General features: G+C 64.8%; 45 protein-coding genes (1 of these 45 running past the window's edge). 28 read left to right on the top strand and 17 right to left on the bottom strand.

Annotated features, from left to right (window positions below):
- Positions 1-276, bottom strand: partial view of an EamA family transporter gene (locus I2487_RS02870; RefSeq protein WP_207172478.1) — the start only. 675 nt of this gene lie to the left of the window's left edge; only the first 276 of its 951 coding nucleotides appear in the window; it begins with the start codon at positions 274-276; its stop codon lies beyond the left edge, outside the window.
- 72 nt (positions 277-348) lie between these two features.
- Here I2487_RS02870 and I2487_RS02865 point away from each other — a divergent pair, with 72 nt between their 5' ends.
- Positions 349-1,299, top strand: coding sequence for a LysR family transcriptional regulator (locus I2487_RS02865; RefSeq protein ID WP_255545894.1), 951 nt, complete (start codon positions 349-351; stop codon positions 1,297-1,299).
- Positions 1,300-1,321: 22 nt separating this feature from the next.
- Here the strand turns inward: I2487_RS02865 and I2487_RS02860 are convergent, their stop codons facing one another.
- Positions 1,322-2,038 carry a WYL domain-containing protein gene (locus I2487_RS02860; RefSeq protein ID WP_207172476.1) on the bottom strand — a complete coding sequence of 239 codons (717 nt, stop codon included), beginning with the start codon at positions 2,036-2,038 and terminating at the stop codon, positions 1,322-1,324.
- Between the two features lie 90 nt (positions 2,039-2,128).
- Here I2487_RS02860 and I2487_RS02855 point away from each other — a divergent pair, with 90 nt between their 5' ends.
- From I2487_RS02855 to I2487_RS02800, 12 genes are all read left to right on the top strand, one after another.
- Positions 2,129-2,905, top strand: a complete 777-nt coding sequence (locus I2487_RS02855; protein ID WP_207172474.1) for an alpha/beta fold hydrolase — start codon at positions 2,129-2,131, stop codon at positions 2,903-2,905.
- A gap of 14 nt (positions 2,906-2,919) precedes the next feature.
- Positions 2,920-3,534: a dephospho-CoA kinase gene (coaE, locus tag I2487_RS02850; RefSeq protein WP_218624344.1), complete on the top strand. Its 615-nt coding sequence runs from the start codon at positions 2,920-2,922 to the stop codon at positions 3,532-3,534.
- Between the two features lie 9 nt (positions 3,535-3,543).
- Positions 3,544-5,688 carry an excinuclease ABC subunit UvrB gene (uvrB, locus tag I2487_RS02845; RefSeq protein ID WP_207172472.1) on the top strand — a complete coding sequence of 715 codons (2,145 nt, stop codon included), beginning with the start codon at positions 3,544-3,546 and terminating at the stop codon, positions 5,686-5,688.
- 114 nt (positions 5,689-5,802) lie between these two features.
- Positions 5,803-7,179: a polysaccharide biosynthesis tyrosine autokinase gene (locus I2487_RS02840; RefSeq protein ID WP_207172470.1), complete on the top strand. Its 1,377-nt coding sequence runs from the start codon at positions 5,803-5,805 to the stop codon at positions 7,177-7,179.
- Positions 7,180-7,182: 3 nt separating this feature from the next.
- Positions 7,183-7,803 carry an arsenate reductase/protein-tyrosine-phosphatase family protein gene (locus I2487_RS02835; RefSeq protein WP_207172468.1) on the top strand — a complete coding sequence of 207 codons (621 nt, stop codon included), beginning with the start codon at positions 7,183-7,185 and terminating at the stop codon, positions 7,801-7,803.
- Between the two features lie 940 nt (positions 7,804-8,743).
- Positions 8,744-10,270 (top strand): sugar transferase, encoded by a 1,527-nt coding sequence (locus tag I2487_RS02830; RefSeq protein ID WP_207172467.1) that lies wholly within the window; start codon positions 8,744-8,746, stop codon positions 10,268-10,270.
- Positions 10,271-10,409: 139 nt separating this feature from the next.
- Positions 10,410-11,363, top strand: a complete 954-nt coding sequence (locus I2487_RS15825) for a glycosyltransferase (RefSeq protein WP_518523692.1) — start codon at positions 10,410-10,412, stop codon at positions 11,361-11,363.
- A 12-nt stretch (positions 11,364-11,375) separates the two neighbouring features.
- On the top strand, positions 11,376-12,440 hold the full coding sequence (locus I2487_RS15820) for a polysaccharide pyruvyl transferase family protein (RefSeq protein WP_207172465.1): 1,065 nt from the start codon (positions 11,376-11,378) through the stop codon (positions 12,438-12,440).
- Between the two features lie 62 nt (positions 12,441-12,502).
- Entirely contained in the window at positions 12,503-13,471 is a 969-nt protein-coding gene (locus tag I2487_RS02815; protein ID WP_207172464.1) for a glycosyltransferase family 4 protein, read from the top strand.
- A 90-nt stretch (positions 13,472-13,561) separates the two neighbouring features.
- Positions 13,562-15,028 (top strand): hypothetical protein, encoded by a 1,467-nt coding sequence (locus tag I2487_RS02810; protein WP_207172463.1) that lies wholly within the window; start codon positions 13,562-13,564, stop codon positions 15,026-15,028.
- 45 nt (positions 15,029-15,073) lie between these two features.
- Complete coding sequence (locus I2487_RS02805; RefSeq protein WP_255545892.1) at positions 15,074-16,258, top strand: polysaccharide pyruvyl transferase family protein; 1,185 nt, start codon at positions 15,074-15,076, stop codon at positions 16,256-16,258.
- A 216-nt stretch (positions 16,259-16,474) separates the two neighbouring features.
- Complete coding sequence (locus tag I2487_RS02800; protein ID WP_207172461.1) at positions 16,475-17,461, top strand: glycosyltransferase; 987 nt, start codon at positions 16,475-16,477, stop codon at positions 17,459-17,461.
- Positions 17,462-17,987: 526 nt separating this feature from the next.
- Here I2487_RS02800 and I2487_RS02795 read toward each other — a convergent pair.
- From I2487_RS02795 to menD, 3 genes are all read right to left on the bottom strand, one after another.
- Positions 17,988-19,442, bottom strand: a complete 1,455-nt coding sequence (locus tag I2487_RS02795) for a lipopolysaccharide biosynthesis protein (protein WP_255545890.1) — start codon at positions 19,440-19,442, stop codon at positions 17,988-17,990.
- Between the two features lie 15 nt (positions 19,443-19,457).
- The gene (locus I2487_RS02790) at positions 19,458-20,246 is read right to left on the bottom strand and encodes an SDR family NAD(P)-dependent oxidoreductase (RefSeq protein WP_207172459.1); all 789 of its coding nucleotides are present in this window, start codon (positions 20,244-20,246) and stop codon (positions 19,458-19,460) included.
- 76 nt (positions 20,247-20,322) lie between these two features.
- The gene (menD, locus tag I2487_RS02785; RefSeq protein WP_207172457.1) at positions 20,323-22,059 is read right to left on the bottom strand and encodes a 2-succinyl-5-enolpyruvyl-6-hydroxy-3-cyclohexene-1-carboxylic-acid synthase; all 1,737 of its coding nucleotides are present in this window, start codon (positions 22,057-22,059) and stop codon (positions 20,323-20,325) included.
- A gap of 533 nt (positions 22,060-22,592) precedes the next feature.
- On the opposite strand from menD, the gene I2487_RS02780 reads away from it, so the two are divergent.
- Positions 22,593-23,795, top strand: coding sequence for a TerC family protein (locus I2487_RS02780; RefSeq protein ID WP_207172455.1), 1,203 nt, complete (start codon positions 22,593-22,595; stop codon positions 23,793-23,795).
- Positions 23,796-23,798: 3 nt separating this feature from the next.
- Here the strand turns inward: I2487_RS02780 and I2487_RS02775 are convergent, their stop codons facing one another.
- The 5 genes from I2487_RS02775 to I2487_RS02755 form a co-directional block, all read right to left on the bottom strand.
- Positions 23,799-25,130: an alpha/beta fold hydrolase gene (locus I2487_RS02775; RefSeq protein ID WP_207172453.1), complete on the bottom strand. Its 1,332-nt coding sequence runs from the start codon at positions 25,128-25,130 to the stop codon at positions 23,799-23,801.
- Positions 25,127-27,787, bottom strand: a complete 2,661-nt coding sequence (locus I2487_RS02770) for a DEAD/DEAH box helicase (protein ID WP_255545888.1) — start codon at positions 27,785-27,787, stop codon at positions 25,127-25,129. Before I2487_RS02770 ends, I2487_RS02775 begins: the two co-directional genes overlap by 4 nt.
- Positions 27,788-27,792: 5 nt before the next feature.
- The gene (locus tag I2487_RS02765) at positions 27,793-28,485 is read right to left on the bottom strand and encodes an MBL fold metallo-hydrolase (RefSeq protein WP_207172449.1); all 693 of its coding nucleotides are present in this window, start codon (positions 28,483-28,485) and stop codon (positions 27,793-27,795) included.
- A 5-nt stretch (positions 28,486-28,490) separates the two neighbouring features.
- Positions 28,491-29,327, bottom strand: coding sequence for an HAD hydrolase-like protein (locus I2487_RS02760; RefSeq protein ID WP_207172448.1), 837 nt, complete (start codon positions 29,325-29,327; stop codon positions 28,491-28,493).
- Positions 29,328-29,502: 175 nt separating this feature from the next.
- Positions 29,503-31,014: a cytosine permease gene (locus I2487_RS02755; RefSeq protein WP_207172446.1), complete on the bottom strand. Its 1,512-nt coding sequence runs from the start codon at positions 31,012-31,014 to the stop codon at positions 29,503-29,505.
- Positions 31,015-31,305: 291 nt separating this feature from the next.
- Between I2487_RS02755 and uvrA the strand changes: the two genes are divergently transcribed.
- From uvrA to secG, 11 genes are all read left to right on the top strand, one after another.
- Complete coding sequence (gene uvrA, locus I2487_RS02750; protein WP_345941313.1) at positions 31,306-34,209, top strand: excinuclease ABC subunit UvrA; 2,904 nt, start codon at positions 31,306-31,308, stop codon at positions 34,207-34,209.
- Positions 34,210-34,289: 80 nt separating this feature from the next.
- Positions 34,290-35,000 (top strand): lysophospholipid acyltransferase family protein, encoded by a 711-nt coding sequence (locus I2487_RS02745; RefSeq protein WP_518523691.1) that lies wholly within the window; start codon positions 34,290-34,292, stop codon positions 34,998-35,000.
- Complete coding sequence (gene uvrC, locus I2487_RS02740; RefSeq protein ID WP_207172444.1) at positions 34,993-37,059, top strand: excinuclease ABC subunit UvrC; 2,067 nt, start codon at positions 34,993-34,995, stop codon at positions 37,057-37,059. The genes I2487_RS02745 and uvrC overlap by 8 nt, the downstream gene beginning before the upstream one ends.
- Before the next feature lie 91 nt (positions 37,060-37,150).
- Entirely contained in the window at positions 37,151-38,044 is an 894-nt protein-coding gene (gene rapZ, locus I2487_RS02735) for an RNase adapter RapZ (RefSeq protein WP_207172442.1), read from the top strand.
- Between the two features lie 2 nt (positions 38,045-38,046).
- Positions 38,047-39,069, top strand: a complete 1,023-nt coding sequence (locus I2487_RS02730) for a uridine diphosphate-N-acetylglucosamine-binding protein YvcK (RefSeq protein ID WP_207172440.1) — start codon at positions 38,047-38,049, stop codon at positions 39,067-39,069.
- A gap of 68 nt (positions 39,070-39,137) precedes the next feature.
- Positions 39,138-40,118, top strand: a complete 981-nt coding sequence (gene whiA, locus I2487_RS02725; RefSeq protein ID WP_207172438.1) for a DNA-binding protein WhiA — start codon at positions 39,138-39,140, stop codon at positions 40,116-40,118.
- A gap of 162 nt (positions 40,119-40,280) precedes the next feature.
- Complete coding sequence (locus I2487_RS02720; protein WP_207172437.1) at positions 40,281-40,904, top strand: superoxide dismutase; 624 nt, start codon at positions 40,281-40,283, stop codon at positions 40,902-40,904.
- Between the two features lie 319 nt (positions 40,905-41,223).
- Entirely contained in the window at positions 41,224-42,228 is a 1,005-nt protein-coding gene (gap, locus tag I2487_RS02715) for a type I glyceraldehyde-3-phosphate dehydrogenase (protein WP_207172436.1), read from the top strand.
- A 199-nt stretch (positions 42,229-42,427) separates the two neighbouring features.
- Positions 42,428-43,654 (top strand): phosphoglycerate kinase, encoded by a 1,227-nt coding sequence (locus I2487_RS02710; protein WP_207172435.1) that lies wholly within the window; start codon positions 42,428-42,430, stop codon positions 43,652-43,654.
- 108 nt (positions 43,655-43,762) lie between these two features.
- Positions 43,763-44,587: a triose-phosphate isomerase gene (tpiA, locus tag I2487_RS02705; RefSeq protein ID WP_207172434.1), complete on the top strand. Its 825-nt coding sequence runs from the start codon at positions 43,763-43,765 to the stop codon at positions 44,585-44,587.
- 70 nt (positions 44,588-44,657) lie between these two features.
- The gene (secG, locus tag I2487_RS02700; protein ID WP_207172433.1) at positions 44,658-44,909 is read left to right on the top strand and encodes a preprotein translocase subunit SecG; all 252 of its coding nucleotides are present in this window, start codon (positions 44,658-44,660) and stop codon (positions 44,907-44,909) included.
- Positions 44,910-45,049: 140 nt separating this feature from the next.
- Here the strand turns inward: secG and pgl are convergent, their stop codons facing one another.
- The 7 genes from pgl to serB form a co-directional block, all read right to left on the bottom strand.
- The gene (gene pgl, locus I2487_RS02695; RefSeq protein WP_207172432.1) at positions 45,050-45,856 is read right to left on the bottom strand and encodes a 6-phosphogluconolactonase; all 807 of its coding nucleotides are present in this window, start codon (positions 45,854-45,856) and stop codon (positions 45,050-45,052) included.
- Positions 45,857-45,928: 72 nt separating this feature from the next.
- Positions 45,929-46,891 (bottom strand): glucose-6-phosphate dehydrogenase assembly protein OpcA, encoded by a 963-nt coding sequence (locus I2487_RS02690; RefSeq protein ID WP_207172431.1) that lies wholly within the window; start codon positions 46,889-46,891, stop codon positions 45,929-45,931.
- A 12-nt stretch (positions 46,892-46,903) separates the two neighbouring features.
- Positions 46,904-48,373, bottom strand: coding sequence for a glucose-6-phosphate dehydrogenase (gene zwf, locus I2487_RS02685; protein ID WP_218624348.1), 1,470 nt, complete (start codon positions 48,371-48,373; stop codon positions 46,904-46,906).
- 167 nt (positions 48,374-48,540) lie between these two features.
- The gene (locus I2487_RS02680; RefSeq protein WP_207172429.1) at positions 48,541-50,190 is read right to left on the bottom strand and encodes a phosphoglucose isomerase-related protein; all 1,650 of its coding nucleotides are present in this window, start codon (positions 50,188-50,190) and stop codon (positions 48,541-48,543) included.
- 219 nt (positions 50,191-50,409) lie between these two features.
- Complete coding sequence (tal, locus tag I2487_RS02675; protein WP_207172427.1) at positions 50,410-51,531, bottom strand: transaldolase; 1,122 nt, start codon at positions 51,529-51,531, stop codon at positions 50,410-50,412.
- Positions 51,532-51,606: 75 nt separating this feature from the next.
- On the bottom strand, positions 51,607-53,766 hold the full coding sequence (tkt, locus tag I2487_RS02670) for a transketolase (RefSeq protein ID WP_207172517.1): 2,160 nt from the start codon (positions 53,764-53,766) through the stop codon (positions 51,607-51,609).
- A 140-nt stretch (positions 53,767-53,906) separates the two neighbouring features.
- Positions 53,907-54,899 (bottom strand): phosphoserine phosphatase SerB, encoded by a 993-nt coding sequence (serB, locus tag I2487_RS02665; RefSeq protein WP_255545885.1) that lies wholly within the window; start codon positions 54,897-54,899, stop codon positions 53,907-53,909.
- 48 nt (positions 54,900-54,947) lie between these two features.
- Here serB and I2487_RS02660 point away from each other — a divergent pair, with 48 nt between their 5' ends.
- The 3 genes from I2487_RS02660 to I2487_RS02650 all read left to right on the top strand — a co-directional run bounded on the left by I2487_RS02660 (position 54,948) and on the right by I2487_RS02650 (position 57,152).
- The gene (locus I2487_RS02660; protein WP_207172425.1) at positions 54,948-55,784 is read left to right on the top strand and encodes an ABC transporter ATP-binding protein; all 837 of its coding nucleotides are present in this window, start codon (positions 54,948-54,950) and stop codon (positions 55,782-55,784) included.
- Positions 55,781-56,686 carry a sulfite exporter TauE/SafE family protein gene (locus I2487_RS02655; protein WP_207172424.1) on the top strand — a complete coding sequence of 302 codons (906 nt, stop codon included), beginning with the start codon at positions 55,781-55,783 and terminating at the stop codon, positions 56,684-56,686. The genes I2487_RS02660 and I2487_RS02655 overlap by 4 nt, the downstream gene beginning before the upstream one ends.
- A gap of 208 nt (positions 56,687-56,894) precedes the next feature.
- Positions 56,895-57,152 carry a type B 50S ribosomal protein L31 gene (locus tag I2487_RS02650; RefSeq protein WP_207172421.1) on the top strand — a complete coding sequence of 86 codons (258 nt, stop codon included), beginning with the start codon at positions 56,895-56,897 and terminating at the stop codon, positions 57,150-57,152.
- Positions 57,153-57,671 lie beyond the last annotated feature (519 nt).

Here is a 57,671-nt window from a genome sequence, read left to right as displayed (position 1 = left end):
CACCAGCGAGGCGAGCCCGGTGGGGAACCCGGCGGCCATGCCCAGGTAGAGACCGAAGAACTGCAGCGTGCCGAAGCCCAGCCCGTAGCCGAGCAGGTAGCGGACCTTCACCCCGGGCCAGGGCACGAAGAGCAGCGCCGGCAGCGCCAGGATCGCGAAGCGCAGCCCTGCCAGGAACAGCGGCGGGAACTGATCCAGCGAGAACCGGATGGCCAAGAAGTTCAGCCCCCAGAAGACGGCGACGAGCAGGGCGAGCAAGGTGTGGCGCAGGGGCATGGCTCCATCCTCCGCCCCACAGCCACATCAGGTCTACTGAACGTTTCTGCATGAAGCGTGTAGGTTGCCTACATGGATGCGCCTTCGCTGAGCTCTCACTCCCTGGAACCCCGGCATCTTCAGCTGCTGCGCGAGATCGCCGCGCGCGGCACCCTGGCCGCGGTGGCCAAGGCCACCCACCGCACCCCCTCGGCGCTGTCCCAGCAGCTGCGCACCGCCGAGCGCGAGCTCGCGGTGAAGCTGGTGGAACCGGACTCCCGCGGGATCCGGCTGACCCCGGCCGGTCAGCTGCTCGCCGAGGGCGCCGATGAGGTGATCGCGAGCCTCGCGCGAGTCCAGGCTCGGCTCGACGCCGCCACCGGGGAGCCGAGGGGACGCGTGAGCATCGGCACCCTGCCCAGCGCCGGGCAGGTGCTGCTGCCGCAGCTGCTGCACCGGCTGCATGACACCGCGATCACGCTGACCCTGGATGACTTCGACATCGCCGAGGCCGACTTCGCGGCCCGCGCCCTGGACGCGGACCTCGTGATCAGTCACAGCATCAGCGGAGGCGTGCCCCGCGGCGCCCAGGGGCTGATCAGCACGGTGCTGGCCCGGGAACCCATCGATGTGGTCCTTCCCGCGGATCACCCGCTGGCCGCGAAGACCGAGCTGCGCCCCGGCGATGTGGCGGAACTGGACTGGGTCGGAGTGCCGGAAGGGTATCCGTTCGACGCGATCCCGGTGGCCATCGAGCAGCTCACCGGCGCCCCGGTGCACCGGAGGCTCCGGCTGCGCGATAATCACCTGCTGGAATCCCTGGTCGGTGCCGGCGCCGGGATCGGACTGCTGCCGCGGTTCAGCACCCGGGCCTCACCCGGCGTGGTGCTGCGGCCACTGGTGGGCGTGAGTGCCGCCCGCAGCATCGTGGCGCTGAGCAGACCCGACCGACATGAACGGCTCGCGGTGCGCACCGTGACCGAGCATCTGGTCAGCATCGGGGCTGAGCTGATGGAGGACTACGCGGTCACCGCCACGTCCTGACCCGAATGCCTCATGAAGGGGCCTACTCGGGTGGAAGGGCCTGCTCGATCCGACCGTGGACGGGCCTGGCGTTCACCGGGGGCTTGCCCACTTCGTGGATGCTGTGGCCTTCACACGCCGTGGTGGTCACGGTGGCCGCCGCGATGCGCGAGACCGTGAACCAGCGCATCGCGTCCCGCATCCGACACCACCCGACGAGGTGCCACTGGCCGTTCGTGGACGCGAACATCACGGGCTCGACCTCGCGGACGGTCGTGGTCCCGGAACCGGAGGTGTAGCGGAGTCGAACCACCCGCTGCTCAGACATCGCTTCCTCCAGCGCCGACCTGACCGCACGCGAGGCAGCAGGCGGCGTGTTCACCCAGACCCGGCTGGCCAGCTCATCGGCCGCTGCACGGGTTCTGGGATCGAGGACGTCCAGAATCTTCTGGATGCCAGCCGTTGCCAGATCGGAGTAGGGGGCATCGGGCGCTGCGGAGACGGCGGCCAGCAGCGCCACCGCCTGCGCGGGGGACAGGCTGACCGGCGGCAGGGATGCGCTGGACGCCAACCCGTAGCCGCCACCGGGGCCCGGGCGGGACCAGATCGGTGCGCCGCTGCGTTCGAGCGCACTGAGGTCGCGCTTGACGGTGCGCACCGAGACACCGAACTCGCTCGCCAGCCGCTCTGCGGAACACCCCCGCGACCCGTGACGCCGCAGCATCTCGGACAGGGCATGAAGCCGTTCTGCGCGCTTCACCCTTCTGCCAGCTTCACCGTTCAGCGCGTTTCATATTCATGACAGAAATAGTGACATACACCTGCCCGCCGCGTCCCTGATGCTGGAGACATGACAACTACAAGGAGCACTTCGACCATCATTCTCATTGCGGGCCACTGGCTGGGGGCCTGGGCCTGGGATCACGTCCTGGAAAGCCTCGAGGGCGGTGACTCCCGTGTCCTGGCGATGACGCTGCCCGGCCTGGACATCGACGATCCTAAGCGTGCAACCAGGACCCTCGAGGATCAGGTCGACGCCATCGAAGACACCCTGGTGCGACTTGAGGTGTCCCAGGACCAGCCCACGACGCTCGTGGCGCACAGCGGAGCGAACGCGCCCGTCAGCCTCATCCTGGACCGGCATCCCGAGCTGGTGCATCGCGTGGTCTGGGTCGACTCCGGTCCGATGGCGAACGGGAGCGTCTTCGCCCCGGACCTCCCCGAGGAGCTGGTGGAGCTTCCGCTGCCACCGTTCGACGTCCTGGCCCAACAGGCGAGTCTCGAAGGCCTGAGCAAGGAGGACCTGGAACGGTTCCGCACCAAGGCAGTGCCCGAGCCTGGCCCCGTGCTGCGCCAGACCGTGGAGCTGACCAACGACGCCCGCCACACCGTCCCGACCACCCTGGTGTGCTGTTCGATCTCGAGCACGCAGGTGATGGACATGACCCGCGGGGGACACCCCATGTTCGCCGAGGTCGCGAAGCTCGAAAGTCTTGAGGTCATCGACCTCCCGACGGGTCACTGGCCGATGTGGAGTCGCGCCGGCGACCTGGCGAAGATCATCACTTCAGCGGCGTCGGCTGCGTCAGTCCCGGGACCTCAGACAGGTCCCTCGGGTGACCTCTGATCTAGACTCGAAGGATGTATAAGATCCTCTCAGTGGGCCTGACCGGCGGGATCGCCTCGGGCAAGTCAGCGGTCGCCACCCGACTGGCCGAACACGGCGCCATCATCATCGACGCCGACCTCCTGGCCCGGGAGGTGCTGGAACCCGGCACCGAGGGGCTGGACGCAGTGGTCCAGGCCTTCGGGTCCGGGGTGCTCACCGACTCCGGTGCCCTGAACCGCGAGGCCCTGGGCCAGATCGTCTTCGCCGACGAGGACGCCCGCGCCCGGCTCAACGCGATCGTCCACCCCCGGGTGGCCGAGGCCCGCAACGCGCTGCGCGCGCTGGCGCCGGAGGGATCCGTGGTGGTCGAGGACATCCCGCTGCTGGTGGAGACCGGACAGGCGGACCGGTTCGACGTCGTCGTGGTGATCGCCGCCGGCCCGCAGGAGCGGCTGAATCGGATCGTCCGGGACCGAGATTCCAGCCCCGAAGACGCCCAGGCGCGCATCGACGCGCAGGCCTCCGAGGCCGAGCGTGCCGCGGTGGCAGACGTGGTGCTGGAGAACTCCGGGACCCTGGAAGAACTCCATGCCCAGGTCGATGAGCTGTACGAGAAACTCCGCGGGCGTGTCATAGCCGAGCAGTAGCATTGATCCATGAGTCTCGCTCAGAAGATCAGCCGCACCGTTGCCCCCTTTGAGGTCATCAGCCCGTTCCAGCCCTCGGGGGATCAGCCGAAGGCGATCGCCGAGCTGGTAGGCCGGATCGAGGGTGGCGAGAAGGACGTGGTGCTGATGGGCGCCACCGGCACCGGCAAGTCGGCGACGGCGGCCTGGCTGATCGAGCAGGTGCAGCGGCCCACGCTGATCATGGTGCAGAACAAGACCTTGGCCGCCCAGCTGGCCAATGAGTTCCGGGAGCTGCTGCCGAACAACGCGGTGGAGTACTTCGTCTCCTACTACGACTACTACCAGCCCGAGGCCTATGTGCCTCAGACGGACACCTTCATCGAGAAGGACTCCTCGGTCAACGAGGAGGTCGAGCGGCTGCGCCACTCGGCCACCAACGCGCTGCTGACCCGCCGTGACGTGGTCGTGGTCGCCACCGTCTCCTGCATCTACGGCCTGGGTACGCCCGAGGAATACATCAAGCAGATGGTCGCGGTCGAGGTGGGGGAGAAGATCGAACGCGATGAGCTGCTGCGCCGCTTCGTGGGGATGCAGTATGCCCGCAATGACACCGACTTCCACCGCGGCACCTTCCGGGTCCGCGGGGACACCGTGGAGATCATCCCGATGTATGAGGAGCTCGCGGTGCGCATCGAGTTCTTCGGCGATGAGATCGAATCCATCTCCACGCTGCACCCGCTCACCGGCACCGTGGTGCGCGAGGAAGAAGAGATGTACATCTTCCCCGCCAGCCACTACGTGGCCGGCGACGAGCGGATGGCCAGCGCCATCACCCGGATCGAGGATGAGTTGCGCGTCCGGCTGGAGGAGCTGGAGTCCCAGGACAAGCTGCTGGAGGCCCAGCGGCTGCGGATGCGCACCACCTACGACCTCGAGATGATGCAGCAGATGGGCTTCTGCAACGGCATCGAGAACTACTCCCGGCACATCGACGGCCGCGGGCCCGGCTCGGCCTCGCACTGCCTGCTGGACTACTTCCCGGATGACTACCTGCTGATCGTCGATGAGTCCCATGCGACCATCCCGCAGATCGGTGGCATGTATGAGGGGGATATGTCTCGCAAGCGCACCCTGGTGGACCACGGGTTCCGGCTGCCTTCCGCGATGGATAACCGGCCGCTGAAGTGGGACGAGTTCCTGGAGCGGATCGGGCAAACCGTGTACCTCTCCGCCACCCCCGGTCCCTATGAGCTGGATCAGGCCGATGGCTATGTGGAGCAGATCATCCGTCCCACCGGTCTGGTGGACCCGCAGATCGTGATCAAGAAGACCAAGGGTCAGATCGATGACCTGCTGGGGGAGATCCGCACCCGCACCGCGAAGAACGAACGCGTGCTGGTTACCACACTGACCAAGCGGATGGCCGAGGACCTCACCGAGTACATGCTGGAGAACGGCATCAAGGTGGAGTACCTGCACTCGGATGTGGACACGCTCAAGCGGATCGAGATCCTGCGGGACCTGCGCCGCGGCGTCCACGACGTGGTGGTCGGGATCAACCTGCTCCGCGAGGGCCTGGACCTGCCCGAGGTCTCGATGGTCGCCATCCTGGACGCGGACAAGGAAGGGTTCCTGCGCTCCACCACCTCGCTGATCCAGACCATCGGCCGTGCGGCTCGTAACGTCTCCGGTGAGGTGCATATGTACGCGGACCGGATCACCGATTCGATGCGCCGCGCGATCGACGAGACCGACCGCCGCCGGGAACGCCAGATCGCGTACAACACCGAGAACGGGATCGACCCGACCCCGCTGCAGAAAAAGATCGCCGACATCACCGACCAGCTGGCCCGCGAAGATGCCGACACGGCCGAGCTGCTGCAGGGAATGGGTGGCCTGGCCACCGGATTCCAGTACGGCAAGGGCCACCGCGGCTACACCAGTTTCGACAACGAAGACGGCGAGGACTCCACGGGCAAGAAGTCCGGCAAGTCCCTGGCGGAGCAGACCCCTGCCAAGGACCTCACCGACCTGATCGCCCAGCTCACCGGCCAGATGCATCACGCGGCGGAGGAGCTGAACTTCGAGGTCGCGGCCCGGCTCCGTGATGAGATCGGCGAGCTCAAGAAGGAGCTCCGGCAGATGCAGAACGCCGGTCACGACCAGATGTGAGCCACGTGCGCTACGTCTCAGCTCAAGCTTTCGTTCAACGTCGATCTGAGTTTTTCCTGTGAATCCCTTATGCTGGCCTAGGTCATATCCGTGGGAGTCTAGGGGCATCAGTACGTGGAATTGCGTGAATATTTAAGGATCGTCCATCGCGGATGGCTCATCATCGTGTTGGCGACCCTCGCCGGTATCGGCGCCGCAGCCACCTACTCGCTGTTGCAGAGCCCACAGTATGAGGCGGGTACCCGGGTCTATGTCTCTACGGACTCTGCCTCCACGGTGGCCGAGCTTGGTCAGGGCACCACGTATACCCAGCAGATTGTCGAAAGCTTCGTTCTCGTTACAACGACTCCTCGAGTGCTCCAGCCTGTGATTGGGGACCTTGGACTCGAGCAGACGTCGGCTGAACTCTCTGGTGACATCGAGGTGTCTACTGATGCCAATACGGTACTTATGCAGATCAACGCCACCAACCAGGATCCCGCGGTGGCGGCCGAAATCGCTAACTCCGTTACCGAAAGTCTGATCAACGTCGTGGGCGAGATCACGCCCGGATCTTCAGGTGAAGAAAGCGCAGTTTCCGTCGAGATTCTCCAGGAAGCAGTAGCCCCCGAATCTCCCGTCGCGCCGCAGGTGCCGTTCAATCTCGCCCTCGGGTCCTTGCTGGGATTGAGTATCGGCGTCGGGATTGTTGTGCTGCGCGAGGTGCTGGATACCAGAATCCGTGGGGAGCACGATATCTCCACTGTCACCGAAGCTCCAGTCTTGGGGGGCATCGCCTATGACCCCGAGGCACAGAAGCGGCCGTTGGTGGTGCAGGTCGACCCCAAGAGCCCGCGAGCCGAGTCTTTCCGTACACTCCGAACAAACCTCCAATTCGTGGAGGTCGGGGAGTCCAGGCGTAGCTTTGTGTTCACTTCCTCGATCCAGGGTGAAGGCAAGTCCACCACAGTGGCCAACACCGCGATCACGATGCAAGAGGCCGGTCAGCGAGTTCTTGTGATCGACGCTGATCTCCGTCGTCCCAGAATCGCGAGCTACTTCGGACTGGAAGGCGCTGTGGGGCTGACAAACGTGTTGATCGGCAAAGTCGATCTCGCAGACGTCGTTCAGTACTGGGGTCCGCATGATCTTGCGGTACTCCCCGCCGGAGACATCCCTCCGAACCCCAGCGAGCTACTCGGTTCGCCCAGCATGGACGCTTTGCTCCGCTTCGTGGAGGACCAGTTCGACATCGTGTTGATTGATGCTCCTCCGCTTCTACCCGTCACCGACGCTGCAGTGCTCGCAACCAGTGCTACCGGCGCGATCGTCGTTGTTGCTGCGGGCAAGACCCATCGACAACAGCTCAGAGGAGCTGTTACTTCGCTGGAGAACGTCGGGGCGAGACTCTTCGGCGTCATTCCGACGATGCTTCCGACCAAGGGCCCAGACGCATACGGTTACGGTCGCTACGGGTATGCCTACACCTACGAAGAAGACAAGAAGGCGTAAGCGATGTCGGATCACTTCCGTATTCTCGTGGTCTGCACTGGCAACATCTGCCGTTCCGCCCAGGCAGAGCAATTCATCCGCGCAAGGATTTTGGAGAATTTTCCCGGATTGACATCTGTGGTCCTGGTGGAAAGCGCTGGTACCGGAGCCATGGTCGGTTCCGGTATGCCCGATGAAGCCGCGGTGCTGTCCGTCCAGCATGGTGGTATCCCCACCAACCACATTGCACGGCAGCTGACAGCTGATCAGGTGCGAGCAGCAGATTTAGTCCTGGCGATGGCGACCGAGCACCGCAGCGGCGTGGTGCGGCTTCTGCCTCGTGCCTCACGAATCACTTTCACTTTGACTGAGTTCTCGGCGCTGTTAGAGAGCGCGGAGCAGAATCGCCCGGCGCTCCCTGCAGATTTCCCCGCGTTGAACCCGGCGGACAAGCTGCGAGTTGCAGTCAAATGGGCGTCGGCACGCCGCGGGTTTCTGCCACCCGAGGATGCTAGTCCATCCGATGTGGTGGATCCCTATCGGCGCTCGGAGGAGGTCTACGCTGAGTCCACTCGCCAGATCCTCCAAGCTCTGGATCGGGCCCAGCGAGCCGCCGTGCGCTTGGCCCGGGGGGTCAGCGCATGAACAGCCGGGGGAGAACAACCGGGCTGGCAGGGCGAGGACCATCGCGAAAGGTGATGATCATCGCCGGGCTAGTCGTGTTCGCCGCCATTGATGTCGCCCTGGTAATGCTCGCTTTTGGTTGGGGTCGTGTAGAGCCTCAAGCCGCCACATCAATGTCCCCTGCTGAGACTGTTGAAGACGACTCTGATCCGCGGGAGACCGAGGCGGCTTCCTCGCCTCCCGCGGGTGTGGATGCGCCGCGGACAGCTCCTCGCCTCCTTTCGGCGACGAGTGACACCGTAGCCTGGCGCTCCGAAGGGGGCACTTGTGACGAGCGAGGTGCCCTGGAATTGACAGTGGACGGCGGAGAGACCTGGGGGGCCGCTTATCCTGCCACAGATGGCCTGGGGCGCCCCCTCTGGATTTCGGCGGCTGACTACACAGCTGTGCAGTCAACGGTTGGCTTCGAAGAGACTTGTGAGCCCCGAGACGTCCGGACGTTTGATTCCGGCGCCTCCTGGACTCAGGACGATCAGGTGGTGGCCAATTCCGTGCTTTTGGATCCTCTTGACCCCTCTCAAGTGGTTTGGGGCGGTGACGTCGTTGAGGGGCCATGTGAAGACATGCACCAAGTCGCAGTCAGCGGAGGAGTTGCTGGGGTCATCTGCGGTGGTGGCTCTTTATGGAGTTACACCTCGGAAAGTGCCGAGTGGATTCGGACCGGTGTCCAAAATGCAGTCGCGCTGGGCGGGTCCGACGGCCGCTGGATAGCAGCGGTGGAATCAAATGATTGCGAGGGAGTCAGTCTCGTGGAGTTCGACCTGGCATCCGTCGAATCCCTCGCCTGTGCACCGACAGAACCTGAAGTCGAGACAGTCCTCGATGTATCCGGAAACGCACTCTGGCTCTGGGCAGGAGACCAGGTGATGATCTCTACAGACCTTGGAAGAAGTTTCAATTAATGACCGCTTCAACAGCTCCAGACATGCACGCCACTTACACCGGCATCCAGGCGGTGACCCAGGAGGTACTGCCGCGGAAGGAATGGCAGAGGCGCTACGCAACGCGATTGCTCATCACTGATTTCGCCGTGTTGGCACTTGTCATAGGCGCTATCCAGATGTTCTGGCTCGGTATCGACAATGCCGCCAACTTCGGCTTCCCCAGCAGCACAGGCGAGCAGTACGGGGGAGAGGTCAGCTACGGCATCGTTTCTGGTGTGATCCTTCTGGTCTGGATGGTTGTCCTCGTAGCCGTCGGAAGCGTTGATTCCCGCGTAATGGGCGTCGGTCACACCGAGTATAGAAAGATCACGGACAGCGGAATCGGTCTCTTCGCCGCAGTTGCCACGGCGATGTTTCTGCTGAAGCTGGATGTGGCTCGCGGATATCTACTGCTCACCTTCGTCCTCGGAATCGTTGGGTTGCTATTTGCTCGGATGGTCTGGCGCAAGTGGCTCAAGAAACACCGCACACGAGGAGACTATTCGAATCAGGTTGTTCTGGTCGGGTCCAGTTCATCGATCCGGCACATCTCTGAAGAGCTCGCGAAACAGCCCTGGGCCGGCTACAACGTCGTAGGGGCCGCCCTGGCTCAGGACCCTAGAGACAGCGGCGTGCTCACCGTTGGGAAGGTCCCCGTTATAAGTGATTTTGATGGCGTGCGTGAGGCCATGGGTTTCGTCGGAGCCGATACCGCGATTATTACGGGAGCAGATCATCTGGACCCGCGAAGAGTTCGGGAGCTTAGCTGGGAGCTTGAAAAGGGCGAGTACTCAATGGTGATGGCGCCAAGTCTTACTGACGTCAGTGGACCACGGATTCACAGTCGCCCCGTCGCTGGACTCCCCCTGATGCACGTGGAGACTCCGCGTTACACCGGTCTTCGGGCAGCAATGAAGCGAAGCTTCGACATCGTCGCGTCCCTTGTGATCATATTCCTGCTGTCGTTGCCGATGGCAGTCGTTGCGATCATGGTCAAGACGACATCTCCCGGTCCTGTGATCTTCAAGCAACAACGAATCGGCCTCGATGGAGAAGAATTTCGGATGTGGAAGTTCAGATCGATGCGTGAGGACGCAGAACAGGTACTCGCTCAGCTTGATAATGCTGATCGCATGGATCCGGCGAATGTTCTGTTCAAGATTAAAAATGACCCACGGATCACCAACGTCGGTCGATTCATTCGCCGTTATAGCATCGATGAGCTGCCACAGCTTTTTAACGTTTTGGGCGGAAGCATGTCGTTAGTTGGGCCGAGGCCATCACTTGAGCGAGAGGTGTTGCAGTACGAAACCCATGTGCACCGTCGTTTCTTGGTGAAGCCGGGGATTACTGGACTCTGGCAAGTTAGTGGGCGTTCTGATCTGCCCTGGGAAGAAGCAGTCCGACTCGATTTGTACTACGTGGAGAACTGGTCACTTACTGCGGATCTAGCCATACTGTGGCGGACTGTGCGGGCAGTGTTTGCTGGATCTGGAGCCTACTAGAAATCGCTAACACTCAAAAATATTCAGCCCCCAGCGACCAATATTTGATCGAACAAATGCAGTTCATAGGATTGGATGCTCGGATAAGCAATGGATTCATAAATAGTTTTATCTTTTCACCGAAAGAGGAAGAAGTATAATGGCAGTGCTTGACGATCTTCTATGCGACAAAAAGGTTCTATTTATAGCCTCGACTGGTGGACATCTTGCACAACTTCATCGCATGGCAGAACACGCGAACCCATCGCATGATTCTCGATGGGTGACTTTCGATTCTCCTCAATCGAGGTCCTTGCTTTCAGGTAAACGCGTTAAATACGTTGAGTACATACCTCCGCGCGGATGGAGACAAATTTGGAATGCGTCTCGGGAGATTCGTCGAACCCTTCGAGAGGAGGCCTTTGACCTCATCGTGAGCACCGGGGCGGGTATTGCGCTTGCTAGCCATCCGTGGTTGGCGCTGGCCGGGAGACGTCCCGTGTACATCGAATCGGTCTCACGCGTAGAGGGTCCGTCCATGTCGGGTCGCCTTCTCGAAAGAGTGCCCGGAGTACAACGCTTTGCACAACATAACTGGGGGTCGAGCCGTAAGGGATGGAGTCATGACTTCTCAGTGCTGGACACGTTCACCCCGAGGAAAAGCAGCCACAGCCCGTCATGCGCGAGGCGGTTCTTTGTCACCCTTGGTACCATCAAGCCCTACCAGCTCGGGGCGCTCGTTGAAGCACTCGACCGTAGCTTGCCTACTGACGTTGAAATTGTTTGGCAGCTCGGTGCCACAAAGACAAGGCCTTCACGAGGAACCATCCACGATCAGCTCGATGGGAGAGCATTCCAGCGAGAAGTTGATTTCGCTGATGTCGTAATCTCGCACGCAGGCGTTGGAACGCTGATGACCCTGATCGAATCGGGAGCTGACGTCATAGCCGTTCCCCGGAGAGCGGCACGTGACGAACATGTAGATGACCATCAACGGCAAATCGCCCATGAGTTCGCACGTAGGGGGCTCCTGACAGTCCTCGAGGTTCCAGACATCACACGAGCCGAGTTGATCGCCCGACGCGACGAAGTACACACCTCCCGGCCATCTTGAAAGGACAGTTGTATGCCGCTTGACATCTTTATTCCTGGCGTTGGCCAGCACGAGAACATCGGCGATGTGATTCTCCGGCGACAACTCCTTGATCGAATGCGGCACCACGGTCCCATGCACGTATACGTCGGGGACAGTTCTCCGGCGTACGAACGAGCGCTTGGGCTCAGGTCGACCGACTCGATCTATCGATCGTTCTTGTCGTGGTACAAGCGTGCACTGAAGGGAGCTTTCGACGGCTCAGGTACGTACGTCTTTAAGCCGGGAGAGATTCAACTCACGATTAAGGGGATGAAGGAGCACGTGTCTGTTCTCCCTCTAGTCCTTGCTGCTCGCTCCCGAGGGAATCCCGTGATCAGGATTGGGTCGGGCAGCCGGAATTTCGCGCGGTTTCCCCGAGCGCTCATAGGTCCCTCAATCCGAGCATCGAGCATCGTGCGGTGGCGGGACGGTCGTACAGCGGCGTATCTAGGGGGCGAGGTCATGCCAGACCTTGCATTCTCTGAAGGGTCCGACCTTGCGGAGCTGGCCTCTTGTGATGGAGCGCGTGACATTCTGGTCGTCTCAATGCGATCTGATCGAGGCCCTACACCCTCACTTTGGCTAGAAACCGTCCGCAATCTCGCTGAGACCGAGGGGCTTCGCATAGTGGCTGTGTCGCAAGTCTTGCGGGACAACGCAAAGACAGCTGAACTAGCGGAGCGGCTCGGCGGTGAAGCAATCACATGGGACGGCGAAGACCATGCCGATCAGGAAGAGCTACTCAGGCACCTGTATAGGCAAGCGCGTGTGGCGGTGAGCGATCGACTGCATGTGCTGATAGCCGCATTCACTGAGGGTGCCGTACCGGCTGCCCTGCTAACCGAAGACTCTGACAAGGTCCGACGACACTTCGAAGCTGTGGGAATCCGGAATGTCTCATTCGTATTAGGCAACGGTGCTACACCTGATGACGTCGAATCCTGGTTTCGAAGTCTGTGGAGCCAGCGTGACACTATGTTCCACCAACTGAGCGTGGCGAGATCGGCGACAGAGCAAATATTCGCGCTTGTTGCTGCGGAGTTTGAGAACCGATGAGCATGCCGGGCCGAAAATTCACTGCTTACCATGTTGGGCGACGGGGCGAGATTGCTGGAGGCATGACGCAGGTCGTAAACGCGTACTTCACCTGGGACTTCCCAAGTTTCGATATCAGTTTGATTGAGTCCAGGGGAAGGACGACAACGCTTGCAAAGGCTGCGACTTACATGCGTGCCGTCGGACAAGTCGTGTGCCAGGGCCGAGCCAAAGAGTCCGTGCTAGTAGTGCATTTGTCTCAAGGTGGGTCTTTCTTGAGAGAGGGTTTCCTGCTCGTCCTGGGCAAGCTCAGAAGACGTGCCACAGTTGCGCAGTTGCACGGCAGCGGTTTCGTTGCGTACGCGAATCGAAGACCGTGGCTGGTTAGAACTGTGCTCCGGGCGGCGACGGGGATACACGCACTCTCTGAGGCTAGTGCGGAGGCGGCGAGATCCCTCGCTCCAACGGCCCGCGTAGTGGTGATACCCAATGCCGTCTCTACTGGAGAGTTCACCGAGAAGGAAAATCTGATGGTATTCGCCGGTGCGGTAGGCGAACGGAAAGGGATTGACGTCCTCCTCACTGCGTGGAAAGGGGGAGCGAATGCGCCGGGTTGGAAGCTCCTCGTAGCGGGTCCCCTTGATGGGAGTATCGACTCAACACAACTCGATTCTGAAAACATAGAGTACCTGGGCCCATTGGATCATGGCGAGCTTATGAGGATTCTTGCGCGTTCCCGCATCGCGGTCCTTCCTTCGCGTGATGAAGCGATGCCTATGTTCCTTCTTGAGGCCATGGCACACGGTAACGCTTTGCTTAGTACAAACGTTGGCGGCATTCCCTCTGTAGTTGATGCAGATGTCGGACTGCTCGTGGATCCGGGGAATGCTGAGCAATTGGCGAACGGCATCAAGAGCATGACACAAAATGCAATAGATTTAACCCTAAAACAAGAAAAGTCTTTCATGAGACACACACAGCAATACTCTGCAGCTGCTGTAATTCCACGCTTAAGTAAGTTCTGGAACGCGGTATTGAAGGATAATGGCTAGAATTTTCGTTTGCCAAAGGACTAGCGGTCAATCTGGCATCTTGAGGGTGCCTGCACTCCCTGCCGTAACTAAAAGGAGTGAACCCAACACATGAGGGCTTGGAATTATACACAGATGTCCGGCATAAGTCTCTGGACTGTCGCGGCAGTCGCCGCGGCAATCGTTGTCACTATCGCAGTGCTCGCGGCCCCCGAGTTAGGTCTCCTGCTGCTAGTTGGACTCGGCTGTGTAGCTCTCAGTTTCGTCCGTCCGTTTCTTACATTTGCGCTTGCTTTCACGGTTATTGTCTTATCTGCGACTCTCGCGGCCATGTCGCCTTCCGCTATTGTGGGTCTGGCGGATGAAGCCGCAGTTGCCTTGTGTGCAATCTCGTTCACAATTGCCCGGGTAGCGAGAGGTCTAGCCCCGAGATGGCTCCCAGGCCTGGGTTGGTTCATGGCGTTCGCTGTGATGGGCGTCATCTCAGGTTTGCTCAACGATGTTTCACTAAGCACCGTGACTCAGGGCGCGTTCTTGGCGGTCAAGGCGATCATTTTCGCTTTCGCCGCTGCGCAACTCGACTGGACAGCCGAGATAGTTCGAAAGGGCGTGCGTTGGGGGGTTGCCGGCGGAGTAATCATCCTGCTCGCTGCGGCTGTGAATCTCGTCGTTCCCAGAGAGTGGTCGTCGCTGATTCTGGGGTATCAGCAGGTTGACTACCAGTTTGGGCTTCCGTCACTGATGGGGCCGTTCGTTCACCCTGCTGCCTTCAGCCGTATTGCCGCGATACTAGCGATCGGAGCACTTGTCTGGAGACTGGTAATGGGCAAATCGAAGGCATCACTGTGGATCTTTGTGCTGGCGAGTTTAGCCGCGGCGCTCAGCTTTCGAGTGAAAACGCTTGTGGCACTGATCGGAACGATCGCCATATTGAGATTCCAGCACCCAACTGCGGGAGCTGTCGTCGCAGGTGCGGCGGTTCTTCCTTTGCTGCTGCTCGTTCTCGGGGGCCCCGTGTTTGCCTTTATCCTGTCCGACTTCCAGCTCTATTTCCTGAACGAGTCAGCTAGGTTGACCTTGATTCTCGGTGCTGTAGACGTCGCACGAACATACGCGCCATTTGGTGCAGGTTTCGGTCAGTACGGTAGTTTCATAGCGGCCGACCAGTACAGCTCGGAGTACTTGTCCCGCGGATTCCATCATCGCGATGGAATGTCGCCGACAAACAACAATTACCTGAACGATAATCAATGGCCAGCGATTCTCGGGGAGACTGGATGGCCTGGATTACTTTTCTTCATTTTGGGGATTATTGCATGCGGTATTGCACTCAGAAGGGCTAGGAGAGACGCCAAGGAACCCGTTATAAAATGGGTCGCAACAGTAGGAATTGCCTGGATATTCGTCTTTTTGATTGAATCGGTCGCCTCGCCTGTTTACTCCTCGGCGCCCGGTTTTCCTTTTGCCTTTGTAATGGTCGGCGTGGTGGCGGGATGGACCGATCATAAGGACAAGGAAACTCTTGCAAGAGCAGGAGCTTCTTCCGAGAAGACAGAAGTTGCCAATCGAGCCGATTAACTTGATCATTGGTCACGATGCAACGGTTCACCTTCACTAGAAACTATGTGTGTAGCTGACCCGGATAGCGACCATCAACCGAGCAGAGGAGAACGCCACGTGAAGTCCAAGGTCCTAATTCGAACACTGCCATTGGCTCGAGGGAACTATGGTGGAGTCCTCCAAGCGTTCGCCCTTCAGTCGGCAGTTAGGAACCTGGGTCACTCGGTTGACACCGATATATCCACTAGACTTGGGACTCGCGAATCCTCGAAGAGACTTATAACGCGCACAGCTTCCGTGATTCTGGGTAGACCCGTTGGTTTTTGGCCGAAAATGGCGCGCAAGAACGCAGCAACTCTGCAATTTATAGAGCGGAAAATGACCACGGTGGAACTGTTTGGTTTTGGAGGTCGATTGCGTAAATCAGTGATGGCTGAGTATTCCGCTATTATTGTTGGGAGCGATCAAGTCTGGCGGCCCGATTATGGGGATGTTGGGTCGTATATGTTGGATTTTCTGCCCGCTAAAAGCGACGTTAAACGGCTGGCCTACGCTGCATCCTTTGGAACTGATCGACCTGAGCCTGGCCTAATTGCAGTTGCGGACAATGCCCAGCGTTTCGACAGAGTATCTGTTCGGGAGGCGGCTGGTGTCGAACTCGCGCAGTCTATGTGGGGAGTAGAAGCAGTCCAGATGCCCGATCCGACGATTTTGCTTGACCGGGTGCAGTACGAGGCGATCGCCGATACGGTGGGTTCACCGGAAGGGATCGAACGAGAAAAGTTCTACGTAAGTTCCTATTTGTTGGATGCTGATGAATACAAGCGGGACCTAGTCGACCATGTAGGGCGATCGTTTGAAATGTCTACGCGTCGAGTGGATCAGAGAGAGGGTGCACCCGGTTCGTCACATGTCCGGGCCGGAGTCGACGAGTGGCTCAGGGAGCTGCGCCACTCTACAATCGTAGTGACGGATTCATTCCACGGTTGTGTTTTTGCCTTGATATTCAATAAACCATTTCTAGCAATTGGGAACGCTGCAAGAGGAATGTCACGTTTCGAATCCCTGTTATCGACGTTCGATCTCGATTCAAGACTCTTAGTTTCTACCCTGGACTCTAGTCAGAACCGGCGTCGGGCGGATGTGATCCTAAACTCAAGTATTGACTGGGAAAGTGTAAACCAGACATTGGCAAGTCTGCAGGGACAGGGGATGGATTTTCTCCGAGGCGCTCTTGCTAGTGAATAATCTGACATCAGAACCACTCATCCCGCTGGGTACCAGACTCCGGCGCAGTGCACTCTTCGCGTTGTTCAGCGAGATCGATTGCTTCCGGGTGTGCAATGGAGATGGCGGGGTAAGCGTTCCTATCGCAAGCCCTTGCTCAGGCTGCAATCGCGCATTCGGGTGGGGAAAGTGTTGCGGAGGCAAGATATGACCGGGAATCTATCGCGAAGACCCCTGGTGACGATTGTTCTGCCAGTTTACAACGCTGGTTCTGCAGTTACTGTTGCCCTTCAGGCGATCGATAGCTTGACGTACCCTGCGACTGAGGTGGTCATCATTAATGATGCCTCGACCGACGACACCTTAAAGTACGTGACTGCATTCGTTGACGCTAGGGACTCGTGGAAAGTCCTCGATCTTCAGCGCAACGCTGGGCCTGCTGTTGCAAGAAACATCGGGCTTACACATGCTAGCGGAGAGTTTGTTTGGTTCGCAGACTGGGATGACCAGTGGTCACGAGAGATAGTGTCTGTGCTTGTGGATGCAGCCCGTGATGGCCGGGCTGATATGTCCATGGTGGCGGGGACCTGGCGACTGCCTTCAGGCCGAGATGTTGGATTGACGGATGGTTCGAGTAGAAAGCTTGTCGTGACTGGGTTCGACGCCGTAGACCTGTTGCTCCGTGGTGTCATCCGGGGCTATCTGTGGAACAAGCTGTTTCGGCGAGATGTGCTTGGAGTTGATCCATTTCCTGATATTCGTATGCAGGAGGATCTCTCGGCCGTCGCAAGCGTATTGCCCCGATGTCGAACTGTAGTCCTGCTCCCGGATCGTTTGTACCACCATGTTAAACGTCCAGGCTCTGTGAGTAGCAGTAGCGGGGGAGGACTCGACCACTTGGAGGTAGCACTTTTGCATGTAGAGGCAGCTGTGGAGTCGCTCCCTAGTGAGAAGCGTTCTCGATGTTCCTTGGACCACTATCGCGTTGCCTTCTACCAACTGGGAAGAGTCGGCACGGCGCTGCGGCTCGGGGGACCGGAAATTGCGAGTGATGTGATTCGAGAGTTCAAAGCTGAAGTCACGCTAGTCAAGATAGCTCGGGCTTCGATCATTTCACCAAAGACCGGGATGCGTGCTCTATTGGTGAAGGCCTTTGGTCGGGCTTACCCGGCTACGCGATCGTTGCTCATTGCTGTACGAAATCAAATAAAGAAGTCAGTGTAGTTATGTGCGTCAGTATTTACACTTATTCACTTCAAGATTGCGTAAAGCATGCACTCGAAGCGCGCTGCGACATTCTTTGAAATTCTATATGGCAGTCTCTGGGCGATCTCTACAGGCTTAGAGAACACCCGTCTATTGTAGGTGGTGAAATTGCCTGCTTGCGTCATGGTACTGACGGTCCCTTCAGCTCTCCTAGAGTTTGCCTAAGAAAGCGACGCGGAAGTGGAGTGACCCCCTGATTTTGAGCGATCCGGTATGAGGGTCGTACTCGCGCCCGGGACTCTGGGAGGGATAACTAGGGTGACCGGGGCGAGCACGAGACGGGGCCATGCCTCGGCATGGATCATCGGAGGCTTCGGAACGCCGAGAAGCTCCAGGCCCAAGGCCCAGACGTCGCGGCCATTGCCCGCGAACTCGGGGTCGCCGAGAACGCGAAACGGTCGCCCAAGCTCCAGAAGTAGAGCGGCCGGATAGTGGGACATGGTCCGGTGCTCCTACGCGTACCGATTTCCTAGAGCAGCCCAACTCACGTGGATCGAAACGCGTTCGCGAGGGTCAGAATACGCTTAGTCTCTTTTGCTCCCCCCGGTGACGCAAGGAATGCCGCGAAGAACAACACGCTTGCCATGAGCACACCGGAGAGTGTCATCGAGAAGTCGGTCATGGCTGGCATCAAGCCCAAGAGGATCCGCGTGACGGCATATGCAACCACCGCTGCCACCAGTATTCGCAAGCCGTTGATTAATGCGGCCGTCGGAGGCTGTCCCGCGGTCCGCGCGAGCCAAACGAGGTTAATCGGCCAACTGATCGCTCGACCGGCAACGTACGCCCAAGCTACCCATTCGACGCCAAAAAATGCTGCTATAACCACCAGTGAGATCTGAATTGGCTTGGTCACTAGGTTGCTATAGAAGAGTTGACGAGATTGCTTGGATATAACATAAGCCCAGTAGTTGATCTGACTCAGGGCCTTGAACACGCCGCCTAAGGCAAGTATTTGGAGAAGCGGGACCAATGCGTTCCATTGGTCCCCTAGCAGAAGTGGAATCAGCCAGTCCGCAACGGCCGCGGTCACCAGTAGTGCCCATGTGGCCAGTCCCACTAGTGAGGACTGCACTCGTAACAACATCCGGTGGGGGTCTCCCCCGCTGGCCGTGGCGCGGTTGACAGTGGGGACAACGACACGGATTAGAGGGCCAAAGACCCCTGTAATCGGTTGCATGAAAAGTTGAAATGCGCGATTGTAGTTTCCCAGTGCAATTGCGTCAAACCGAATACCGATCATCAATGTATCTGCGTTGTCAGCGGCGTACCCAAGCATGTTCGCAAGACCGTACTCCGCTCCTGCGTGAACGTGCTTCCTGGAGCCGGCACCGCGTACAGGGAGAGATGGTATCCATCGCGTTAGAACGAGAAGTGCTACAACCATCCATAGAGCTGTTGCACCTTGCTGCATGGCGAGAGCCCAGTAGCCCAATCCCAAGAGTGCGCCAGCGATTCCGACCAGAATCCCAACAAGTATAGACGTGACGGATGCCACTACCATTGCGGTGAATCGCATCTGGCGAGCAAGGCGCATCTGGTGCTGAGTTTGCAGACCGGTCAGTAGCAGGACCACTGCCATCACTGGGACTAGTCCCGTGAGGCGGTCGTCTCCGAACATGGCAGCAACAATAGGTGCAGCTAGACCCAGTAGAAGGGCGCTGCCCACCGATAGTGCTGCACTGACCCAAAAGAGGTTCGACGCCTGGCTGTTGGACAGGTCCCTCTCTTGAAGTGAGGCAGTTCCCATTCCAAAGTCTCTGATCAAGGCTCCAAGGCCCATAAGCACTGTCACCATCGCGATGAGGCCGTATGCGTCTGGATTCAAGAGACGCGCCAGTACTATGGCGCCGACTAGTTGCAGCCCCATGGATACCAGCTGGCCGAGGACTGTGATGCCGGCGCCTCGAGCCCCGTGGGACGAAACAGAACTACTCAACGACGGTTTCCCTGCTCACGGTTCACCGTGCAGCCCAATGGACCGCCCTCCATCGACGACGATCTCTTGACCTGTGATCCACGCAGCATGAGGTCCCGCGATGAAGGCGACCATTTCGGCAACATCTTCCGCACGGCCCAGGCGGGGTAGAACTCCCTTCTTCAGAGTCTTTTCCACCTTGCTGGGTCCAATTTGGCCTCTCTGGATGATGCCCGGAGTTACGCAGTTCACTGTAACCCCGTGCGGACCGAATTCAAGCGCGGCGGAGCGGGTGTACCCCGCGACGCCGGCCTTCGCGGCGGCGTAGTCGGAGAATTTGGGTAGACCACCTACGCCGACGGTAGAACCGAGGTTGATTATCCGACCCCCTGGTCCACTATCTAGAAGGCCCCTGCCGAAAGCTGCGACTGTGAGCATTGGCGCTCGAAGATTTACCGTCAAAACGTCGTCTATGGTTTCGGTCGACTGATCCCAGATATTCGCATTTCTTGAACGAGAAGAACCGCCGGCGTTGTTAATAAGAATGTCGATCGACCCAAGCCGTTCTGCGATCTCTCGGATGGCCCGACTGTCGCGAAGGTCGACGGATTCCCATTCCGCGGTCCCGCCCAAGGCATCAACCTCGGCAACGAGCGTTCTCAGTTTCTCGCTGTCTCGCGCAAGGGCAATAACCTTCGCGCCGTCGACGGCGAGCCGGATGGTGATTGCACGTCCGATTGCCCCGCTTGCTCCGGTGACGACCGCTACCTTTCCGGCGAGTGGGCGCCAATTGGGGTCGGCTACGATTTGGTAGGGGCGTGACATCTCAATTTTGCTGAAACGCTTCTCGAGCGGACGCTTAAGGACTCGCTTCATAGTTGCAGGTAGGTAGCGAGAGTAATTAACCACGCATTCCCAGCTTTCGCAGAGTACGGCCTGTGAAGCTTCTTACTTTCCTATATGTGGATGAGCCGACTGCACCATTTGACGAGTGGTAATCCTTGAGCTGACCGATATCTGCGACCTTGTCGGAGAACGCCTCCAGTACAATTGCGCTGTCACTCTGAGGGTCCATAAAGATCTCGAGTGATGCTTCGAGACTTGACCCGTCGTGTGCTTGTAGATACTTGATGCCCATCGATTCTACCCAGCCCTGAACCGAATCGCTGTGGCCTGCGGAAGTGTGGAGCGCTGCCTGCTGGGCTCGGTTCGATGGCACTGGTGATGAGTGCATTAGCGCGCCGCCCCCGTTGTTAACCACCAAGATACGCAGATTCGCGGGGCGATGGCGGATCCACAAGGAATTCATGTCATAGAAGAACGACAGGTCCCCTATGATCAGGAATGTCAGTTGCCCCGACGCCGCAGCGTAGCCGATGGTGGCGGACATCGACCCATCGATACCGTTTACTCCTCTATTGCCAAGGATGTTTATTTTTGGGTCGATTTCGTACAGATGAGCCATGCGCATTGGGGCACTGTTGCCGATATGGAGTGCGGCGTCTTGGGGGAGACGTTCCAGGAATCGGCCTATCGTGCCAAGTTCGCCGTAAGTGTCTGGGATTTTCGGTACGTGATTCACGATGCCAGATGCGACCTCGCGGTACTTGGACTGGACTTGGGGACTCGAGACGCTCACGGCTTTGCTCAGAAAATCGAGCGAGCTGACCTGAAAAACATCGGTAAGCTGCCAGAATGGGTCAACTATTCGCCCGTCTGGGTCGATCCGCCAGTGCTCTACCTCGTGTTCCCTGAGCAACGCTTTGACTTCCTCGATAAGGAATAGGGTGCCGCCCATTGTTATAAGTACGTCAGGGGTGATAGCTCCAGCGCGTGCCCTACCGGAGCGAAGAGACGCGAACGCTTTTTCCAGTACGGCTGAGTGATCAAGATTGCCTAGGTGGTCAGAGATGACGAGAGAATCCGTGCGCGAGGTGAAGTCGCTCAGCGCCGTGAGTGTCTCGCTGTCGACCGGCCCGCTCTGTCCCCACAGGATCATTACTCGCTTTCCCCGAAGCCGAGCTTCGACGTCAGACCAATCGGTGCCCCAGGACGTCGGAGTGTGGTGGCTCACGACGCGCGCTGAGGGAAGAGTTTTCGTGCTGTAGGCCAGACCAGTGTGATTGTCGATTGGAACGTTGACGTGCACGGGCCCGACCCCGTTAATGCGCAGAGCTAGAAGTGCCTCATTGATGACGCGGTTGTTATACCAGTGGTCGGTATCCGTATTGATGGGTCGTAGCAACGCACGTGAGCGGAGGGTTCCCGCGAACAGATTTGACTGGTCGACCATCTGGTCTTCCATTTGATCAAGGAGCTGAGGGAACCTGTCGGCGGTGATAGCCACAAGTGGGAGACGTTGGTAGTAGGCGTCCGCGATGGGGGACGAAAGGTTGACTGCTGCCGTTCCAGACGTTGTCAGAACAGCGACAGGTGAGTTAGTTGCCCTAATGACACCAATAGCGAAGAACCCCGCGCTCCGCTCGTCTACTACTGAATACAGGTGGAAGTCTGGATCGTGCTCGAGCGAGCGCATGATCGGGTAGTGGCGGGATCCAGGGGATATGACAACGTGTCGCACACCGTGAGCTTTGAGAAGAGCGACAAGCTCGAGGACTATCGGGCTATCGACGTACACATGTGTCCTTATCGTCGGGTCTGACCTGCGGGGCCGCGGGACCATTGGATGGTATCAGCGAACTCGATTGGGCACAGTGCTCGGCACCACGTGATAGCGAGCAGTTTCCTCGGTCCTGGATTCATGTTGCGGAACCAGCCGGGCTGAGTCAGAACCGCTTTGCCTGTTTAGGATTTCTCGGCGTCTTACGGGGGTGCTGGGTCAGCTCTAGGCTAGTGACTCATATCGGGTCTCATCTGCCGCCCTAGTCTCAGAAACCGTCGGCACAGTCGAACGGTACGGGCGGAGAGCGCACGTCAACAGTGTGACGCGTCAGTTACCTCTGTGAGATCGGGAGTTCAACAACCTCGAGCAGGCAGGCCCCTCGAGACTCAACGAAGGCGGTGTAACATCATCCAAGCGTGGGGGAGTATCCCTAACACTGTGGTCGTCAGCACGTGGGGCAGTGTTGCCTCGCCGGACACAGAGGCCTGGACTCAGGCGGAGAGACTCGCGATGACATCGCTGTACCCTCCTTCGCGAAAGGCTCCTTCATGGAGATCTCCCCACTGGTCTGGACCGTCACGCTTGCGCTGATCATCGGCCTGCTGCTCTTCGACTTCGTCTTTCACGTCCGTAAGGCGCACACCCCGACCATCAAAGAGGCCGCCCTCTGGTCTGCCTTCTACGTGGGAGTTGCCCTGCTCTTCGGTCTGGGATTCTTCGCCCTGGGCCACCCGGAGATGGCGACCGAGTACTACGCCGGCTATGTCACCGAGAAGGCGCTTTCGGTGGACAACCTCTTCGTGTTCCTGGTCATCATGGGCAGCTTCAACGTTCCCCGCGAGTATCAGCAGAAGGTGCTGCTCTTCGGCATCGTTTTCGCGCTGATCGCGCGCAGCGGGTTCATCTTCATCGGCGCGGGGTTGATCAGCCTCTGGAGCGATGTCTTCTATATCTTCGGCATCATCCTGCTGATGACCGCCGGGCAGCTGCTGAAGAAGGAGCTCGCCGGGGACTCCGGGGGAGACGAGGCGGACAACTTCATCATCCGCTTCGCCCGCAAGCACCTGAACACCACCGAGGACTTCCACGGCGACAAGCTGACCACCCGCATCGACGGCAAGCGCATGTTCACCCCGATGCTGCTGGTCATGCTCGCCATCGGCGGCACCGACCTGCTCTTTGCCGTGGACTCGATCCCAGCCATCTACGGGCTCACCCAGGAGCCCTTCATCGTCTTCGCTGCCACCGCGTTCTCCCTGATGGGTCTGCGCCAGCTCTACTTCCTGATCGACGGCCTGCTGGACCGGCTCATCTACCTCTCCTACGGCCTGGCGCTCATCCTCGGGTTCATCGGTGTGAAGCTGATGATCCACGCCCTGCATGAGAACAACCTGCCCTTCATCAACAGCGGCGAAGACGTTTCCGTGGTGGAGATCGAGACCGGACTGTCGCTGATGGTCATCGTCGGGGTGCTGATCATCACGGTGGTTGCCTCGCTGATGGCACCGAAGGGCCGCGCGCTGCGCGCCATCCAGAATGCCGAGAAGTACAACCAGCGCTACGTGGACCTTTCCGAGAAGGCGCCCGAGGACCGCGAGTTCAGCCTGATCAAGACCGCCGAGAAGTCGGACTACTGGTCCGCGAAGGTGGCCCAGGTGCCGGAGAAGTACCAGGCTGACTTGATCGAACATCGCGGCAACTACGTGGCGCTGCTGGAGAAGGCCCGCGGGCTGCGCACCGGGGTGAAATAACCCTCAGGTGCGCTTGAGCAGCTCCGCGAAGACCCGGGCGCCGTCGTCGCCCAGGCCGTCGTGGTGGAACTCGTTCGTCTCCCAGACGCTGATCCCGCCGATGATGTCTGCGGTCTCCCAGGAGAGCTCTCGCGCGACGTAGACGTCATCGGTGTAGAGCGCCGCGGCGGTGGGCACCCGGTTCCAGCGCAGCTGGGCGAGGTCATAGAGCGGTGACCAGTCCTCCACGGCGGCCAACAGGTCCGCGGCCTCGAGGAGGTCCTGCAGCGTCGGGTCCAGGAGCAGATGCTCGCGCAGGATCATCTCACCCAGCAGCAGGGGAGAGGCGCTTTCGGCGTCGAACTCCGGGAACTCGGCGCCCACCCGCTGGGCGGCCCAGCCGGTGGCGGCGAGTCCGTCGGTCAGCTCCGCGGGCTGGCCGTAGATGGACTCATGCATCACCGCGTACATCGGGTTCCCCGCGAAGGAGAGCTGCTGGCCCACCGCGGCCAGGAAGGTGTCAGTCAGCTGGGTCTGATCCGGCCCGGTGAACGCCTCTTCGAGCAGGTAGTGCAGCGCATCGGCCCGGGTGTTGCCGCCCAGCAGCATCCCGATCAGCTGCAGCCGGGCAGGGGTCAGTGTGGAGCCATCCAGCAGCCGCACCTGGTGCTCACGCAGATGCGCGAAGACCGCGTCCAGGATCGCCCGGTCCTGCGGGAACCGGGCGAAGTGCTCGGCGTTCCGGGACCGCATCTTGGCGTAGGTGGCCCGGTAGACCCGGTCCGCGTGGCCGGTCAGCGGGGCCAGGCCGCCGGTGATCAGCGCCCGGTCCAGGGAATCGGGAGCGAAGGAGAGATAGCTCAGCGTGGTGAATCCGCCGAAGCTCTGCCCCAGCACGCTCCAGGAGTCCAGTCCCAGTGTGCGCCGGAACGCCTCGGCGTCGGCCACGATCGAATCGGCGCGGAAGTGCCGCATATGAGCGGCCTGGGCGGCGGCGTCGCCCCGGAGGCTGAGCGAGTGCCGGGTGAGCGGGGTGGAGAGACCGGTGCCGCGCTGGTCCAGCATCAGGATCCGGAACTTTGCCCCGGCCTCACTCATCCAGCCGCCGAGCTTCGCCGGGCGGCTGCCCTTCCCACCGGGCCCGCCCTGCAGGAACAGCAGCCAGGGGAGGGACTCCACATGCTCGGCGCCCTGCCTGACCGCCTCGGCGGCGATGAACTCCCGGGCGTAGATCCGGATCTGCTCACCCTCGGGAGCTCGGTGGTCGAGCGGAACCTGAAGCCAGTGGTCGGTGATCTGGGTGCCGTCGATCAGCGTGGCGGTGGCGCCTGCCGTGTGCGGTGCTGCCGTGCTCACCCGAGTTCGCCCACCCGGTTCATGATCACCACGGGCGCCCCGGTCTCATCGGAGGCGGTGAGGTCGATCCAGGCGTGGATGCCCCAGTCGTGGTTGCCCTCCGGGTCATCTAGCACCTGCACGGCCCGCCAGTAGCGCCGCTCCGGGTCCGGAGTGTCCTTCGGGGAGGTCTCGATCCGCACCAGGGAGGGCCCGCGGGACTGGGCGTCGGTGTAGACCTCCTCGTAGACCTCGAAGTAGGCGTCCAGCGCCTGACCCCAGCGGTCCTTGTCCCAGCCGTGTTCGGAGTCGAGCTCGGCGAGCTTCGCCTCCTTCTCCTCGGCGAAGAGCTCGGCGCGCAGGAACAGCGCGTTGCGCACCATCACCTTGAAGGCCCGCGCATTGGCGGTCACCCGGTCCGGGTGGTCCAGCGCGGAGATGTCCGCCTCCATGGCGGCGAGCTCGGCCAGCTTCTCCGGGTCATCCCCGGCCTGCAGGCGCTCCCATTCCTCCAGCAGCGAGCTGTCGGTCTGCCGGACCACCTCGCCCAGCCAGGCGAGCAGGTCCTCGAGCTCCTCGGTCAGCCGGTTCTCCGGGACCGTCTGGCGCAGCGCCTTATAGGCATCGCTGAGGTAGCGCAGCAGCACGCCCTCGGAGCGGGCGATCTGATAGTGATTCACCATCGTGGTGAAGTCGAAGGCGCGCTCCAGCATGTCCCGGACCACCGACTTTGGCTGCAGCGCGTGATCGGAGACCCAGGGCGCGCCGGTGCGGTAGATCTCGAACTGCTGAGTCAGCAGCTCGGCCAGCGGCTGCGGGTGGGTGAGCTCGTCGAGGATCCGCATCCGGTCCACGTAGTCCACGCCCTCGGCCTTGAGCTCGCCGATCTTCTCCGCCTTCAGCTGCTTCATCTGTGCGCCGGTGATCTGGTGCGGGGTCTCCAGGATGGACTCGATCACGCTGATCACATCGTGGGCGTAGGACTCGGACTCGACGTCGAGCAGCTCCACCGCGGCCACCGCGAAGGGCGCCAGCGGCTGGTTCAGCGCGAAGTTGTCCTGCAGGTCCAGGGTGAGGTCCACGGTGCGGCCGTCCTCATCGGGACGCTCCAGGCGCTCCAGCACCCCGGCGGTGAGCAGCTCGCGCAGGATCTGAAGCGCCTGGCGCTGCAGCTGGGCCTTCCGGGCCGGGGTCTCATCGGCGGCGAGGATCATCCGGCGCATCGCCCGGATCGGGTCCTCGGGCCGCTCCAGCAGGTGCAGCACCATCGAGTAGCTGACCTTCATCCTCGAGACCATCGGCTCCGGGGTGGCGGTGATGATCCGCTCGAAGGTCTTGTCGCTCCAGGAGACGAACCCTTCGCGGGGCTTCTTCTTCCCGGCGGAGCGGATCGCCTGGGACACCTTCTTCTCGTCATCACCATGTTTGGCGCGGGCCTTCTCGATCGCGGCGTTGTTCTCGATCACGTGCTCCGGCGCCTGGACCACCACGGTGCCGTGGGTGTCGAACCCGGCCCGGCCGGCGCGGCCGGCGATCTGGTGGAACTCGCGCGCATTGAGCTGTCGGGTGCGGGTGCCGTCGTATTTGCTCAGCGCGGTCAGCAGCACCGTGCGGATCGGCACGTTGATCCCGACGCCGAGGGTGTCGGTGCCGCAGATGACCTTCAGCAGGCCCTGCTGGGCGAGCTGCTCCACCAGCCGGCGGTATTTGGGCAGCATTCCGGCGTGGTGCACCCCGATCCCGGCGCGCAGCAGCCGGTTCAGGGTCTTGCCGAAGCCGGCGGCGAAGCGGAAGGTCTCCAGCTTGAGCCGGATCGCCTCGCGCTCCTCCTTGGAGACCACGTTGAGCGAGGCCAGGCCGACGGCGCGCTCGGCCGCCTCGCGCTGGGAGAAGTGCACCACGTAGACCGGGGCCTGGTGCGTGGTGACCAGCTCCTCGAGCTTGGTCTGCAGCGCGGTGGTGGAGTACTCGTAGCTCAGCGGCACCGGACGCTCGGCGCTGGAGACCGTGACGACGTCGCGTCCGGTTCCCTCGCTGAGCCGGGCCTCGAACCGGGAGGTGTCGCCGAGGGTGGCGGACATCAGCAGGAACTGTGCCCGGCTGCCGGAGGCGCCCTGGCCCGGGGTGCCGGGCTCGGCGCGGCCGGTGAGCTCCAGCAGCGGGACCTGCCAGGCCCAGCCGCGCTGCGGATCGGCGTAGAAGTGGAACTCGTCCATGATCACCGGGCCGACGTTGGCGTCGCGGCCGTCGCGCAGCGCTTCGTTGGCGAGGATCTCCGCGGTGCAGCACACGATCGGGGCCTCGGCGTTGACCGAGGAGTCACCGGTGACCATTCCGACGTTCTCGGCGCCGAAGATCTCCACCAGGGAGAAGAACTTCTCCGAGACCAGCGCCTTGATCGGGGCGGTGTAGACGCTGCGCTCGCCGCGGGAGAGCGCGAAGAAGTGCGCCGCGGTGGCGACCAGGGACTTGCCCGACCCGGTGGGGGTGGCCATGATGACGTGCTGGCCGTCGGCGAGTTCCAGGATGGCGTCCTGCTGGGCGGGATAGAGCGTGATCCCCTGGGTCTCGGTCCAGGATTCGAAGGCGGCGTAGAGCTCCTCCGGCCCGGCGGGGCCGGCATTCTCGGCGGAGCTCTCGAGCTTGTGCAGCCGTTTGGACGGGCTGAGGGCGGTCATCGCGCTCACCAGCCGCGTTCCCGCCATGCGGGGAGCGAGGCGCGTTCGGCGCCCAGCGTGGTGGGGTCACCGTGGCCGGGGTGGATGATCGTGTCGTCCTCGTATCCGGCGAAGAGCCGGGCCTCCACGTCATCGATCAGCGAGGTGAAGTCCGCCTCCGACCAGGTCTTGCCGACCCCGCCGGGGAAGAGCGAGTCTCCGGTGAAGATGTGTGTGGGGCCGTCCTCCACCTTGTAGACGAAGGCCATGGACCCGGGGGTATGTCCGCGAAGGTGGATCACGTTGAGCGCGATGCCGTCATACGACAAGCTCTCGCCGTGGCTCAGCCGCCGGTCGATGGTGACGTTCTTCTCGGCCTCGATGGTGCCGGCGTCCTCCGCACCCGCCGCGGATTCCGGGCGGGCAGAGGTGCCGGATCCGCCGGCGGGGGAGCCGAGCAGCTCCTCCAGGGCCCGGATGTGATCCCAGTGCGAGTGCGTTGTGAGCACCGCGGAGAGCTCCAGCGGGCAGGGCGTGTCCTGGGCGGCTTCGGCGAGCAGGCCCCGGATGGCCCCGGCGTCGTCGGCGGCATCGATCAGCACCTGGACCCCGGACTTCTTGGCGGTGAGCAGATACACGTTGTTGCTCATCTCGGAGACCGAGATGCGGCGCAGCGTGATCGCAGGGAGATCGTAGAGCAGAGAACTGTCAGAGGCCATAGGGGTCAGTCTATGGTCTGGCGACTCCGTGGGGCCACGAAGCGGACGGACCCCGGGGCGTGGGCCTGCTGCGGGGTGGGGTTCAGGATTCCGGCGGAGGCCAGTGCGTCTTCGAGGTGCTCGGCGGTGCTCACGATCGGGTAGGCACCAGCCTCCTCGAGCTCTCCGGCCGGGGCGTAGCCCCAGCGCACCCCGATGCAGCGCAGTCCGTGGTCCGCGGCGCCGTCCACGTCGAAGATCCGGTCACCGACCATCACCACCGAGGCCTTGGGGGCGGTCTCGGCGAGCGGACCGGCCGCGGGGTCCAGGCCGATCGCTTCCAGAGCGGCGCCCAGGATCGGGCCCTTCCCGGCGTGCGGGATCGACTCGTCCTCCGCGGAGCCGTGCACCGCGGCGAAGTGCTCGCGAATGCCCTGGATCTCCAGCAGCCGCTCGGCCAGTCCGGTGGGTTTGGAGGTGGCCACCGCGCAGACCACGCCGGCCGCGTTGAGCGTGCCCAGCAGCTTCTCGATCCCGGGGTAGACCTGGCTGGCCGCCATGCCCTCGGCCAGGTAGCGCTGCCGGTATTCCTCCACGATGGAGGGGATCAGCGCCTCGGTGACCCCGGGCAGGTTGGCCAGCGAGGTGGCCAGCGGCGGGCCCACGAAGGAGTCCAGCACCTCCTGGTCCGGGATCTCGATCCCGTGCACGTTCAGGGCATGCACGATGCCCAGGGTGATCGCTCCCGCCGGGTCCACCAGGGTGCCGTCGAGATCGAAGAGCACGGCCCGGGTCTCGGGGGCTGCCACGGCACTCTCGGAGGGGCGGACGGGGGCGGAGGCGGCGAGGGAGTCAGAGTTCACCGCGCCATTGTGACACGGGCCGATGTGGCGCCGGCGTCGTCGTGATGAACGCCACCTTCCGTCGAGTGAACGCCACCCTTGCGCTGAGGGGCGGAATCTGCGACGAGATTGGCCCGAAAACCGCATGAGATACCCGCAGAATCCGCCCCTCAACGGGGAGGGGCAACGGGGAGGGTCAGCGGGGAGCGGGCGCTGTCTGGCTGCGCATCACCAGCCAGTAGAACAGCCCGCCCAGCGCCGCGCCGATGATCCAGGCGAACCCGGCCAGGGCGGCCAGCGCCGGGACCCAGACGGTGAGCACCGCGAAGATCGCCGCGATGCCGAAGGCCGCGATGGCCCTCAGGTTCCAGCCGCGCGTGTAGTAATACGGACCGTTGGGATCCATGCTGAACAGGTCCGGCGTGGAGATCTGGCTGCGCCGAATGATGTAGTAGTCCACGATCAGCACCCCATAGAGCGGTGCCAGCAGCGCGCCGAGGGTGTCCACGAAGGTGGGCAGCCCGATCTGTTCGATCACCGCGACCCAGAGGGCGCCGATCACGAATCCGATCACCGCGGTGATGTAGCCCCCGGTGCGGAAGCTGATCTTCTGCGGCGCTAGGTTTGCCAGGTCATAGGCCGGCGGGATGAAGTTCGCCACCAGGTTGATGCCCACGGTGGCCAGCAGGAAGGTGATCGCGGCGACGATGGCCAGGATCACGGATTCGGTCTGCGCGATGATGTCGGTCGGGTTGTCCATCGGCTCCCCGGTGCCGCCCTGGAACACCACATAGGCGCCGGCGGTGATGAACAGCGAGAGGAAAGTGAAGAAGGCCAGCGAGAGCGGGAGCCCGGTGAAGTTGCCCAGCCGCATGGAGCGTTCGGTCTTGGAGAACCGGGAGAAGTCGCCGAAGTTGATGATCACCGCGGCGAAGTAGGCGACCATGGTGCCGACCACCCCGACGAAGGCGGAGATCGCGGCCCAGCCGGTGACGTCCTGGTTGCTGAAGATCGTGCCGACCGCGGGCAGCAGGTCGGACCCGGCACGGACCCAGATCAGCACCAGCAGCACCGTCATCACCACGTAGACCGCGGGGCCCGCGAAGTTCAGGAACCGGGCGATGGTCTCGATCCCGCGGGTGAACAGCCAGACCTGGATCAGCGCGACGATCACATAGGAGACCCAGCCGATCACATCCAGGCCCAGGAAGCTCCCGGTCTGCGGGCTGTCCAGGGCGGCGTTGAACGCCAGCGCCACCGCGGTGGAGGCGAAGTAGGTCTGGGCGCCGTACCAGAAGATCGCCACCACGCCGCGGACCGTCGCGGGGAAGCGGGCGCCCAGCACGCCCATGGAGGGCCGGGCCATCACCGCGTAGGGGACACCGTGCCGGACGCTGGGGGCGCCGGAGAGGTTGACCAGCCAGTTCACGAAGACCCCGGCGAGGATGATCGCGGCGAACACGAACCAGCCGTTGATCCCGGCGCCGATGAACAGCGAGGCGGCCAGGGTGTAGCCGGCCAGGGACTGCACGTCATTGGTCCAGACGTTGAAGATCTCGAACCAGCCCCAGCGCTTCTGCTCGGGGCCGACGGGCGCGAGGTCCTTATTGTGCAGTGCGGGGTGCGGGGCCTGTTCTAAGCCTGGGGGTTGCGTGGCTTGCGTGCCTTGCGTTGGGGGAGTCTGGTGGGGGCGGGCTGTCTGGGTCACTGTGATCTCCGGGGTGATGGCGGCTCGTGAGGGGTGAATCACAGCGAGACTAGCCTCGGTGAAACGTTCAGCATCACCCGTTTTGGCCTCTTGCAACGAATGAAACACAGGTTTTACGTCCGCGTTACCCAGGTGGCGCTCACCAGGCCTCGCTTCGAACGTTTGTTCGAGCCCGTCAGGGGTTCTACACTGAACGACGTGTCAGAACGAGCCGCCGAAACAGCCATCATCGAATCCGTCGACGACTACTACGCCGAGGGAGCGCGAGAGAAGTCCGCCACCAACGGCACGATCGGTCGTGCCGAGGCCGACCGGATCGTGGTCCAGGGGGCGCGCGAGCACAACCTCAAGGACGTCACCGTCGAGCTGCCGCGCAACTCCTTCATCGTGTTCACCGGCCTCTCCGGCTCCGGCAAGTCCTCGCTCGCCTTTGACACGATCTTCGCCGAGGGCCAGCGCCGCTACGTGGAGTCGCTCTCCGCCTACGCCCGCCAGTTCCTCGGCCGAGTGGACAAGCCCGACATCGACTTCATCGAGGGCCTCTCCCCGGCGGTGTCCATCGATCAGAAGTCCACCTCCAAGAACCCCCGCTCCACCGTGGGCACGGTCACCGAGATCCACGACTACCTGCGCCTGCTCTGGGCCCGGATCGGAATCCCGCACTGCCCCACCTGCGGGGAGAAGATCGAACGCCAGACCCCGCAGCAGATCGTCGACCAGGTCCTGGGCTTCCCCGAGAAGACCCGGTTCCAGGTGCTGGCCCCGGTGGTGCGCGGCCGCAAGGGCGAATTCAAGGACCTCTTCCGCGACCTCGCCTCCGAGGGCTTCTCCCGCGCCATCGTCGACGGCGAGATCATCCAGCTCAGCGAGCCGCCCACGCTGGAGAAGACCTATAAGCACCACATCGAGGTGGTCATCGACCGCCTGGTGATCCGCGAGGGCATGCGCCAGCGGCTCACCGACTCGGTGGAGACCGCGCTGAAGCTCGCCGACGGGCGCCTGGTCATCGACCTGGTCGACCTCGACGAGGACGGCGAACCCACCAACGACCGGGTCCCCGAGGGCCTGAAGGGCCCCAAGCAGCGGCCCTTCTCCGAGAACCTGGCCTGCCCCAACGAGCACCCGCTGCAGCTGGATGAGATCGAGCCGCGCTCCTTCTCCTTCAACAACCCCTTCGGTGCCTGCGAGGTCTGCTCCGGCATCGGCTCCAGCCTCGAGGTGGACATCGACCTGGTGATCCCCGATGACACGCTCTCCCTCGAGGGCGGCGCCATCGCGCCCTGGGCGCTGGGCAAGGCGTCGAAGGACTACTGGCTCCGGCTGATCACCGCGCTGTCCAAGGAGCTGGACTTCTCGGTGCGCACCCCCTGGAAGGACCTGCCCAAGAAGGCGCAGAAGGCGCTGCTGCACGGACGCAACCACAAGGTCGTTGTGCAGTACCGCAACCGCTTCGGCCGGGAACGCACCTACTCCACCGGGTTCGAAGGCGTGCTCTCCTACATCTCGCGCAAGCACCTCGAGGTGGAGTCCGACAACGCCCGGGACCGCTACGCGCAGTACATGCGCCAGGTCCCCTGCCCGGCCTGCAACGGCCAGCGGCTGAACCCGGCCGCGCTCGCGGTCACCGTCCAAGGCGCCTCCATCGCGGAGATCGCCCGGCTCCCGCTGGACGAGTGCGCCAAGTTCTTCTCCACCGTGGAACTCTCCAGCCGCGACGCCGCCATCGCCGACCAGGTGCTCAAGGAGATCCTGGCCAGGCTGAACTTCCTGCTCGACGTCGGCCTGAGCTACCTGAACCTGGAGCGCGCCGCCGGCACGCTCTCCGGCGGCGAGGCGCAGCGGATCCGGCTCGCCACCCAGATCGGCTCCGGCCTGGTCGGGGTGCTCTACGTGCTCGACGAGCCCTCCATCGGGCTGCACCAGCGCGACAACGCGCGGCTGATCCAGACCCTCACCCGGCTGCGCGACCTCGGCAACACCCTGATCGTCGTGGAGCACGACGAGGACACCATCGCCGAGGCCGACTGGATCGTGGACATCGGCCCGGGCGCCGGTGAGCGCGGCGGCGAGATCGTGCACTCCGGCTCCGTGCAGGGCCTGCGCGAGAACACCCACTCGATCACCGGCGACTACCTCGCGGGCCGGCGCAGCATCCCGGTGCCGGCGGAACGCCGCCCGGTGGACAAGACCCGGATGCTCAAGGTCATCGAGGCCCAGGAGAACAACCTGGACAAGGTCTCGGTGGAGATCCCGCTGGGGATCTTCCTCTCGGTCACCGGGGTCTCCGGCTCGGGCAAGTCCACGCTGATCAACGAGATCCTCTACAAGTCCCTGGCGAACAAGCTCAACGGCGCCAAGCAGGTCCCCGGCCGGCACCGCCGGATCGACGGGATCGACGATCACCTGGACAAGGTGATCCACGTGGACCAGTCACCGATCGGGCGCACCCCGCGCTCCAACCCGGCCACCTACACCGGGGTCTTCGACCACGTCCGCAAGCTCTTCGCCCAGGCCCCGGAGTCCAAGACCCGCGGCTACCAGCCGGGCAGGTTCTCCTTCAACATCAAGGGCGGCCGGTGTGAGTCCTGCTCCGGCGACGGCACGCTGAAGATCGAGATGAACTTCCTGCCCGATGTCTACGTGCCCTGCGAGGTCTGCCACGGCGCCCGGTACAACCGCGAGACCCTCGAGGTGAAGTACAAGAACAAGAACATCGCCGAGGTCCTCGACATGCCGATCGAGGAGGCCGCGGAGTTCTTCGCCGCCTTCGCCCCGATCGCCCGACACCTCAACACCCTGGTCGAGGTCGGCCTGGGCTATGTGCGGCTGGGCCAGTCCGCCACCACGCTCTCCGGCGGCGAGGCCCAGCGCGTGAAGCTCGCTTCTGAGCTGCAGCGCCGCTCCAACGGGCGCAGCGTCTACGTGCTGGACGAGCCCACCACCGGTCTGCACTTCGAGGACATTCGCAAGCTGCTGCAGGTGCTGCAGGGGCTGGTGGAGAAGGGCAACAGCGTGATCACCATCGAGCACAACCTCGACGTGATCAAGTCCTCGGACTGGGTCATCGACCTCGGGCCCGAGGGCGGCAGCGGCGGCGGGCTCGTCGTCGCGCAGGGCACCCCGGAGAAGGTCGCCGCCACGGCGGAGAAGACCGGCTCCCACACGGGCGCATTCCTTGCCGCACTGCTAAAGTGAGTGGGCCAGTTCACAGACCGGCACCCCCATCATCACGCAGGACGACGACGCTGATCAGCGAGTAAGCGGAGGCACATCAGGTGAGCACCACCCCCGAGGCGCAGGGTTCCGAGCGCGTCGCCACCAATGATGCGGTCCGCAAGGCCTTCGAGATCGCGGTGAAGCTCTCCTGCCGCCCGGTGATCACCGGGCTGGAGAACACCCCTGCCGAGGGCGGGTTCATCGTGGCCTCGAACCACCTGTCCTTCCTCGACTCGGTGCTGATCCAGGCACTGTTCCCGCGCACTGTGAGCTTCTTCGCCAAGGCGGAGTACTTCAACCAGACTGGGTTCAAGGGCCGCGCCATGAAGCTGTTCTTCGAATCCGTGGGCTCGGTCCCGGTGGAACGGCAGCGCCAGTCCGCCTCGGTGGAGGCGCTCTTCGAGCTGGGCTCGATCGCCGAGGCCGGCCACGGCGTCGGGATCTACCCCGAAGGCACCCGCAGCCGCGACGGCCGGCTCTACCGCGGCAAGAACGGCGTCGGCTGGCTCGCGGTGGCCACCGGCCTGCCGATCGTCCCGGTCGGGCTGCGCGGCACCGAGGCGCTGCAGAAGCCCGACTCCCGGATGATCCACCCCACCAAGTTCGAGATGCATGTGGGGGAGCCGCTGCAGTTCGAGCAGCTCGGCAAGAAGCACCCGCTGCCCGCCCGCCGGGCCGCCACCGAGCAGATCATGGACTCCATCGCCGCGCTCAGCGGCCAGGAACGGGTGGCCCGCTACAACGCGCCGCCCGCCGAGGCCGATGGCTGACCCCACCTCCTACCGCCCGCGCACCGGAGAGATCCCCACCACCCCCGGGGTCTACCGCTTCATCGACCCGCACGGCCGAGTGGTCTATGTCGGCAAGGCCAAGAACCTGCGCGCCCGGCTGAACTCCTACTTCGCCCGGGTCAACACGCTGCACCCGAAGACCTACGCCATGGTCCACGCCGCGGCCAGCGTGGAATGGACCGTGGTCGGCTCCGAGCTGGAAGCCATCCAGCTCGAATACACCTGGATCAAGCAGCACACCCCGCGGTTCAACATCATGTACCGCGACGACAAGTCCTACCCGTACCTCGCGGTCACCATGAACGAGAAGTACCCGCGGGTCCAGGTGATGCGCGGGGACAAGAAGCCCGGGGTGAAGTACTTCGGCCCGTTCTACCCGGCTAAGGCGATCCGCGAGACCGTGGACACCATGCTGCGGGTCTTCCCGGTGCGCAGCTGCTCCGCCGGGGTGTTCAAGCGCGCCAAGGCCTCCGGCCGGCCCTGCCTGCTGGGCTATATCGGCAAATGCGCCGCGCCCTGCGTGGGAGAGATCAGCGAGGAGGACCACCGCAAGCTCGCCGAGGAGTTCTGCGAGGTCATGGCCGGACGCCCCGGGCCGCAGGTGCGCCGGATCGAGAACGAGATGAAGGCCGCCGTGGCCGAGCTGCGCTATGAGGACGCCGGTCGGCACCGCGACGACCTCGAAGCCATCCGCCGGGTCTTCGAACGCAACTCCGTGGTGCTCTCCGAGGACACCGAGGCCGATATCTTCGCCTTCGCCGAGGACGAGCTCGAGGCCGCCGCCCAGGTCTTCCACGTCCGGCAGGGCCGGATCCGCGGCCAGCGCGGCTGGGTGGTGGAGAAGGTCGAGGACACCGACGCCGGCGCGATGGTCGAGCAGCTGCTGATGCAGGTCTACGGCTCCATGGCCGACACCGAACGGATCCCGCCCGAGGTGTTGGTCCCGGCGCTGCCGGACAACGCCGAGGAGATGTCCGCCTGGCTGCGCCAGCTGCGCAGCGACTCCGGCGAGGGGAAGGCGCAGATCAGCCTGCGCGTGCCCCAGCGCGGGGACAAGGCCGCCCTGCTGGGCACCGTGCAGGAGAACGCCTCCCAGGCGCTGGCGCTGCACAAGGCCCGGCGCAACTCCGACATCACCACCCGCTCCGCGGCGCTGCGTGACCTGCAGGAGGCGCTCGGCGCCTCCGAGCCGCTGCTGCGCATCGAATGCTTCGACATCTCGCACACCTCCGGCACCAACGTGGTCGCCTCGATGGTGGTGCTCGAGGACGGGTTGGCCAAAAAGCGCGACTACCGGCGGTTCTCGGTCAAGGGCGACGCCGCCCGGGATGACACCTCCGCGATGTACGACGTGATCCGCCGCCGCTTCGCCCGGCACCTGAAGGACCAGGCCCAGTCCGAGACCGCGGTGGCTGAGCCGGCCGAGGGCGCGGTGGCTGAGCGTGCGGCTGTCACTCCAGCGCCCGAGGGTGCAGAGTTCGCGGCGGGGGAGGCCAAGGACTCCACGGTGGTGGAGCGCGAGGCCGAACGCTTCGCCTACCCGCCCAGCCTGGTCGTGGTCGACGGCGGCCAGCCCCAGGTCAACGTGGCCCGGCAGGCGCTGGATGACCTCGGGATCACCGATCTGCCCGTCGTCGGACTGGCCAAGCGGCTCGAGGAGGTCTGGCTGCCCGGGGACGACTTCCCGCTGGTGCTGCCACGGTCCTCCGAGGCGCTCTACATGCTGCAGCGCATCCGCGACGAGGCCCACCGCTTCGCCATCGCCTACCACCGCTCCAAGCGGTCCAAGGCGATGACCGCCTCGGCGCTGGATGAAGTGCCGGGCCTGGGGCCGGCCCGCCGCGCCGCCGTCGTCGCGCACTTCGGCTCGGTGGCGAACCTGAAGAAGGCCAGCCTGGAGGAGATCATCGAGGTCCCCGGACTGGGCCGAGACACCGCGCAGAAGATCCTCGACCACCTCACCGCCGAGGCCTCTGCGGCCGAGCCCTCTCCGGCGGAACCCTCTCCCGCCGGCGCGGCGGCGAAAGACCAGGCCTGAACCCCGGCCGAAACCCGGCCCTGAACCAGGTCTGAACCCCCGCCTGAACCAGCGCTTCACCCTTGTCATACCCGCCAGATACGCTTTGAGCATGGATGTTGGTCTGACCCCGGTGAAGCCGCCCGAGAACGAACTGTTGATCGTCACCGGTATGTCCGGTGCCGGCCGGACCACGGCCGCCCACGCCCTGGAGGACCTGGGCTGGTACGTGGTCGAGGGCCTCCCGCCGGAGCTGATCACCACGATGATCGACATCATCTCCCGGCACCCCGGATCCATGGAGAAGCTCGCCGTGGTGATCGATGTGCGCACCCGCGCGCTGTTCTCCGACATGCTCGGCGCCCTGCAGCAGCTCAAGGCCACCGGAGTGACCTACCGGATGCTCTTCCTGGACTCCTCCGACGCGCTGCTGGTCCGCCGCTTCGAGCAGGGCCGGCGCCCGCACCCGCTGCAGGGCTCGGGCCGGATCCTCGACGGGATCACCGCCGAGCGCGATCTGCTCAAGGAGGTCAAGGCCGCCGCGGAGATCGTGCTCGACACCACCGACCTCAACGTCCACGGCCTGGCCAAGGAGATCACCGAGATCTTCAACGAGGACGGCCCGGTCCAGCTCCGGCTCAACGTCATGAGCTTCGGCTTCAAGTACGGGGTCCCGGCCGATGCCAACTTCATCGCCGATATGCGCTTCATCCCCAACCCGCACTGGGTGCCCGAGCTGCGCCCCTACACCGGCCTGGACGCCCAGGTCAGCGATTACGTGCTGGGCAACGAGGGCACCGGAGACTTCCTGGACCACTATGTCGAATCGCTGCGCCCGGTGATCGAGGGGTACCGGCGCGAGAACAAGCACTACGCCAACATCTCGGTGGGCTGCACCGGCGGCAAGCACCGCTCCGTGGCGGTCTCCGAAGAGCTGGCCCGCCGGCTGGGCCAGCTGCCCAACGTCACGGTGAACACCATCCACCGTGATCTGGGACGTGAGTAGTCGTGACCCAGATCGTGCCGCCGCCCACGGGCGGCTCCCCGCGCGGCTCGTTCCGGGTCTCCGCCCTGGGCGGCGGCCACGGGCTCTCCGCCACGCTCTCCGCGCTGCGGGTCATCGCCGCTGAGCATCTGACCGCCATCGTCACCGTGGCCGACGACGGCGGCTCCTCCGGCCGGCTCCGCGAAGACATGGACGTGCTGCCCCCCGGGGACCTGCGCATGGCGCTGGCCGCGCTGTGCGACGACACCGAATGGGGCCGCACCTGGGCCCAGGTCATGCAGCACCGGTTCCGCTCCCGCGAGGGGGTCACCGGAAGCCTGGATGATCACGCGATGGGCAACCTGCTCATCGTCGCGCTCTGGGAGCTCATCGGGGACTCCGTGGAGGGTCTGCGCTGGGCCGGGACGCTGCTCGGCGCCCGCGGCCAGGTGCTGCCGATGTCCCGGCAGCCACTGACCATGTCCGGGGTCGTCGAGCCCCTGCCGGGCCCGGACGGGTTCGAACCCCCGGTCAACAGCGGCGGCCGGCTCTCCTCCCAGGTCGCCCTGGCCAAGGCCGGCAGCCTCGGGCGGCTGCGCGACGTCGCGCTGCACCCGGCCGAGGCCGCGGCCTGCGCCGAGGCTCTGACCGCCATCGAGCTCAGTGACTGGGTGGTGTTAGGTCCTGGCTCCTGGTACACCTCGGTGCTGCCGCATCTGCTGCTGCCGCAGCTCCGGGACGCGCTCTATGAGACCGAGGCCCGGCGGTGTATCGTGATGAACCTCACACCGCACACCGACGAGACGGTGGGCATGAGCCCCGCCGAACACCTGCGAGTTCTCCATCACTACGCCCCGGGAATGCACGTGCACCGCATCATCGCGGACCCCACCTCGGTGCCGGTTCAAGAGCGCGCGGAGTTCGCCGAGGCGGCCGAGCTGCTCGGTGCCGAGGTGCGCTATCACGACGTCGCCAAAGCAGGGCAGCCTGAGGTCCATGACCCGCTGCGGCTGGCCATCGCGTTCAGTGAGGTCTTCAGCGACTGAGCCGGAGGCCCAGGGGCATTGGGTACGATGACCGAGCTGCATCACACGAAGACCAGAGGACAACACATATGGCGCTGACCGAGTCGGTCAAAGAAGAGCTCTCCCGCCAACACGTCAAGACCACATCCGAGCGCAAGGCCGAGGTCTCGGCCATGCTCCGCTTCGCCGGGGGACTGCACATCATCTCTGGTCGGATCGTGATCGAGGCCGAGCTGGACCACGCCGCCACGGCGCGGCGGCTCAAGACCACCGTCACCGAGGTCTACGGACACAACCCCGAGGTCATCGTGGTCTCCGGCAACGGACTCAAGCGCGGCTCCCGCTACGTGGTGCGCGTGGTCCGCGACGGCGAGGCGCTGGCCCGGCAGACCGGGCTGCTCGACGCCCGCGGCCGCCCGGTGCGCGGCCTGCCCTCCGTGGTGGTCAACGGGTCCATGGCCGATGCGGTCTCCGCCTGGCGCGGCGCCTTCCTGGCCCACGGCTCGCTCACCGAGCCCGGCCGCTCCTCATCCCTGGAGGTCACCTGCCCCGGCCCCGAGGCCGCGCTGGCCCTGGTCGGCTCTGCCCGCCGGCTCGGCATCCCGGCCAAGGCCCGCGAGGTGCGCAGCGTGGACCGCGTGGTCATCCGCGACGGCGACTCCATCGCGAAGCTGCTCACCCTCATGGGGGCGCATCAGACCCTGCTGGTCTGGGAGGAGCGCCGGATGCGCAAAGAGGTCCGCGCCACCGCCAACCGGCTGGCCAACTTCGACGACGCCAACCTGCGCCGTTCGGCCCAGGCCGCCGTCGCCGCCGGCGCACGAGTCCAGCGCGCCCTGGAGATCCTCGGCAAGGACGCCCCGCCGCACCTGAAATACGCCGGAGAGCTCCGACTGGCGCATAAGCAGGCCTCGCTGGACGAGCTGGGCCGGCTCGCGGACCCGCCGATGACCAAGGACGCCATCGCCGGGCGGATCCGTCGGCTCCTCGCCATGGCGGACAAGCAGGCCTCCGAGCTGAAGATTCCCGGCACCGAGTCCAGCGTCACCCCGGACATGCTCGAGGGCTGAGCCTGTTGTGGCCCGAGGTTCAGCTCACAGGAGTTTCTCCTGTGGTGAACACTGCACGTCACGGGCGTCATCCCTCTTTCTGGTGTGGAACTCACCGCATAGGATGAGGACCGAGCCGAGGTGCAGCTGGCCTCGACGAACCCCCGTGTCTAGGAGGACATTTTGACTGACTTCACGCTTCCTGAATTGGACTACGACTACTCCGCGCTCGAGCCGCACATCTCGGCCCGCATCATGGAGCTGCACCACTCCAAGCACCACCAGACCTACGTGACCGGCGCGAACACCGCGCTGGAGAAGCTGGCCGAGGCCCGTGAGAAGGGCGACTACGCCACGACTCCGAAGCTGCTCAAGGACCTGCAGTTCAACCTCGGCGGACACACCAACCACTCGATCTTCTGGAAGAACCTCTCCCCGGAGGGCCAGGAGCGCCCCGAGGGCGAGCTGGCCGCCGCCATCGACGAGTACTTCGGCTCCTTCGAGGCCTTCCAGCAGCAGTTCACCTCCGCCGCGCTGACCATCCAGGGCTCCGGCTGGGCGATCCTCGCCTACGAGCCCATCGGCGGCAACGTGGTCATCGAGCAGTTCTACGACCAGCAGAACGGCGTGCCCGTGGGCACCATCCCGCTGCTGATGCTCGACATGTGGGAGCACGCCTTCTACCTGGACTACCAGAACGTCAAGCCCGACTACGTGAAGGCGTTCTGGAACATCATCAACTGGTCCGACGTCGCCGCACGCCTGGAGGCCGCCCGCACGGGCGCCGCCAAGCTGCTCACTCCCTGAGCAGCCCGGCACTCAGGCGCTGAGGCTTCGGTCCCTTGCGGGACCGGCGTCCGCCCAGGGAGAACCGGCCGCACAATGTTGGGGCCAGCCCGGGCGACATGGTTGAATGATGTACGAGAAAACTGAAAATCACGTTCTGCAGACAGCCTGATGGACAACGATGTTGTTGGGGGTCAGCGGTTCGACTACGGTCGAGCTGCTGATCCCCAACGTGTGTCTAAGGGCCTTTTTCCCTGGCTGCCAACCGCCAGGGCGGACTGCGCAAGAACGGCTCCAAGGCCCGCAGGAACTGCGGTCCCATGCTCAAGAGAGGAACCTCATGGCGACAAAAATCGCGATCAATGGTTTTGGACGTATCGGCCGCAACGTGCTGCGCGTTCTGGAGAACACCGGCCGCACCGACCTCGAGCTCGTGGCGATCAACGACCTCACCGAACCCTCCCAGCTGGTGAACCTGACCAAGTACGACTCCGTCATGGGTCGCTTCCCGGCACCGGTCTCCCTGGACGGCGACACCCTCGTCGCCGGTGACCGCCGGATCAAGCTCTTCTCCGACAAGGACCCGGCGAACCTGCCCTGGGGCGATCTCGGCGTGGACGTCGTGCTCGAGTGCACCGGCTTCTTCACCACCAAGGAGACCGCCGGCAAGCACCTCGACGCCGGCGCCAAGAAGGTCATCGTATCGGCACCGGGCAAGGGCGTCGACGCGACCCTGGTCATGGGCATCAACGAGAACACCTATGACCGCGAGAACCACACCGTGGTCTCCAACGCCTCCTGCACCACCAACTGCCTGGCTCCCATGGTCAAGGTGCTCAACGACGAGTTCGGTCTCGTCGAGGGCCTGATGACCACGGTCCACGCCTACACCGGTGACCAGCGCCTGCACGACGCCCCGCACGGCGACGCCCGCCGCGCCCGCGCCGCCGCAGTCAACATGGTCCCGACCTCCACCGGTGCGGCCGCCGCCATCGGTCAGGTCATCCCCGAGGTGGACGGCAAGCTCGACGGCTACGCCCTGCGCGTCCCGGTCATCACCGGGTCCGGCACCGACCTCACCGTGGCCATCGAGAAGGAGGGCGTGACCGCCGAGCAGGTCAACGCCGCCTTCAAGAAGGCCGCCGAGGGCCCGCTCAAGGGCATCCTGGCCTACAACGAGGATCCGCTGGTCTCCTCCGACATCGTCGGCGACCCGCACTCCACGATCTTCGACGCCCCGCTGACCAAGGTCATCGGCAAGACCGTGAAGGTCTTCGGCTGGTACGACAACGAGTACGGCTACTCCTCCCGCCTGGTGGACATGACCGCACACGTCGGCAGCTGATCCAGCTCGCATGACAGCAAGGGCCCCGGCTCGACGAATCCTCGTCGGGACCGGGGCCTCTGCCGTGCGGCACCAGCCGGCGTCGTCGTCCTGACCTTTCCGAGCGCCCGCCGGCCGCCCAACGGGCGCCCGCCGGCCGCCTACCGGGCGCCCGCCTCCTCCTCAGCCTCTCCCTTCCAGCGATTGGTACCCTGATCCCATGACTGCAGCCACCCTTGATGCCCTGCTCTCCGAAGGCCTGAACGGCCGCCGAGTGCTCGTCCGCTCCGACCTCAACGTGCCGCTCTCCGACGGTGTGGTGACCGACGACGGTCGCATCCGCGCCTCGCTGCCGGTGTTGGAGAAGCTCGCCGCCGCCGGCGCCCGAGTCCTGGTCGCCGCCCACCTGGGCCGGCCCAAGGGTGCGCCCGAGCCGAAGTACTCGCTGGCCCCGGTGGCCGAGCGGATGGCCGAGCTCACCGAGCTGACCGTGCTGCGCGCCGATGACCTCGTCGGTCCCAGCGCGCAGGAGCAGGCCGCCGCACTCGAGCCCGGTCAGATCCTGCTGCTGGAGAACGTCCGGTTCGATCCGCGCGAGACCTCCAAGGACGACGCCGAGCGGGCCAGCCTCGCCGCCGAGCTTGCCGCGCTGACCGGCGAGCAGGGCGCTTACGTCAACGACGCCTTCGGTGCGGTGCACCGCGCCCACGCCTCGGTGGTCGATATCACCACCAAGCTGCCCGCCTACCAGGGCGACCTGGTCCGCGACGAGCTGCTGGTGCTGCAGCGCCTCACGGAGACCCCGGAGCGCCCCTACACGGTGGTGCTGGGCGGGTCCAAGGTCTCCGACAAGCTCGCGGTGATCGAGAACCTGATGAGCCGCGCCGACACGCTCCTGGTGGGCGGCGGCATGGTCTTCACCTTCCTCAAGGCCCAGGGCCACGGCATCGGAAAGTCCCTGGTCGAAGACGACAAGCTCGACACGGTCAAGGGCTTCCTGGAGTCCGCCGAACGGCTGAACTGCCGGATCGTGCTGCCCACCGACATCGTGATGGCCTCGGCCTTCGCCGCCGACGCCGAGGTCGAGGTGCTGCCGGTGGATGCCCTGGAATCCGGTCCGGCCGGCGCCGAGGCGCTGGGCCTGGACATCGGGCCCGAGACCGCTCAGGCCTTCGCCGCCGAGATCGTCCAGGCCAAGACGGTCTTCTGGAACGGGCCGATGGGCGTGTTCGAGATGGAGGCCTTCGCGAAGGGCACCGCCGCGGTGGCCGAGGCGCTGACCACCACCGAGGCGTTCACCGTGGTCGGTGGCGGCGACTCCGCCTCCGCGGTGCGCGCGCTGGGCTACGACGAGGACAGCTTCGGCCACATCTCCACCGGCGGCGGCGCCAGCCTGGAGTACCTCGAGGGCAAGGCGCTGCCCGGCATCGACGCGCTCGAGGGCTGAGCGCCGCCTCGGCGACCTCACCGTCCCGCATCACGCTGACCCGCGGCACGCCGCGCCTACTCACGCTGACCTGCTGATCTCACCACCGTTGAAAGGGAACTCCTCTCCATGACTACTCAGAAGAATGGCGCCTTCGTGCGTCGCCCGCTGATCGCCGGCAACTGGAAGATGAACATCGACCACATGGAGGCGATCGCGCTGGTCCAGAAGCTGGCCTGGACGCTGAACGACGCCGGCCACGACTACGACCGCGTGCAGGTCTCGGTGTTCCCGCCGTTCACCGATCTGCGCGGCGTTCAGACCCTGGTCACCGGGGACAAGCTGGGCGTCGACTACGGCGCCCAGGACCTCTCTGACCAGGACTCCGGCGCCTTCACCGGCGACATCTCCGGCGCCTTCCTGAAGAAGCTCGGCTGCTCCCAGGTGCTGATCGGGCACTCCGAGCGCCGCGAGGTCCACGGCGAGACCGATGAGCAGCTCAACGCCAAGCTCTCCGCCGCGCTGCGCCACGAGCTCGCCCCGGTGCTCTGCGTCGGCGAGGGACTGGAGGTCCGCGAGGCCGGGAACCACGTGGCGCACACCCTGGCCCAGCTCGAGGGCGCCCTGGCCGGGCGTACCGCCGAGGAGCTCACCGAGCTCGTCGTCGCCTATGAGCCGGTCTGGGCCATCGGTACCGGAAAGGTCGCCGGACCCGAGGACGCCCAGGAGATGTCGGCCGCGATCCGCGCGAAGCTCGCCGAGCTGTACTCGGAGGGCTTCGCGGAGACCGTCCGGGTGCTCTACGGCGGTTCGGTGAAGTCCAAGAACGTCGCCGCGATCCTCGCGGGCGCCGATGTGGACGGCGCCCTGGTCGGCGGTGCGAGCCTGGACACCGAGGAGTTCAGCAAGATCGCCTCCTTTGAGAAGCACGTCGACACCGGCGCGCAGGCCTGAGGTCAAGACCAGGCCCGTCCCGGGTTATCCTGGTAGCTGATTCGCCCACGTTCCACCACGAAAGGTCGCTGTGTCTGCACTGACCATTGCACTTCAGGTGCTGCTCGCCCTGATCAGCCTGCTGCTGATCCTGCTGATCCTGCTGCACAAGGGTCGCGGCGGAGGCATGTCGGACATGTTCGGCGGCGGTGTGACCTCGTCCCTGGGGTCATCCGGCGTGGCAGAGCGTAACCTGAACCGGCTGACCATTACCCTGGCCGTCAGCTGGGGCCTGATCATCGTGGCCCTGGCCCTGATTGTTCCGCTGGGCGCCGACATCTAGCGCGAGAGCCCACAAGGAAAGCCCAGCTCGACCATCACGGTCGAGCTGGGCTTTGCTGTTCCTCGGGCTTCTTCTCTCCCCGGCAGTTGAGTTCTCCGGCGGTTACGTAGTAGCCGGAGAACTCAACTGGCCAGGAGGGGTTAGCCGAGTTTGCTGGCGGCGGCGTGGTCCAGGTGCCAGATGGTCTCCCGGGCGCCGCGAGCCTCCACCGCGGGGATCTCAGTGAGCTCGGTGCCCGGGGTGAGCGCCTTCGCGGCGGCCTCGGCCTTGTCCGCACCGGAGACCACCATCCAGACCCGCTCGGCGGTCTGGATCGCCGGGAAGGTCAGGGTGATCCGCTGCGGCGGCGGCTTCGGGGACTCTTCCTCACCGATGGTCGTCTGCTCGGTGACGTGCAGCGAGGCCTTGCCCGGGAACAGGCTGGCCACGTGGCCGTCCGGGCCCACGCCGAGCAGCAGCACATCGAAGCGGGGGAGCGGAAGACCCGAGCGGAGGGAGTCCCCGGCGTGGGCCTGCAGCTCGGTCGCGTAGATCTCCGCACCGATCTCCGGATCCGACGCGTCCTCGGAGACCGGCATCCGGTGCACATTGGATTCGGGCAGACCGTGCTGTTCGATCAGCGCGTCGAGCAGCGCCTCATGGGCCTGCTGAGCGTTGCGCTCCGGGTCGTCGCTGGGCAGCAGCCGCTCGTCGCCCCACCAGAAGTGCACCTTGTGCCAGGGCGGGGTCTCGGTGCCGGGCCGCGCGACCAGTTCGGCGACCTTCGCCAGGACCGCGATGCCGGCGCTGCCGCCGGTGAGCACCGCATGGGCGTCACCCTGGTGGCGTGCGGCGTCGACCAGGACGGCGAGCAGCCGCTCGGCGACCACCGTGACCAGCTGGTCCTTCTCGGCGTAGACCTCGGTGCGCGGCGCCGCCAGGGCGGGCCGCTCAGGGGAATCTGTCATGAGGGTTCATCCTTCCGCCGCATCCGCAGGGATGCCGCGAGCCTAGTGGGTCGGTGGTCGTGAACGGGTGAATCAGCTCGACGCCGCGGTGGCGTCTGAGAGATCGGTGGTCGGCAGCGCCTTGGTGAGCACCTCGCCGAAGACCTCATCGGAGTCCAGCCGGCGCAGCTCTTCGGCCAGGCAGACTTCCAGGGTGCGCACCGGCAGCGGCACGCCCTGCACCAGCCCGTCGGCGGAGCGCAGCTCGGCGATCTCCTCGCCGCGCGGCCGGGAGAGGCTCACGTCCCCGCCGGCGCGGTGGAAGGTGACCGCGGTCAGGGTCAGCGGCAGCTCGGACTCCGCCGGAGCCACCGTGGAGATCAGGCTGACCGGGATCTGAAGCGCCTGCTGCAGCCAGGCCGCGAGCAGCGCCGCACTCGGCAGGTCCGCGGCCGCCTCCACGGTCACCGCGCTGATGTCGGCGGGATCCAGGGTGTCGAGGATGCTGGCCAGGTGGATCCGCCAGTGCGTGAGCCGGGTCCAGGCCAGATCGGTGTCACCCTCCACATAGTGCGCGGAGATCCGCTGCAGCGCCTCCAGCGGGCGCGGGTCCATCGCCGAATCGGTGATCCTCCGGTGCGCGATCTTCCCGATCGGGGTGGCGCTGACGTTGTCGGGCAGCTCATCGGCCCACCAGGCCACGATCGGGGCGTCAGGCAGCAGCAGCGCCGAGACCATCGCCTCGTTCTGCTCGGCCAGTTCGCCCGAGGCCTCCAACACGATCACCTCGGAGGCGCCGGCGTCGCCGCCGACCCGGATCTGTGCATCCAGCCGGGTCTCATCCGAGATCGGGCCCGAGGCCAGCACGATGATCCGGCAGGGGTGTTCCCGGGAGGCCAGGTTCGCTGCGGCGATGGCCGGCTCGGCGTTGTCCTTCGAGGTCAGGATGACCAGGGTGAGCACCCGGGTCAGCGCGACGACGCCGCCGTCCTCGCGCAGCCTGCGCAGCTTCTTGGAGACCTTGGAGGTGGTGGTGTTCTTGATATCGACGATCACTGGGTTCTCCTTCTACGGCCTGCGCCAGGTGCGGCCGTCGCGGGCCAGCAGATCATGGGCAGACGGTGGTCCCCAGCCGCCCGGGGCGTAGGGCTCGGGCTGGGCCTGCTGGGCGGCCCAGTGCTCCTCGAAGGGGTCCAGGATCTTCCAGGAGAGCTCGACCTCCTCGTGGCGCGGGAACAGCGGCGGCTCTCCGAGCAGCACGTCGAGGATCAGCCGCTCGTAGGCCTCGGGGCTGTCCTCGGTGAAGGCATGCCCGTAGCCGAAGTCCATGGTGACGTCGCGGACCTCCATCTGGGTGCCCGGGACCTTGGAGGCGAACCGGATGGTGGCGCCCTCGTCGGGCTGGACCCGGATTACGACGGCGTTCTGACCGAACTCGTGGTCGTCGTGGTCCTGGAAGAGCAGGTTCGGGGCGCGCTTGAAGATCACCGCGATCTCGGTGACCCGGCGGCCCAGCCGCTTCCCGGCGCGCAGGTAGAACGGGGCGCCGGCCCAGCGGCGGGTGTTGATGTCCAGGCGCAGCGCCGCGAAGGTCTCGGTGGTGGAGTCGGGGTTGAACCCCGCCTCGTCGAGGAACCCGACCACCTTCTCCCCGCCCTGCCAGCCGGAGGTGTACTGGCCGCGGGCCGAGGCGGCGCCGAGGTCCTCGGGCAGCCGGACCGCGGCGAGCACCTTCTCCTTCTCGGCGCGCAGGTGCTGGGCGTCGAAGGAGATCGGCTCTTCCATCGCGGTGAGCGCGAGCAGCTGGAGCAGGTGGTTCTGGATCACGTCGCGCGCCGCGCCCACGCCGTCGTAGTAGCTGGCCCGGCCCCCGATGCCGATGTCCTCGGCCATTGTGATCTGCACGTGGTCCACGTACTGGGCGTTCCAGAGCGGCTCGAAGAGCTGGTTCGCGAAGCGCAGCGCCAGCAGGTTCTGCACGGTCTCCTTGCCCAGGTAGTGGTCGATCCGGAACACCGCGTCGGGCGGGAAGACCGACTCCACCACGGCGTTGAGCTCCCGCGCCGAGGCCAGGTCGTGGCCGAAGGGCTTCTCGATCACCACGCGGCTCCACGGGTCCTCCACGCTGTTCTGCGGGGTGGCCAGTCCGTGGGAGGAGAGCTTCTGGCAGACGATCTCGAAGGAGTTCGGCGGGATCGAGAGGTAGAACGCATGGTTGCCGTGGGTTCCGCGGGACTCCTTGAGCTCCTCCAGGGTCTCCCCGAGCCGGGCGTAGGCCGCGTCGTCGTCGAAGCCTGTGGTGGTCACGAAGCGCAGCCCGGCGGAGAGCTGGTCCCAGACCTGCTGGTCGAAGGGCGTGCGCGCGGAGGCCTTGACCTGCTCGAGCACCTCCGCGGCGAACTGCTCATGGGTCCAGTCCCGCCGGCCGAAGCCGACGAGGGAGAAGCTCGGCGGCAGCAGTCCGCGGTTGGCCAGGTCATAGATGGCCGGGAGCAGCTTCTTCCGGGCAAGGTCCCCGGTGACGCCGAACATCACCATGGCGGAGGGCCCGGCGATCCGGTTCAGCCGCCGGTCGCGCGGGTCGCGCAGCGGGTTGCCGTCCCGGCTGCGGGCGCCGTTGCTGCGCGAGGTGGCGCCGGCGCTGCGGGGGCCGCCGTTGCTGCGCGAGCCGCCGCTGGCCTGCGTGGACTCGGTGCGTGGTGCGTTCACAGGGCGTCCATGGTCTCGATGACCTGGGTCAGGCCCGCGGCGCGGTCGTTGAGGTGCACCTGCAGCACCGGCATGTCGTGCCCGGCCAGGACCTGGGCGTCGCCCTCGGCCTGGGCGGCGATCAGCTTCCCCAGCGTGAACGGCCGCTCCGGGACCTGCAGATCGGTGCTGGAGCTGGTGGTCAGCTGCAGGAACGCCCCGATGTGCGGGCCGCCCTTGTGGAACTGTCCGGTGGAGTGCAGGAAGCGTGGGCCCCAGCCGAAGGTCACCGGGCGTCCGGAGAGTGCGGAGAGCTGCGCCCGGATGGCCTCGAGCTGGGTCTCGGTGGTGCGGTCCAGGTACGCGGTGACCGCGAGGTAGCCGTCTTCGGGAACGGACTTCACCAGCGCCTGCAGCGCCTCGCTCAGGGTGGCCGGGTTCGCCTCGGTCAGCGCGGCGGCCCCGAGGGTCCGCAGCGCCACGGCGCCGTCGGTCACGGAGTCCCCGGCCTCGGGGGCGGGGGAGTCGAGCAGGCCGCGGGCGGCGGTCTTGGCGGACTCCACATCGGGCTGGTCGAAGGGGTTGATGCTCAGCAGCGCGCCGGCGACCACGGTGGCGACCTCCCAGAGCATGAACTGCGCGCCGAGGCTGCCGCCGGTGCGCACCTTGTGCGGGCTGACCACCAGGTCGGCGTCGTCGTTGTCCACCGAGGCGCCGTCCTCGGTCTCGGCGTCGATGATCTGGGTGATCAGCACGTCGGCGTCGTCGCGGTGCAGCTCGGGCTCGCCGTCGGCGACGATCACCGGCAGCAGGCCGGTGCCGTTCTTGCCGGTGGACTCGGCGATGAGCTGTTCGATCCAGTTGCCCAGCCCGATCAGCGGCGAGCCGGCGTCGACGAGCACCAGCTTGTTGCGCAGCGGGACGGTGCCGCCGATCGCGGAGCCCAGGCGCAGGCCGGGGTTGTCGGCGTCGTCCTCGGCGAGGATCACCGAGGCGTCCTCGGCGTCCTCGAGCAGGGTCTCCAGGTCGGCGCCTGCCAGCCCGGAGGGGACCAGGCCGAAGGCGGTGAGCGCGGAGTAGCGCCCGCCCACGGTGGGATCGGCCTCGAAGATCGCGCGGACCCCGGCCTCGGCGGAGGACTGCGCCAGCGGGGAGCCCGGGTCGGTGACGATCACGGTGCGGCTCACGGCGTCGATCCCGGCCTCGGTCATCGCCTGCTGCACGATCCGGCGCTGCGAGTCGGTCTCCACGGTGGAGCCGGACTTCGAGGAGACCACGAGCACGGTCTTCTCGATGTCAGCCCCGACGACGGCGGCCACGTGCTGCGGGTCGGTGGAGTCCAGCACGGTCAGCTCCACCCCGGCGGTGGCGCAGATGACCTCGGGCGCCAGCGAGGACCCGCCCATCCCGGCGAGCACCACCCGGGTGAGGCCCTCGGCGGCGAGGTCTGCGCGAAGTGCCGCGATCTTGGGCAGCAGCGCCCGGGAGTCCTCGAAGAGCGAGACCCAGCCGAGCCGCTTGCTGGCCTCGTCCTCGGCGGCCATGCCCCAGAGGGTGTGGTCCTTCGCGGCCAGCCGGGAGGCGAACTCGTGGTCCAGCAGGCCGGGCACCTGGTTCTCGGCGGCCTCACGGGCCGCTCCGGTCAGTGTCAGGGAGAGTGAGCTCATGACGTGCTTCCTTTCTCGACCGAACCGCGGTTCAGCCTGGCCAGCAACTGTGGTGATAGGGGCCGGTGGGAGTCACACGGCTGTTGACCCTGACCGGCGCCCGGTCGGGGGAGTCTCGGTGCCAATGACGCTGGCTCCCGAGACGCCGCCCGGCCGGGCACCGTACGGAGTGAACAGTCAGCCGGGCGGCTCAGGTCCTGAGCCGCCCGGCGTGCAGGTTCAGCTGTTGCGCTTGAGCCCATCATCGATGGTGCCCAGCAGGCCCTTCCAGGAGACCTCGAACTTCTGCAGACCCTCGGTCTCCAGGGTGTCGACCACCTCGCGGTAGCTGATCCCGGCGGCGGAGATGCCGTCGAGGACCCGGTTGGCCTCCACGTAGGTGCCGCTGAGCGTGTCCTTCTCGATGACTCCGTGATCGGCCAGGGCGAGCAGGGTCTTCTCCGGCATGGTGTTGACCACATCGGCCCCGGCCAGCTCGGTCACGTACAGCGTGTCCGAGAGGTTCGGGTCCTTGGTGCCGGTGGAGGCCAGCAGCAGCCGCTGCGGGTGTGCGCCGCGCTCGGCCAGCAGCTGCCAGCGCTCGGAGGAGAAGGTCTCCACCGCGATCTGGTGCGCCAGCCGGGCGTTGGCCACCGCGGCCTGGGACTTCAGCTTCTCGGTGCCGGGCTTGCCCTCCTCGGCGGCGAGCTCCAGGCGCTTGTCGATCTCGGCGTCCACGCGGGAGACGAAGAAGGAGGCCACCGAGTGGATCTTCGAGATGTCGATCCCGTCCGAGTGGGCCTTCTCCAGGCCGAGCATGAACGCGTTGATCACCGCGCGGTAGCGCTCGAGGGAGAACACCAGGGTCACGTTGACGCTGATCCCCTCGGCGGTCACCGCGGCGATCGCCTCGATGCCCTCCACGGTGGCGGGGATCTTGATCAGCACGTTCTCCCGATCCACCGCCTTGTAGAGCTCGCGGGCCTGGGCGATGGTGCCGGCGGCGTCGCGGGCCAGGCGCGGGTCGACCTCGATGGAGACCCGGCCGTCGACCCCGTCGGTGGCCGCGTAGACCCCGGCGAACACGTCGCAGGCCTCGCGCACATCGGCGGTGGTGATGTCGAAGACGGCCTTCTCGGCGTCGGCTCCGGCGGCGGCCAGCTCGGCCAGCTGCGCCTCGTAGGCCTCGCCGTCCTTCAGAGCGGACTCGAAGATGGTCGGGTTGGTGGTGACCCCGACGACGTTGTGCGATTCGATCAGCTTCGCGAGCGAGCCCGAGTTCAGCCGTTCGCGGGAGAGGTCGTCGAGCCAGATGGAGACGCCGAGGTCGGAGAGCGCCTGAGTGTTCTTATTAGCAGTCATATCTATTCTCCTGATGCCAGGTGATGGATGAGTCGTGAGTGGGCCGGGTGCCTCGCCGGAGGGCTGCGCCTGCGCTCAGGCGGCGGCGATGGATTCCTGGGCGGCCTCGGTGACAGCGGCGGCGGTGATGCCGAACTGCTCGTAGAGCACCTTGTAGTCTGCCGAGGCGCCGAAGTGATCCAGACCGATGATCCGGCCGGCGTCGCCGACGATGTCGCGCCAGCCCATGGAGGACGCGGCCTCCACCGAGACGCGGGCCTTCACGGCCGCCGGGAGGACGCTCTCGCGGTACTCGGCGTCCTGCTCGAAGAACCATTCGCGGCAGGGCATCGAGACCACGCGGGCGGCGATGTTCTGCTCGGCCAGCGCTTCCCGGGCCTCCACGGCCAGCGCGACCTCGGAGCCGGTGCCGATCAGCACGACCTCGGGGGTCACCACGGCGCCGTCGCGGACGGCCTCGGCGAGCACATAGGCTCCCTTGGCCGCGCCCTCCACCGCACCGAACTCGGTGGCGGTGGCGGCACCGGTGCCGCGGGCGTAGGTGGGGATGTTCTGGCGGGTCAGCGCCAGGCCGGCGGGACGGTCGTTGCGGCGCAGCACCTCGCGCCAGGCGATGGCCACCTCGTTGGCGTCACCGGGGCGGATCACATCCAGGTTCGGGATGGCCCGCAGGCTGGCGAGCTGCTCCACCGGCTGGTGGGTGGGCCCATCTTCACCCAGCCCAATGGAGTCATGGGTCCAGACGAAGATCGACCCGGTGCCCATCAGCGCGGCCAGCCGGATGGCGGGGCGCTGGTAGTCGGAGAAGATCAGGAAGGTCCCGTTATAGGTGCGCAGCGGGGTCGAGAGCGAGATGCCGTTGGTGATCGCCGCGGCAGCATGTTCCCGGATGCCGAAGTGCAGGTTGCGCCCGTAGGGGTTGCCGGTGAACTTCTCGGTGGAGTGGGACTCCGGGATGAAGGAGTCGTAGCCCGACATCAGCGTGTTGTTCGAACCCGCGAGGTCGGCGGAGCCGCCCCACAGCTCGGGGAGCACCTCGGCGATGCCGTTGAGCACCTTGCCGGAGGCCGCGCGGGTCGCGACGTCGTCCCCGGCGGGGAACTCGGGCAGCTTCGATTCCCAGCCCTCGGGCAGCTCACCGGCGGTCAGCCGGTCCAGCAGCGTGGCGGCATCGGCGTTGGCCTCGCGCCAGGACGCGAACTTGGCGTCCCAGTCCTTGCGGGTCTCCACGCTGCGCTCGAGGATCTTGCGAGCGTGGGTGAGCACCTCGTCCTCCACCGCGAAGTGTGCCTCGGTGTCGAAGCCGAGCAGCTCCTTGAGCGCGACGAGCTCCTCGTTGCCCAGCTTCGAGCCGTGGATCCCGCCGGTGTTCTGCTTCTTCGGGGAGGGGTAGCCGATCACCGTGCGCAGCGCGATCAGCGAAGGCTTGGAGGTCTCGGCCTGGGCCGCCTCGAGTGCGCGGTGCAGCTCGTTGATGTCCTCGTCGTAGTCGCCGGACTTCTTCCAGTCCACGCGCTGCACGTGCCAGCCATAGGCCTTGTAGCGGGCCTGGACGTCCTCGGTGAACGCCACGTCGGTGTCGTCCTCGATGGAGATCTTGTTGTCATCCCAGATCACCACGAGGTTGCCGAGCTCCTGGTGCCCGGCGAGCGAGGAGGCCTCGGAGGTCACGCCCTCCTGCAGGTCGCCGTCAGAGGCGATGACCCAGATGGTGTGGTCGAAGGGTGACTCGCCGGCGGGTGCGTCGGGGTCCATGAGACCGCGCATCCGGCGCTGGCCGTAGGCGAAGCCGACCGAGGAGGCGAGCCCCTGGCCCAGCGGACCGGTGGTCATCTCCACGCCCGGGGTGTGGCCATACTCGGGGTGACCGGGAGTCAGCGAGTCCCAGGTGCGCAGCGCGGCGAGGTCATCGACCTCGAGGCCGTAGCCGGAGAAGTAGAGCTGGAGGTACAGGGTCAGTGAGGTGTGACCGGGGGAGAGGATGAAGCGGTCGCGGCCGATCCACTGGGGATCAGTGGGATCATGCTTCATCATCTTCTGGAAGATCAGGTAGGCGGCTGGAGCCAGCGACATCGCGGTGCCGGGGTGGCCTGAGCCGACCTTTTCCACGGAGTCAGCTGCGAGCACGCGCAGCGTGTCAACTGCCCGCTTATCCAGATCGGTGAATACGGCATTATCGGTCACTAGGTTTCCTCCAAATGGTGAGGGACGGTGGACAACGAGGGCCGCGCACATCGTTGTGCCGCGCAGGTCCAACCCTACCGGGGTAGAGGCTATTCCTGGCGGATCATCAGAGCATTGCAGAATGCTCACGAGTGATGATCGCGAGTGTGAATTCTTGATGCTGCGACGTCGTCGGGCAGCACACGCTCATCTCAGCTCATCCCCAGGGCCAGCGAGATGAGCTCGAAGGAGCGGTGGTCGATCACCAGGTCCGCCTGCTCCGCCAGGGCGGGCTTCGCGCAGAAGGCGATCCCCACTCCGGCGGCCGCCAGCATGTCCAGGTCGTTGGCTCCATCGCCCACGGCGACCACATTGCGGGGGAGCAGCCCCTGTGATGCCGACCACTGTTCAAGATACTCTCTCTTGGCCGCTCGGTCGACGACGGCGCCCCGGACGGTGCCCTCCAGGGTTCCCTGCGGCGAGATCGCCAGGTCATTGGCGTGGAAGCCGGTGAGGCCCAGATCAGCGGCCAGCGGCGCCAGCACCTGGAGAAACCCGCCGGAGACGGCGTAGCTGGGCCAGCCGCGCCGGCGCAGCTCGGCCAGCAGCTCGGGCGCGCCCTGGGTGGGGGTGATCGCGGCGAGGGTGGAGTCGATCACGGTGCGGGGCAGCCCTGTGAGGGCCTGGACCCGCTGGTGCAGCGAGGCGGCGAAGTCGAGCTCCCCGCGCATGGCGCGCTCGGTGACCTCCGCGACCTCGGCCTCCCGGCCGGCGTCGCGGGCCAGCAGCTCGATGACCTCCTGGTCGATCAGCGTGGAGTCCACGTCCATGAGCAGCATCAGACGACCGTCCTCGGCATGCAGCTGCGCGCGCCGCTGGGCGGGCAGCACGGTCTGGGTGACCGGTCCCTGGAGCTGGTGGGCGGCGTCTTCGAGCAGCGAGACCGCCAGCTGGGTGCCGTAGGAGTCGTCGGAGTCATCCAGCGTCACAGACCAGCGCACCGCGGAGACCTCTTCGCCCTGGGCCAGCGGGACCTGGCGCAGCTCCACGCTGTGCACGACTCCGCGCCGGGAGAATTCGTGGGTCAGGGACCGGACCAGCGGCCCGTCCAGTGCGGCGGCCGCCAACATGGCCACGGTGCCGTGGGGGAGATCAGGGGTGGGCAGATCCGGGCTGGGCTGATCAGAGTGAGGGTGCGCAGTCATAGCGTGTTCAGCCTATAGCGACTCATCGTGTTCGATAGTGTTGGGCCCATGAGTCCTGTCCTCGATATCCAGAATGTCAGCGTGCGCCGAGGGCGCAAGAAACTCCTCCAGGACGTCTCCTGGACGGTGAATGAGGACGAGCGCTGGGTGATCCTGGGGCCGAACGGAGCAGGCAAGACCACGCTGCTGCAGATCGCCGCCGCCCGACTGTTCCCGACCACCGGCACCGTGAAGATCCTCGATGAGCAGCTCGGCGCCGTCGACGTCTTCGAGCTGCGCCCGCTGATCGGGTTCAGCTCCAACTCGCTGACCACCACGGTCCCGGTGCAGGAGACCGCGCTCAACGTGGTGGTCACCGCCGCCTACGGGGTCACCGGGCGCTGGCGCGAGGAGTACGAGCAGCTCGATGAGCGCCGGGCCTTCGCGCTGCTCAACGAGTGGGGCGTCGGCACGGTCTTCGACCGGCCTTTCGGCACCCTCTCGGAGGGTGAGCGCAAGCGGGTGCAGATCGCCCGTGCGCTGATGACCGATCCGGAGCTGCTGCTGCTCGACGAGCCCGGCGCCGGACTGGACCTGGGCGGCCGCGAGGCACTGGTGGAGCGCACCAGCGAGCTGATCAACAGCGAGGAGGCTCCCACCACCGTGCTGGTCACCCATCACCTGGAAGAGATCCCGCCCGGCTTCAGCCACGTGCTGCTGCTGCGTGACGGAGAGACCGTGGCCGCCGGGCCGATCGAGGAGACCATGACCTCGGAGAACCTCTCGAAGACCTTCGACACCGAGCTGGACCTGATCCACCGCGACGGACGCTTCTCGGCGTTCAAGAAGCAGCCCGCAGCTGCCGCTGCGTCGTCGTTCTCCTCGGCCCCGCAGGCTCGGGGATGATGGAGGCGCTCGCTGACTTCTTCCTCACCGATCTGAGCCTGGCACAGCTGCTGCTCATCCTGGTCGCCGGCATCTGGGCCGGCGCGATCAACACCGTGGTCGGCTCCGGCACCCTGGTGACCTTCCCGGTGCTGGTCGCCATGGGCGTCCCGCCGGTCTCCGCCACGGTCTCCAACGCGATGGGACTGATCGCGGGCAACTTCACCGGCGCTTGGGGCTACCGGCGCGAGATCCGGCAGGTGAAGTCGGTGCTGAAGAAGCTGGTGCCGGCGTCGATCCTGGGCGGCGTCATCGGCGCCGCGCTGCTGATCACCCTTCCCGAAGAGGTCTTCGGCCGGGTCGCCCCGATTCTGATCGTGGTCTCGCTGGGCTTCGTGATCGCCCAGCCCCGGCTCTCGGCCTGGGTCCGGGCGCGCGCCGCAGCCCGGGAGAAGGACGCCGAGACCGCCGGCGATCCGGCGGAGGGTGCGCCCGAGAAGGCGGCCACGGCGGGGAAGCCCTCGATGCCCACGGTCAGCCTGGTGCTGATGCTGCTGGTCTTCGCGGCCGGCATCTACGGCGGCTACTTCGTCGCCGCGCAGGGGATCCTGCTGATGGGCATTCTGGGGATCTTCCTGATGGCCAACATCCAGCAGGCCAACGGCGTGAAGAACCTGCTGGTCGCCGTCGTGAACCTGACGGCCGCGATCAGCTACGTGCTGGTGGACTACCTGCTCCGCGAGCCTGCGGACCGGGTGATCCTCTGGGAGGTGGTGGTGGTGATCGCCGTGGGCTCCACGCTGGGCGGTCTGATCGGCGCCTGGGTGGGCCGCAGGCTCTCGCCGCTGGTGCTGCGCCTGATCATCGTGACCCTGGGCCTGGTGGCGCTGTTCGTGATGCTGCGCAACCTCTTCGTCGGCTGACCCCGCCTGGGCAGTTGAGTTTTCCGGCTACTACGTAACCGCCGGAAAACTCAACTGCCGGAAAACTCAACTGCCCAGGTGGGGTGGTGCGCCGGTGCTGGGCCGGGCTGCGGTGGATTTGATATAGTGCTGTGTTGGTCCAAACTCGGCCCACCCTCAGTTCCACGCTTCTGGCAAAATCCAGCGGCAGATGAAAAGGACACACTTCATGAAGTCTGATATCCACCCCACATACGAGCCGGTCATCTTCAACGACCTGGCCTCCGGTGAGAAGATCCTCACCCGCTCCACCACCTCCTCGAAGAAGACCATGGAGTGGGAAGACGGCAACACCTACCCGGTCATCGACGTCGAGATCTCCGCAGCCTCGCACCCGTTCTACACGGGCAAGCAGCGCATCATGGACTCCGAGGGTCGCGTCGAGCGCTTCAACGCACGCTTCAAGGGCTTTGGCGGCAAGAAGTAAGCAGTTCGCGCTTCTCGCTCCTAGAGCACCTTCGGTAGGGCCGCAGTCACTCGACTGCGGCCCTACTGCTGTCTTCAGCGCCTGGTCGGCCGCCAGCTCCTGAACCGGTTCGGCCATTCTTCTCTGCTCTCGGTGACGACCCGCTCGGGCGCCTAAGGGTCTTCGTCGACCCGCAGGCTGTCCTCGAGGCCGAGGGGATCACCCGGCCACCGCAGTCCTCAGACCCGCGCACGTACGGAGAAAATGGCCGAAGCGTTCATCTGATTTGAGTTTTTTGTTTATTTTTTTCAGGTAACTTTTAAAGTAATGTGTTGCTTGCGTCACCCAGTGGTGGGTGGTCGTTACACACTTGCAAACAGGAGTAACTGAAGATGCGCAAATCAAAGCTTTTCGCGGTACCCACGATCGCCCTGGGCACGTTGCTGCTCAGCGCCGCCCCGGCCATGGCCCACTCCGGACACGGCCCCGAGACCGATGGCACCGCCACCGCTGATTCCAGCCAGTCCTGGTCCTTCCAGA

The organism is Nesterenkonia sp. E16_10, assembly GCF_017347085.1.
Classification (GTDB): Bacteria; Actinomycetota; Actinomycetes; order Actinomycetales; family Micrococcaceae; genus Nesterenkonia.
This window is presented reverse-complemented; position numbering and strand designations above follow the sequence as displayed.

Bases quoted from the DNA above. Each gene is read 5' to 3' on its own strand.
- uvrC (WP_207172444.1), top strand. From the start codon at position 34,993: ATGGCTGACCCCACCTCCTACCGCCCGCGCACCGGAGAGATCCCCACC.
- I2487_RS02810 (WP_207172463.1), top strand. From the start codon at position 13,562: ATGAGGGCTTGGAATTATACACAGATGTCCGGCATAAGTCTCTGGACT.
- I2487_RS02855 (WP_207172474.1), top strand. From the start codon at position 2,129: ATGACAACTACAAGGAGCACTTCGACCATCATTCTCATTGCGGGCCAC.
- pgl (WP_207172432.1), bottom strand. From the start codon at position 45,856: ATGACAGATTCCCCTGAGCGGCCCGCCCTGGCGGCGCCGCGCACCGAG.
- I2487_RS02770 (WP_255545888.1), bottom strand. From the start codon at position 27,787: ATGACCGCCCTCAGCCCGTCCAAACGGCTGCACAAGCTCGAGAGCTCC.
- I2487_RS02660 (WP_207172425.1), top strand. From the start codon at position 54,948: ATGAGTCCTGTCCTCGATATCCAGAATGTCAGCGTGCGCCGAGGGCGC.
- I2487_RS02815 (WP_207172464.1), top strand. From the start codon at position 12,503: ATGACGCAGGTCGTAAACGCGTACTTCACCTGGGACTTCCCAAGTTTC.
- I2487_RS02805 (WP_255545892.1), top strand. From the start codon at position 15,074: ATGTGTGTAGCTGACCCGGATAGCGACCATCAACCGAGCAGAGGAGAA.
- I2487_RS02710 (WP_207172435.1), top strand. From the start codon at position 42,428: ATGACTGCAGCCACCCTTGATGCCCTGCTCTCCGAAGGCCTGAACGGC.
- gap (WP_207172436.1), top strand. From the start codon at position 41,224: ATGGCGACAAAAATCGCGATCAATGGTTTTGGACGTATCGGCCGCAAC.
- I2487_RS02865 (WP_255545894.1), top strand. From the start codon at position 349: ATGGATGCGCCTTCGCTGAGCTCTCACTCCCTGGAACCCCGGCATCTT.
- coaE (WP_218624344.1), top strand. From the start codon at position 2,920: ATGTATAAGATCCTCTCAGTGGGCCTGACCGGCGGGATCGCCTCGGGC.
- rapZ (WP_207172442.1), top strand. From the start codon at position 37,151: ATGGATGTTGGTCTGACCCCGGTGAAGCCGCCCGAGAACGAACTGTTG.
- I2487_RS02790 (WP_207172459.1), bottom strand. From the start codon at position 20,246: ATGTCACGCCCCTACCAAATCGTAGCCGACCCCAATTGGCGCCCACTC.
- whiA (WP_207172438.1), top strand. From the start codon at position 39,138: ATGGCGCTGACCGAGTCGGTCAAAGAAGAGCTCTCCCGCCAACACGTC.
- I2487_RS02765 (WP_207172449.1), bottom strand. From the start codon at position 28,485: ATGGCCTCTGACAGTTCTCTGCTCTACGATCTCCCTGCGATCACGCTG.
- tal (WP_207172427.1), bottom strand. From the start codon at position 51,531: ATGACTGCTAATAAGAACACTCAGGCGCTCTCCGACCTCGGCGTCTCC.
- I2487_RS02655 (WP_207172424.1), top strand. From the start codon at position 55,781: ATGATGGAGGCGCTCGCTGACTTCTTCCTCACCGATCTGAGCCTGGCA.
- tkt (WP_207172517.1), bottom strand. From the start codon at position 53,766: ATGTGCGCGGCCCTCGTTGTCCACCGTCCCTCACCATTTGGAGGAAAC.
- I2487_RS15825 (WP_518523692.1), top strand. From the start codon at position 10,410: ATGGCAGTGCTTGACGATCTTCTATGCGACAAAAAGGTTCTATTTATA.
- I2487_RS02830 (WP_207172467.1), top strand. From the start codon at position 8,744: ATGACCGCTTCAACAGCTCCAGACATGCACGCCACTTACACCGGCATC.
- tpiA (WP_207172434.1), top strand. From the start codon at position 43,763: ATGACTACTCAGAAGAATGGCGCCTTCGTGCGTCGCCCGCTGATCGCC.
- I2487_RS02835 (WP_207172468.1), top strand. From the start codon at position 7,183: ATGTCGGATCACTTCCGTATTCTCGTGGTCTGCACTGGCAACATCTGC.
- zwf (WP_218624348.1), bottom strand. From the start codon at position 48,373: ATGGTGATGTTCGGCGTCACCGGGGACCTTGCCCGGAAGAAGCTGCTC.
- uvrB (WP_207172472.1), top strand. From the start codon at position 3,544: ATGAGTCTCGCTCAGAAGATCAGCCGCACCGTTGCCCCCTTTGAGGTC.
- serB (WP_255545885.1), bottom strand. From the start codon at position 54,899: ATGACTGCGCACCCTCACTCTGATCAGCCCAGCCCGGATCTGCCCACC.
- I2487_RS02780 (WP_207172455.1), top strand. From the start codon at position 22,593: ATGGAGATCTCCCCACTGGTCTGGACCGTCACGCTTGCGCTGATCATC.
- I2487_RS02650 (WP_207172421.1), top strand. From the start codon at position 56,895: ATGAAGTCTGATATCCACCCCACATACGAGCCGGTCATCTTCAACGAC.
- I2487_RS15820 (WP_207172465.1), top strand. From the start codon at position 11,376: ATGCCGCTTGACATCTTTATTCCTGGCGTTGGCCAGCACGAGAACATC.
- I2487_RS02680 (WP_207172429.1), bottom strand. From the start codon at position 50,190: ATGAGCTCACTCTCCCTGACACTGACCGGAGCGGCCCGTGAGGCCGCC.